At 69.7% G+C, this 41,000-nt stretch carries 26 protein-coding genes, 1 tRNA gene and 2 pseudogenes; 18 read left to right on the forward strand and 11 right to left on the reverse strand.

What is annotated here, in order from left to right:
* Nucleotides 1-1,452 (forward strand): glycosyltransferase family 2 protein (locus tag TR49_RS27350; RefSeq protein WP_201776230.1); only part of this gene is annotated, 1,452 nt, incomplete at its 5' end.
* Here the strand turns inward: TR49_RS27350 and TR49_RS27355 are convergent.
* Together TR49_RS27355 and TR49_RS27360 are read right to left on the reverse strand one after the other, a co-directional pair.
* The gene (locus TR49_RS27355) at nucleotides 1,435-5,571 is read right to left on the reverse strand and encodes an amino acid adenylation domain-containing protein (RefSeq protein ID WP_052434683.1); all 4,137 of its coding nucleotides are present in this window, start codon (nucleotides 5,569-5,571) and stop codon (nucleotides 1,435-1,437) included. The genes TR49_RS27350 and TR49_RS27355 overlap by 18 nt on opposite strands.
* A gap of 18 nt (nucleotides 5,572-5,589) precedes the next feature.
* On the reverse strand, nucleotides 5,590-8,736 hold the full coding sequence (locus tag TR49_RS27360; protein ID WP_160311645.1) for an EAL domain-containing protein: 3,147 nt from the start codon (nucleotides 8,734-8,736) through the stop codon (nucleotides 5,590-5,592).
* Nucleotides 8,737-9,755: 1,019 nt separating this feature from the next.
* Between TR49_RS27360 and TR49_RS27365 the strand changes: the two genes are divergently transcribed.
* From TR49_RS27365 to TR49_RS27375, 3 genes are all read left to right on the forward strand, one after another.
* Nucleotides 9,756-10,418, forward strand: a complete 663-nt coding sequence (locus TR49_RS27365; protein WP_042386511.1) for a DUF11 domain-containing protein — start codon at nucleotides 9,756-9,758, stop codon at nucleotides 10,416-10,418.
* Nucleotides 10,419-10,893: 475 nt separating this feature from the next.
* Nucleotides 10,894-11,865, forward strand: coding sequence for a hypothetical protein (locus tag TR49_RS40385; RefSeq protein ID WP_052434685.1), 972 nt, complete (start codon nucleotides 10,894-10,896; stop codon nucleotides 11,863-11,865).
* A 119-nt stretch (nucleotides 11,866-11,984) separates the two neighbouring features.
* Nucleotides 11,985-12,536, forward strand: coding sequence for a hypothetical protein (locus TR49_RS27375; RefSeq protein ID WP_042386512.1), 552 nt, complete (start codon nucleotides 11,985-11,987; stop codon nucleotides 12,534-12,536).
* A gap of 387 nt (nucleotides 12,537-12,923) precedes the next feature.
* Here TR49_RS27375 and TR49_RS27380 read toward each other — a convergent pair whose 3' ends face one another.
* Nucleotides 12,924-13,505 (reverse strand): TetR/AcrR family transcriptional regulator, encoded by a 582-nt coding sequence (locus TR49_RS27380; RefSeq protein ID WP_152627485.1) that lies wholly within the window; start codon nucleotides 13,503-13,505, stop codon nucleotides 12,924-12,926.
* A 93-nt stretch (nucleotides 13,506-13,598) separates the two neighbouring features.
* On the opposite strand from TR49_RS27380, the gene TR49_RS27385 reads away from it, so the two are divergent.
* Both TR49_RS27385 and TR49_RS27390 read left to right on the forward strand, forming a co-directional pair.
* The gene (locus TR49_RS27385) at nucleotides 13,599-14,429 is read left to right on the forward strand and encodes an oxidoreductase (RefSeq protein ID WP_042386514.1); all 831 of its coding nucleotides are present in this window, start codon (nucleotides 13,599-13,601) and stop codon (nucleotides 14,427-14,429) included.
* A 390-nt stretch (nucleotides 14,430-14,819) separates the two neighbouring features.
* Entirely contained in the window at nucleotides 14,820-15,647 is an 828-nt protein-coding gene (locus tag TR49_RS27390) for an SAM-dependent methyltransferase (protein ID WP_042386542.1), read from the forward strand.
* Nucleotides 15,648-15,947: 300 nt separating this feature from the next.
* On the opposite strand, the gene TR49_RS27395 is transcribed toward TR49_RS27390, so the two are convergent.
* The 3 genes and pseudogenes from TR49_RS27395 to TR49_RS27405 form a co-directional block, all read right to left on the reverse strand.
* On the reverse strand, nucleotides 15,948-16,514 hold the full coding sequence (locus TR49_RS27395) for a hypothetical protein (RefSeq protein WP_152627487.1): 567 nt from the start codon (nucleotides 16,512-16,514) through the stop codon (nucleotides 15,948-15,950).
* Nucleotides 16,515-16,851: 337 nt separating this feature from the next.
* Nucleotides 16,852-17,116 (reverse strand): annotated as a pseudogene (locus tag TR49_RS47075) (ISKra4 family transposase); the annotation flags it as partial.
* 163 nt (nucleotides 17,117-17,279) lie between these two features.
* Nucleotides 17,280-17,999: an RICIN domain-containing protein gene (locus TR49_RS27405; protein ID WP_052434687.1), complete on the reverse strand. Its 720-nt coding sequence runs from the start codon at nucleotides 17,997-17,999 to the stop codon at nucleotides 17,280-17,282.
* A 318-nt stretch (nucleotides 18,000-18,317) separates the two neighbouring features.
* Here TR49_RS27405 and TR49_RS27410 point away from each other — a divergent pair, with 318 nt between their 5' ends.
* Nucleotides 18,318-20,642 carry an NB-ARC domain-containing protein gene (locus tag TR49_RS27410; RefSeq protein ID WP_084725520.1) on the forward strand — a complete coding sequence of 775 codons (2,325 nt, stop codon included), beginning with the start codon at nucleotides 18,318-18,320 and terminating at the stop codon, nucleotides 20,640-20,642.
* A gap of 375 nt (nucleotides 20,643-21,017) precedes the next feature.
* Here TR49_RS27410 and TR49_RS47080 read toward each other — a convergent pair.
* From TR49_RS47080 to TR49_RS27415, 3 genes and pseudogenes are all read right to left on the reverse strand, one after another.
* Nucleotides 21,018-21,174, reverse strand: a pseudogene (locus TR49_RS47080) (helix-turn-helix domain-containing protein); the annotation flags it as partial.
* 122 nt (nucleotides 21,175-21,296) lie between these two features.
* Nucleotides 21,297-21,470 carry a hypothetical protein gene (locus TR49_RS44050; RefSeq protein WP_160311646.1) on the reverse strand — a complete coding sequence of 58 codons (174 nt, stop codon included), beginning with the start codon at nucleotides 21,468-21,470 and terminating at the stop codon, nucleotides 21,297-21,299.
* Between the two features lie 263 nt (nucleotides 21,471-21,733).
* Nucleotides 21,734-22,603 (reverse strand): S1 family peptidase, encoded by an 870-nt coding sequence (locus TR49_RS27415; protein WP_042386517.1) that lies wholly within the window; start codon nucleotides 22,601-22,603, stop codon nucleotides 21,734-21,736.
* 374 nt (nucleotides 22,604-22,977) lie between these two features.
* Between TR49_RS27415 and TR49_RS46465 the strand changes: the two genes are divergently transcribed.
* The 4 genes from TR49_RS46465 (at nucleotide 22,978) to TR49_RS27435 (ending at nucleotide 27,991) form a co-directional block, all read left to right on the forward strand.
* Complete coding sequence (locus TR49_RS46465) at nucleotides 22,978-24,285, forward strand: AAA family ATPase (RefSeq protein WP_042386545.1); 1,308 nt, start codon at nucleotides 22,978-22,980, stop codon at nucleotides 24,283-24,285.
* A 115-nt stretch (nucleotides 24,286-24,400) separates the two neighbouring features.
* Nucleotides 24,401-26,062, forward strand: coding sequence for a TnsB C-terminal domain-containing protein (locus tag TR49_RS40390; protein WP_052434695.1), 1,662 nt, complete (start codon nucleotides 24,401-24,403; stop codon nucleotides 26,060-26,062).
* Complete coding sequence (locus TR49_RS27430; RefSeq protein ID WP_042386518.1) at nucleotides 26,059-26,802, forward strand: AAA family ATPase; 744 nt, start codon at nucleotides 26,059-26,061, stop codon at nucleotides 26,800-26,802. Before TR49_RS40390 ends, TR49_RS27430 begins: the two co-directional genes overlap by 4 nt.
* A 46-nt stretch (nucleotides 26,803-26,848) precedes the next feature.
* Nucleotides 26,849-27,991 (forward strand): hypothetical protein, encoded by a 1,143-nt coding sequence (locus TR49_RS27435; RefSeq protein ID WP_052434689.1) that lies wholly within the window; start codon nucleotides 26,849-26,851, stop codon nucleotides 27,989-27,991.
* Nucleotides 27,992-28,154: 163 nt separating this feature from the next.
* Here the strand turns inward: TR49_RS27435 and TR49_RS27440 are convergent, their stop codons facing one another.
* On the reverse strand, nucleotides 28,155-28,919 hold the full coding sequence (locus TR49_RS27440; protein ID WP_152627488.1) for a hypothetical protein: 765 nt from the start codon (nucleotides 28,917-28,919) through the stop codon (nucleotides 28,155-28,157).
* Nucleotides 28,920-29,044: 125 nt separating this feature from the next.
* On the opposite strand from TR49_RS27440, the gene TR49_RS40395 reads away from it, so the two are divergent.
* The 7 genes from TR49_RS40395 (at nucleotide 29,045) to TR49_RS27475 (ending at nucleotide 37,115) form a co-directional block, all read left to right on the forward strand.
* Nucleotides 29,045-29,392, forward strand: a complete 348-nt coding sequence (locus TR49_RS40395) for a GntR family transcriptional regulator (protein WP_052434691.1) — start codon at nucleotides 29,045-29,047, stop codon at nucleotides 29,390-29,392.
* Entirely contained in the window at nucleotides 29,379-31,640 is a 2,262-nt protein-coding gene (locus TR49_RS27450) for a helix-turn-helix domain-containing protein (RefSeq protein ID WP_042386519.1), read from the forward strand. Before TR49_RS40395 ends, TR49_RS27450 begins: the two co-directional genes overlap by 14 nt.
* Entirely contained in the window at nucleotides 31,640-32,266 is a 627-nt protein-coding gene (locus TR49_RS27455) for a helix-turn-helix domain-containing protein (protein WP_152627489.1), read from the forward strand. Before TR49_RS27450 ends, TR49_RS27455 begins: the two co-directional genes overlap by 1 nt.
* Before the next feature lie 104 nt (nucleotides 32,267-32,370).
* Nucleotides 32,371-32,444, forward strand: a tRNA-Met gene (locus TR49_RS27460).
* A gap of 190 nt (nucleotides 32,445-32,634) precedes the next feature.
* Entirely contained in the window at nucleotides 32,635-33,378 is a 744-nt protein-coding gene (locus TR49_RS27465) for an endonuclease domain-containing protein (protein WP_084725528.1), read from the forward strand.
* Nucleotides 33,379-33,996: 618 nt separating this feature from the next.
* A complete protein-coding gene (locus TR49_RS27470) occupies nucleotides 33,997-36,756 on the forward strand; it encodes a CHAT domain-containing protein (RefSeq protein WP_042386521.1) in 2,760 nt (919 codons plus the stop codon).
* Nucleotides 36,753-37,115, forward strand: a complete 363-nt coding sequence (locus tag TR49_RS27475; RefSeq protein ID WP_042386522.1) for a hypothetical protein — start codon at nucleotides 36,753-36,755, stop codon at nucleotides 37,113-37,115. Before TR49_RS27470 ends, TR49_RS27475 begins: the two co-directional genes overlap by 4 nt.
* Before the next feature lie 365 nt (nucleotides 37,116-37,480).
* Here the strand turns inward: TR49_RS27475 and TR49_RS27480 are convergent, their stop codons facing one another.
* A complete protein-coding gene (locus tag TR49_RS27480; RefSeq protein ID WP_084725524.1) occupies nucleotides 37,481-39,952 on the reverse strand; it encodes a DEAD/DEAH box helicase in 2,472 nt (823 codons plus the stop codon).
* Nucleotides 39,953-41,000 lie beyond the last annotated feature (1,048 nt).

Below are 41,000 nucleotides of genomic sequence, written 5' to 3' on the forward strand. Positions count from 1 at the left end.
GTCCTGGTCCTGTTCATCCGGGTGTGCGACTCCGTCGTCCTCGGATACTTCCTGGCCATCAACACCGCCTACCTCATCCTGGTCCTGATCGCAGCTGGCGACTTCGTGCGGCACCTGCGCCGGGCGCCGTTCTCCGGCTACGACGACATCGCAGCAAGCCCGTTCACCCCGCCCATCTCGCTGATCGTGCCCGCGCACAACGAAGAAGCCAGCATCGTCCCCGCCGTCGAGGCGATGCTCCTGCTTCGCTACCCCTCCTTCGAGGTGATCGTCGTCGACGACGGTTCGACGGACGCCACCTTGGAGCGCCTGCGCGAGGCGTTCGACCTGATCGAGGTGCCGCACGTGGTACCCGGTGAGGTGGCCGTGCGAGGCGAGGTGGAGTCGGTCCATCTGCCCAGTGGTGGCGCCGTCTCACTGCTGGTCGCCCGCAAGCGCAACGGCGGCAAGGCGGACGCTCTCAACCTCGGCATCGATCTGGCTCGCTACCCGTTGTTGTGCATGGTCGACGCGGACTCGATCCTCGACCCGCAGGCGCTGCTGGCCATCGCCAAACCTTTCGCCGACGACCCGCTGCACGTGGTGGCCGCAGGCGGGGTCGTCGGCGTCGCCAACGGCTGCACCGTGCTTGCGGGACGCATCGCGCAGGTCCGGATGCCGGACGGTCTGCTCGCCAGGATCCAGACGGTCGAGTACCTGCGCGCGTTCCTGCTCGGCCGCACGGGCTGGTCACGGCTCGGCGGGCTGCTGGTGATCGCTGGGGCCTTCGGGCTCTTTCGCAGGGATGCCGTGGTCGCGATCGGCGGCATGGATCCGGACTGCCTGGGGGAGGACGCGGAGCTGGTCGTCCGCCTCCACCGGCACCAGCGCGAGCAGGGCCGTGATTACCGGATCGTGTTCGTCGGCGAGCCGATCTCGTGGAGCGAGGCGCCGGAGACGGCGCGGATGCTCGGACGGCAGCGGCGACGCTGGCACCGCGGGCTGACCGAAATCCTGCTCAAACACCGCAGGCTGATCGGCAACCGCCGCTACGGCCGTGTCGGCGTGATGGCGCTCCCGTTCTACGTGGTGTTCGAGCTGCTGGCACCTGTCGTCGAACTCTCCGGTCTCGTCCTTGTGCCGCTCGGACTCCTGCTGGGGGCCGTCGACGTGGCCTTCCTATGGCGGTTCCTGCTCGTCGCTTACGGATACGCCGTCGTGGTGAGCCTGGCTGCCCTGGTGGCCGAGGAGTACGCGTTCCACCGCTACCCACGGTGGCGCGATCTTGGTGGCGCGGTCGTCGGGGCGTTCGCCGAGAACCTCGGCTACCGGCAGTACACGGCCTGGTGGCGGGTCCGCGGCATGTGGGACGCGCTGCGGGGCGCCCCACAGGTCTGGGGCGCCATGACCCGGCGCGGCTTCGGCACAGCGGACGACGAGCGCCCTGATGGCACGTCAGGCGAACGAGCCTGAGGTCAACCGCGCCGCCTCCTCTTCCGCTGCCGGTAGCGGCGGCAGAAGGCTGTCGCGCTCGCGGAGCAGAGCGAGGTAGCGGGTCCGGGGCAGCAGCACGGCCCCCATCGCGCGCGCGTGTCTGCTGTCCCATTGGGCGTCCAGCACCGCCCCATCGACCTGGGCGAACCGCCGGGCCAGGTCCGCCACCGCGACCTGCGCGGCCCCGACCTGACGGCCGAACATCGAGTCCATGCTGAACACCTGGCCGATCCGGATGCCGAACACGCCGCCGATCAGCTGTTCGCCGTCCCACACTTCGACACTGTGCGCCCGGCCCATCTCATGCAGCCGGACCAGGCTGCGTACGAGATCATCTGTCAGCCACAGCGGATCCCGCCCGGAGCGGCATTCGCGAACGACTGCCTTGAAGTCCCGGTTCGTGGTCGTCGTCCATTCCAGGCGGTTGCGCAGACGCCGCGCGAGCCTGTGGCTGAGGTGCACCTGACCGGGATACAGAACCGGCCGCGGATCGGGCGAATACCAGGCAACCGCCCAGGGATCGCCCGTGCGGGGGCCGACGAACCGGATCCTGCCCGCCGCCACCCCCTCGGCGGAGCTCGACTGGTGCAGGGCACGCGCGTCGTCGTCGGGGGCGGGCATGGGGAAGGCCCCGGCTTCGTAGCCCGCCAGCAACTGGTCAGGACCGATGTCGCCTCCGAACGCGACCGGCCCCTGTTTGGCGGACTGCGACAGATCGAGGTCGGCCCAGCCGACGTTCCCGCGCCCGCGCAGGGAGCCTCGCGGCGGCGGCAGGTAGCCGTCCGACTGGAGGAACCGCACGTAGGTGTCCAGCATGTGAAGGTCAACGGGTGGGATCTCGATGGCGCTGTCCAGCAGGGCCCGTTCGGCGTTCGCCCGGGTGAATGCCGGGAAGACACCCTCGAGGTACATCTCGCTCACCGTGAGGTCGGCCCGGTTGCAGCGGTCCACGAACAGGGGCACGAACGGAGTCAGGGGGTGAGTGGGGTGGCCCGCCGCGAACTGGATGAGGTCGCGGACCCATGCGCCGTAGGGGACCAGCTCGACCGGGTAGCCGTGGAGCCGCAGGCAGTCGGCAAGCGAGCTGATCAGCGCAGGCCGGGGGTTGGTCAGGTGGTAGACCCTTCCGCGAGCCGGGCGGGTGGTGGAGATGTGACCGACCGCCCTGGCGAAGACGTCGGCGGGAAGGAAGTCCAAAGGCAGGCCGACCGCCGGACACTGGCCGGTGTCGGCGATGAACCTGATCAGCGCGCAGATTTCGGTACTGGTGTTGAGAACGCCGGTGTCGAGTGATCCGGTGATGTCCTGGAGCCGGTACACCGTCACCGGGACGCCTTCCTCGGCGGCCTGCCGCAGCATGGCCTCGGCCACCCATTTGGTCTCGACGTAGCCGACCGACAGGTAGTCGGCGTAGTCCAGTGGGGTCTCCTCGCTGACCGTCCGGATCCCAGCCGCTCCGAAGCCGGCCATGACGGCCAGACTGGACGCGTAGTGCAGTGGTACGGACCGCGGCGCGGCCAGACGGACCAACTCGCGGACGGAGTCCACGTTGGCGCCCCGAAGGTCCTGGTAGGGGTAGATGAAGTTGACCAGTCCGCCCAGGTGGTAGACCAGATCGACGGTGTTCCCGAGCTCGGCGAAGACCTCCAGGGGCAGCCCGAGCCTCGGCCTGCTCAGATCGCCGGGCACCAGCAAGATCCTTTGGTTGCGCAGGACAGCGGGCAGGTCGCGGCGCAGGAACCGCTGGTGTGCCGCGCGGACGCGCTCCCACGCCTGTTCCCCATCCGCGGCGCGGACCAGGCAGTGCACGCGTGCCCGGGTGTGCTCCAGCAGATAGGCCAGCATGTGGGAGCCGCATAGGCCCGTCGCCCCGGTCAGCAGCACGTGCCCCGGATGCTGCCACACCGGCGCAGCGGCCGCGGCGTGTTCCCAGCTGAGCAGCAGCTGCGCTTCGGCGGCGAAGTCGGTGTCCACGTGTTCCGTTTGAGCCAGTGTGCCGGCGCGGGCCTGGCGCGCGTGTTCGGCGAAAGCCGAAAGGGTCGAGTGATGAAGGAGGGCGCGGGCCAGTTCGCGGACCTGATCGATGCCGATGCCGAACATGACCCTGGCGCGGGCCAGCATCTCCATGGCCAGCAGCGAGTTCCCGCCGAGTTCGAAGAAGTCGTCCTCGGCCCTGATCCGCGGCACGTCCAAGATCCGTTCCCACAACTGCGCCATGCCGGCCTGCAGGGAGGCAGCCGGCGGCGCTGCTCCTTCCTCGACCGGGACCACGACCGGCTGAGCCTGGGGCATGGCCTTGCGGTCGATCTTGCCGTTGGGCGTCAGCGGCATGTCGGACAGCGGGGCCAGGACGCGGGGAACCATGTAGGCGGGCAGGAGTTCGGCCAGGGCGGCACGCAGCCGTTCCGGGGATGAGTCCTGCGGTGCCGTGCCGGCGCCGCACCTGGTGTAGAAGGCGGCCAGTTCCAGCTCCTGGCCCTGAGGGCCGGGGCGTGCGGTCACCACCGCCTGGGCCACACCCGGCTGGGAGCGCAGCACGCTCTCCACCTCTGCCGGGTCCACCCTGAAGCCGCGGATCTTGACCTGCTCGTCGACCCGGCCGAGGATCTCCAGGTTCCCGTCCGTGCGCCAGCGCCCCGTGTCGCCGGTGCGGTACATCCGCGCCCCTGGGACTTTCGCGTACGGGTCCGGCAGGAACTGCAGGGCAGTCAGGCCGGGCTGATCCCAGATGCCTTCCGCCAGGTGAGTCCCGCCGATCCAGACCTCCCCGCGCTCGCCCGGCGCGACGGGGCGCAGTCGCGGGTCGAGCACGTGCACGTGGGCGCCTGGTAGCGCCTGACCCACCGGCGCAGGCGCACTGCCGGGTGAGGACAGCAGCTGCTCGTTGAGCTCGCAAACGGTGGAGGTGATGACGGTCTCGGTCAGCCCGTAGGCGTTGACGAGCCGGGTGCCGGGGAAGTGCCGCAGCCAGGCGTGGCAGTCCTTCGCGTGGACGGTCTCGCCGCCCAGGATGACCAGGCGCACCGTGGACAGGCGCTCTTGGCCCGGGCCCAACAGGTCCAGTAGCCGGCGCCAGTAGGCGGGGGTGAGGTCGACGACCGTGACGCCGAGCTCGGGGACACCCTGCAGGAGGTCGGTGGGGGCCCACACCTGTGGGCCCGTCAGGACTGTCGCGGCGCCGTTGATGAGCGGCGCGAAGAGTTGCTCGAGCGAGGTGTCGAAACCCAGGGCGGCCAGGTGCAGCACCCGGTCCCCGGGAGCCAGGTCGTAGAAGTCGCCTGCGGCGGACAGGGCCCCTGCCCAGGCGTGGTGGGTGATCGCGACCCCTTTGGGCGGGCCCGTCGATCCGGAGGTGAAGATGACGTAGGCGACAGCGGCAGGATCCGGGTCCTGCGGCTGCCCGTCCGGCTCATCTGCAGGGTCGGCCAGCAGGTCCTCAACCGCCAGGACGCGGGGCGCTCCCGCAGCCCCGGCGCCGGGCTCGGAGCTCTTCGCGGCATCCGGAGACGACACGCCGAACAGGGGGCTGTACTGGTGGCTCGTCAGCACGTGTGTCGCTTCGACCTCGGCGGTGAGGCCGGTCAGGCGCCGTGCCGGAGCGGCGGGGTCCAGGGGGAGGAAGGCGGCACCAGTGCGCTGCACGGCCAGGAGCGAGACGACCAGTTCGGGCACGCGACCCAGGCACACCGCCACCACCGCTCCTGGTTCAACGCCGCGTTCACGCAGCCGGCAAGCCAGTGAGTCGGCGCTGTCGTCCAGTGCGCGGTAGGGCAGCTCACCGCCTTCCCACAACACGGCGGGAGCGTTCGGGCTGGACTGCGCGAGCGACCGGACTCGCGCGGAGACCGTCGCCGGCGGCGCGCCTGGTCCGATCGACGATTGCCGGCCGCCGACCGTGGGACGGCGGCCAAGCCGCCACTGCGCCGTCTTGCCGTCCAGGGCGGCGGCGGCCTCGGCAGCCGACGCGGCGGCCTCGCCGACCTGCCGCCAGCCTTCGGGCACCGGCAGGTACGAAGGCCACACGGCGTGGTGATCCTGGTCGTTGCGCAGCAGGAGCCAGGACTCGGGACGCTCGTCCGGGATCTGTTCTTCCGCCACCTTGAGCCTCCAGCCCGCCTACCACGTGCCGTGGGTTGCGATCCCGGCTGACTCGGCCAGCAGGAACGACTGCGCTGCCTCCGAGTCCAGTGGCCGGGCGAAGAGGTAGCCCTGACCGAGAGGGCAGCCCATCGAGATCAGCAGGTCCCTTTGTGTGGTGTTCTCCACTCCCTCGGCGATGACCTTCATGCCGAGTGTGTCGGCGAGATGGGTGATCCCCTCGACCAGGGCGTACTGCTGGGGCGAGTGGCCGAGTTCGTCGATGAACGACTTGTCGATCTTCAGTATCGAGATCGGGAACTCCCTCAGGTAGCTGAGCGAGGAGTAGCCCGTGCCGAAGTCGTCGATCGCGATCCGGATGCCCATCTCCGTCAGGGCCTGCATCTCGGCCAGGACCCGCTCGTCCCGTCCCAGCAAAAGGCCCTCGGTCAGCTCCAGCACCAGCCGGGACGGGTCGACGCCGGAGCGGTCCAAGGACCACTGCATCACCTCCAGGAAGCTGCGGTCCCGGAATTGACGTGGCGAGACGTTCACACTCACGTACGGCAGTCCGGTGCTGGTGCCGTCGGCCAGTGCGACCGCGCGCTCGGCCAGCATCGAGTGCCACGCCACAGCCTCCTTGGACGCCTGTACCAGGACCCAGCTGCCCAGTGGCACGATCTGCCCGCTCTCCTCGGCGAGCGGGATGAACTGTTCTGGCATCACCATGCCGCGGGTGGAGTGAGGCCACCGCAGCAGCGCCTCGAAGCCCGAGACCCGTCCGGTGCCGAGCTCGACGATGGGTTGGTAGACGACCTTGAACGACTCGACCTGCGCGCGGTCCAGGCTCTCTTGCAGGGCGTGCCGTTCCACCATGCCGCTCTGCAGCGCAGGGTGGTACCGACGCCACTGCCGCTTGCCGGCCGTCTTCGCCTCGTACAGGGCCAGGTCCGCGTGGGCCAGCAGCTCCACCGCGTCGAAGCTGTCCTCCGTCGTGGCGATGCCCACGCTTGCATAGACGCTCACCATTCCCACGCTGAGCCGGAAGGGCTCGGCGAAGACCTCGAGGACGTGGTCCGCGAAGGTCTCCACATCCTCGGGCGTCATCGGGTCCTCGACGAGAAGGGCGAACTCGTCACCGCCGATGCGTGCCGCGGTGTCCGAGGCACGGACGCTGGTCGACAGCCGTAGCGACAGGGCGACCAGAAGCTCGTCGCCGACGGCGTGGCCCTGCACGTCGTTGACCACCTTGAAGTCGTCCACGTCGACGAACAGCACGCCGACGACCTTTCCCGCACGCTGGCTCTGCGTCAGCGCGTGGGAGATGCGCTCCTGGAACAGCACCCGGTTGGCCAAACCGGTCAGCGGATCGTGAAAGGCCCGGTGGGTCAGCTCCCGCTCGAGCTTGCGCTGCTCGGTCACGTCGCGCAGGGTCAGCACGAGCCCTGCGACGGTGGGGTCCTGGCGCAGATCGCTGCACCGGACCTCGACCTCGATGGTCGTCCGGTCGGCACGCAGCATCCGCCAGTGCTCACGGCGTCCCTGGAAGTCACGCTCCCGCATCTGGTCCAAGGTGCGGACAACTGCGCGGCTTTCCTGCGGCGGGACCAGCTCCGTGAGGCGGGATCCGACCAGCGTGGTCGAGCCCAGGAGCTGGTCGGCGGAGGGGCTCGCATACCGGATGCGGTCGTCGTCGAGGATGAGGATCACGTCCGACGCATTTTGAACCAGCGTTCTGAAGTAGGCCTCGCTGTTGCGCTTGCTGACCTCATGGCTGAGCAGGATGCGTTGCAGTGCCTGGGAGGCCTGGGTGGCCAGGGTCACGAGGCTGTCGTGGAGCACCGTCAGCTCGCGTTCGTCGCCGATGACCAGGAGCACACCGACGACAGGGTCCTTCGCGTCCGCCTTCAGCAGCGCGATCGGGCACACCAGCGCGCTGCGCCGGGGCTTGATCCATTCGAGCAGCGGCTTGGGCAGGCGCTCGGCGTTCAGTTGGCGTGGGCGGCCGTCGCCGACCAGTGCGCACAGTGCGGGGGCCGCCTGGGGCACGGCCGTCTCGAGTTCGCTTCGCGTCGCCCAGGCCGCCCAGGCGCCGCTCTCGTTGCTGATGGTGAACACCGCTTCCGGGCCGGAGCCACCCAGCAGTGCGGTGGTGGCAGCGTGGACCGCCGCGCAGATGTCGCTCAGGGAGTCCGCCTGACCGAGTTGGGCCGTAGCGGCACGCAGTACCTGTTCCCTGGTGACCGCCTGACGGTGGGTGGCTGCCACGCCCGAGAGCCGGTAGAGCACCAGGAGGAACAAGATCGCGGAGAAGGCCCCGATCACGCCGGCGTTCCTGGTGTCCCCACGGGCGGCGGCCAGCAGCAGCATGCCGGGTGCGATCAGCGAGGCGAGGGTGAGCAGGCTCAGCCGTCCCCGTCCGGTCTCCGGTTTCGCTGGGACGGGCTGGGTCAGTGTCACCATCGACGGGTGCAGCGCGGCCGCGCCCCAGGCGGCGTAGAAGACCGCCCAGCCCAGGTCGACGATGGTGCCGGTCCGCCAGGTGCCGTACAGCTGTATGAGCGCGTAGGCGATGTCGGAGGCGAGCAAACCCAGCGTGCCAATGGTGAGGAGCACCACCGAGGCGCTCTTGCCGCCGCGCGGGGCCAGCAGACGCAGCAGCATCGCGAGCACAAGGATGTCGCCCAACGGGTAGGCGATGGTGATGGCCTTCTGCAGCCACGACAGTCCGGCGGTGTGCGCGTAGGGGACGATCACGTAGATCCAGCACAGCAGAGCCAGCCCGACAGTCAGCGTGAGCGCGTCGATGAAGCTGGCGCGGTCTCGGCGTGCCGAGCGCCATCGGACGAAGCCGAGCAGTCCGGCCGCGTAGAAGATGTACGTCGCCAGGTAGAAGCCGTCCGCCGTCGAGGGAAACGGGTCCTCGTGCAGGAATTGGATGAGCACGATCTGGGCGGACTGCCCGGCCGCGAAGCTCAGGTTCGCCGCCGCGAGAAAGAGCCACGGCAGCCGCCCGGCGGGCCGGTTGACGGCGACGCCGACGAGTATGGCCGACACACTGCTCAGGCCGATGGCCACGAAAATCAGCCGCTGACTGGAGAAGGCGTAGTAGAGGCAGGTGAGCAGGGTCACCAGGACACCGAAACCGGCCAGCAAACAAGGATGGGACCGCCGTTGAGAACTCACGACCGCCACCTTCCCGGCCCCCTCGGCAGGCCAGAGGCCGACGAGAACGTCGCGGCGCAGCGGGGGCCGGCGCAGCCGCATGCAGACGGGTACGCGACTTCCGTAACCTGTCTCCCACTCCTTCGCAGTCCTTGGCTCGGCCCGGAACAACGCTATACCTGCCGACTTTGACGTGCATTTGCTGAGCGCAGCCCAGGCTTCACTCGGCTCTTCCAGCGCCTTCGCGCCCGGCAGTCAGGCGCAGTCGCAGAAGATTTCGCGGTCAATCAACCGGGGAGAGGTGAGCGGGCGACGGCCGTATTCATCGAGCCGGGTAGCCCGGATGCCGACCTGGCTCGTGCACGGCGGCGACGTCCAACGCGGCATTTGGCCGCCTGTGCCCGGTGCAGGACCGCGAAGCCGGGGCAACGATCCTGGCGGTGTCGTGAGCGGCTGTCGCCACGTCATCCACAACGGCACCCGCCCGAGCGGGTTCGATGGCCAACTCCCTTTCGGGGGTGCGGTCAAGGCACAGGGGCGGGCCTCGTCGCCCGGCAGGCGGTCCCAGGTCCTCGTGCCGCCCGCCCGCAGGGAGCCGCGACCTCTCCCGCGGCCTTCGGAGGGGACCGGATCGCCGCCGGCTGTCTGCGCCGGGTCCCTCGTTCGGGGCTGATCGCCGCAGGTGACGCGAGTATCGGGGGCTGCTGGCGAGGCGGGACATCAGGTGGTGATCCCCATATGCTCCGCTGCAACGGAGCGTAGCTATTCGATTGCGTAGTGCTACTGGCCTGCGCGGCCGCGCTCGAGACGAAGAAGGAGGGATTGGCATGCGCAGTCCGCGCATAGCGGCAGTGGTGGCAGCGGGCGTTGGGGTCCTCGGTATGGGCGCGCCGGCTTCGGCATTGGCCCAGGGGCACACCACTGGAGCGTCGGAGGGAGTCAACGTCGCCCTCGCGCCCGGTCACGAGCGGCCGCTCGCGAACGTCCTCGGCGCGGTCGAGAGGTCGCAGCCGCGACCGACTCGCGCAGGCCAGATCGGCATGGCCAAGCCGAACGCGAACCTGAGGCAGGCGGTGGTCCCCGGGCTCGACCTGTCCGTCGGCAAGTCCCACATCGGGCCTTTCCGACAGGGCCAGCACAACGCCACCTACATGATCACGGTGAGCAACCTCGGTTCCGTCCCGGCCTTCGGGCTGTTCTCGGTCACCGACTCCCTTCCCCCGTCGATGACCGCCACCTCGATCAGCGGCGTGGGCTGGGACTGCACACTGGCCACGCTCACCTGCGACCGGGCCCCGGGGCCGCTGCTTTCGGCCACGGACTTTCCCACGATCTACCTGACCGTGAACGTGGCGGACGACGCTCCCGGGTTCGCCACCAACACCGCGACGCTGACCGCCAGCGTGAACGGACGCCCCCCGATCGTCACCACGGTGACGGACCCGACCCGGATCCTGTCCGGAAACGAGGATCGGGATCCCGGCAAGGGCGGCCGCGTGGACGTCAAGATCGACAACCACAACAGCAGCGCCGCGCTGAACCTCAACCACACCTCGGCCCATGCTGGAGCCCACCAGGGCCAGGGCCAGGGCCAGGGTCAGAGTCAGAGCACGAGCGTGAAGACCAAGGTCAACACCAAGTTGCACGCGCACAACAGTGTGGTCGTCGGCAAGTCCCGGCACCACCGCCACCACCACGGCTGACGCAACAAGGCTGACACCCAACGGGGATTGAAGCCCAGGTCCCGCTTCCGGCACGGAGGCGGGACCTGGCACATTCCCGAGACGGAGCCGGATGTCCGAGGCCATGTAGGCGCCGTGAGCGGACCCTTGTGCCCTGCGTGGTTGGCCACGCAGGGCACGACGCTGTGCGGTACCAGTCCCGCCTTGGACGGGTGCCTGGGCCGGCGGCACACTGGCAGCGCCGTGATTACCCACCGGTGCCCGGGGGGCGCCCGCGACCTTCGGGCCGGGCGGGGAATGCCGAGCCGGCCCGTCAAGGCCACGCTGGCTGTCCAGCGGTGACCCGACCCATGGTCTTTGTCGCCGACGATGCGAGGCTCAGGGTTCATTTGAGCCACACCGGGTGCCGTGCTTTCTCCTTTCCCACTGATACCGGCATGAACCGGCAGGAGTTGGGTCATGTCTTCAGGGTGCCGCGGCAACGGGGAGGGAACCTGTGATCACTGCGAATGCTGTTGGCGGGGCGCTCCGTGTGGGCGCCCCCGGACAATGGTTCCTGCTTCCCGATGCGGTTCGGGCGGATGTCGAGGCGGTGACCGGCGCCCGGGTGATCGGCGCTGACCACCTGGGCGGTTGCGGCTCACCAGGAGCGGTCCGACTACGTTTCGCTTCCGGGGCCCGCAGGCTCCTCAAGACCATTCCCCTCGACCACGTCCTGTTTCCGCGCTACAGGGCGGAGGCCGAGCACACTCGGGCGCTGCTGTCTGCGGGTTTGCCGGTGCCCAGGCTGCGTGTCGCCTGGCAGGCGGGTGGCTGGTGGCTGATGGCGTTCGACGACGTGAGCGGTGCCCGGCATCCGGATCTGTCTCCCGGGTCACCGGACATCCGACGCGCTCTGGGGCTGTTGGACCGGCTCTTCGCCACGCCCACTGCCACGCTGCGGCCGCGTGCGCGCGGCTTCGTTCCAGCTGTGGGCGAGGCGCTGTGCCGCTGGCGGCAGTTGGCCGAGCGCGGTGCCGATCTGGAGCCTTGGGCAGCCAGGAACCTGGACCGGCTCGTTGCGACTGAGCGGTTCTGGATCCACTATGGCGACGGCTCGACGCTGCTGCACGCGGATCTGGGCACGGACACCATGCTCCTGGCCGACAGACAAGGCGGTGACGTCGCGTTGGACTGGGCCTACCTGCACCGAGGCGCCGCCTGGATCGACCCAGCTCTGTTCGTGCCGCATCTCATCCTGGCCGGGCACACACCCGCGCAGGCGGAGGCTCTCATGGATGGTTCGGCTGCCGCGTGGGCGGACGCGCCTGCGGAGGCGATCACCTTCTTCGCCATCGCGCTCACCGGCTACTGGGAGCACTCCTGCCGTCTTCCCTTCCTGCCGCAGGCACCTGACTTGCGGCTCTACCAGTCGCGGATGGCCGGTATCGGCCGCGCCTGGATCAGGCATCGCACCGACTGGACCTGATCCCTCGCGTCCCTTCCGGTGCAGGTGTTGCCGCGGCCGTGGTGGGTTCGGTGAGCGGGGGTGGGGAAATTGCTGCAAAGTCTGGCCGGTCGTGTGCGCCCGATTACACACTGGATCGCATGACCAACACCCTGGCCTTACGCAGTGCACTGCGGGCGGAGACCGTGCGTGGCGCTGCGGCCGTGCAGGTGGTGCCCTTGCTGCGCGCCTCGCTGGACCCTGCGTCACTTCGGGCCGACAGCCTCGAGGACTCTCCGGCAGGGCGCATCATCGCCCAGGTGCTCTATAGGGATGTGGACGCCGAGACGTTCGACGGCACGGCTCACCTGGCCGCGGGGGTGGTCCTGGTGCTGTCATGGCTGGTGCCGGCACTGGCGGCGCGAACGGGGGCAGGCAATCCGAAGGGACTGGCCGGTGAACTGGCCGCGCAGTCGCGGTGCGGCAGGGGTGGCCAGTACGTTGCCGACGTGTTGGACCGACTCTTTGACGGCAGCGCGGGGGCACCAGTGCTGCGAAAACTTCTCGCAGACGATCAGGAGACGCTGCTGGAGGTGGTTGCCAGGCTCGCCGAGGTTGCTGCGTTGCAGGCGCGAGCGGTGGCATTCAGTGACGGTACCGACCTGGAGGCGGTCCTGGCGCAGATCGAGGACGGTCTGCGAGACCACCCGTGATGGTGTGACCTGACCATCGGTGACCGTGTCCTGTCGTAGAGCGTGCTGTCGGCGGTCTGGGGGTGTCGAACGACAGACCCGCCCGGGCTGCCCTCACCGCTGCCAGGTCGCACCTGTCCGTCCCAGGGAATCGACGGTTGCACACCAGACCCCAGCCGGTTGCCGACGATCTTGAACCCGGCAAGCACCACCCGGGCAGACCTGGCAGGCGGAAGGTGCCGGCCAGCGGTCCTCCCGTGAGCGCACCGCCGATGCGAACGGGGCAGGCCATATGGCTTTGTTCATGAGTTGCGACAGCGGATGTACGCGACTTTGAACAGCACCGTCGAACCGCCGCGTTCGATCTTCACGAGAAGCGACAGCGCCGCCTGACGCCGCGCCGGGGACTCAGCGTCGGCTGTCTGTCGGCCGAGCTGTGGCGGTCAGCCCGGGGGTGACCAGGGCGAGCCAACGGGCCCGAGCTGCGGGCGGTTGTTCGGTGGGGGCGGTGGAGAACAACAGGTAGATGTCGCCGACGGTGACGTCGGGGTGGATATCGCCGTCGGCCTGGCCCGCTCGGATGAGTGCGGCGACGGCGGCGCTGCCCCGGTCCTCGTCGACGCGATCGCCCGGCTCCGCGCCCAGCGTCTGCGCGGCCGCCTTCACGGCGCGGTCGGTAACGGACTGCTCGATGACCCGGCCGAGGAAGGTGGTCAGCTCCTCCGCGGCCCGGGCTCCGGCAGTGACGCGGGCAAGGACGGCTTCGGCGTCGTCTGCGACGCGCGCGACGGACTCGGCGACGACGGCGGCGACCAGGTCCGTCTTGGTGGGGAAGTGCCGGTACAGGGTGCCCACGGCCACGCCGGCCGCGGCGGCGATCTCGTCCATGCCGACCTCGGGGCCGTGCTGGGTGATCTGCTTCCCGGCGGCGGTCAGGATCTTCCTTCGATTGCGCACCGCGTCGGCGCGCGGCGCCCTGGCCTGGGTCACGGGACTCGCCTGCCCTTCCACTTGCATCAAGATGAACCGCGGTTCAGGATAGATGGTGAACCACAGTTCATCTTACATGTGAGGACTCCCGCCATGCCCGCCAAGACCGCCCTTGTCACCGGTGCCTCCTCCGGCATCGGCGAGGCCACCGCCCTGAAGCTCCACGAGCTCGGCTACACCGTCTACGGGGCCGCCCGCCGCACCGACCGCCTGGCCAAGCTCGCCGACCGCGGCATCCGCCCGCTGGCCATGGACGTCACCGACGACGCCTCGATGCAGACCGGCATCGAGGCGATCGTTGCCGAGACCGGCCGGATCGACGTGCTGGCCAACATCGCCGGCTACGGCTCCTACGGCGCCCTCGAAGACGTCCCCCTGGACGAGGCTCGCCGCCAGTTCGAGGTCAACGTCTTCGGCGCGGTCCGCCTGACCCAGCTCGTGCTGCCCCACATGCGAGTCCAGCGCTCCGGCACCGTCGTCAACGTCACCTCGATGGGCGGCAAGATCTACACCCCGCTCGGCGGCTGGTACCACGGCACCAAGTTCGCCCTGGAAGCGCTCAGCGACTGCCTGCGCCTGGAAGCCAAGCCCTTCGGCATCGACGTCGTCGTCGTCGAGCCGGGCGGCATCGCCACCGAATGGGGCGCCATCGCCGCCGCCAAACTGGAGAAGTCCTCAGCCGACGGCGCCTACGCCACCCAGGCCGCCGCCGTGGCCTCCTCCCTGCGCTCCGAGGCCAACGCGAAGCGCAACTCCCCGCCCAGCGTCATCGCCGACGCCATCGGCAAGGCCGTCACCACCCACCGCCCCAAGACCCGCTACGCCACCGGCTTCGGCGCCCGTCCCCTCATCGCCCTGCGCCGGATCCTGCCCGACCGCGCCTTCGACACGGTCATCTCCCGCGCCGTCGGCCTGCCGCGCTGACCATCCGGGAAACAATCGGGGACCTGCAGGGCGCTGTCGAATCTCGTGAACTGTTCGATGGCCCTCGCCGCTCGGGTGCCTCCCAAACTCGTCAACAAGTGCTGTCGCAAATTGTGAACGCAGCCAGCCATACGAGCCGGGCCGTTCCAGGGGATCGCCACGCCCACGACGGCGAGAACGACAGCCCAGCGGCGGCGCGACCTGCCGCGTTGGACTTCGCCGGTTCCTTCCATATAAGGGAGCCGGTGCTGGCCCTCTCGTGCGCCAAGCGCCTGACAGTCACATCGCTATGGGGAATCTGCGTGAGCAGCGGTGGGCCGACGCCATGCAGGACGCTGGAGGGATGTGCGCTTGTCGGCAGGGTCCTTGAGGAGGGTGCTCGTGGATGAGATGCCTGGTCCGCTTCCGTCGGAAGTGGACCTGTCGCAGCCCAATATCGCTCGGATGTGGGACTACCTCCTCGGCGGGCGCGTGAACGTCGAGGCGGACCGGGAGGCCGCCCGCAGGCTCATGAAGTCGATGCCTGAGCTGCCGGGCGTGCTACGTGCCAATCGGGCGTTCGCGGCCAGGGCGGTCCGTCTGCTGGCCAAGGCGGGCATCCGTCAATTCCTCGACCTAGGTTCCGGTCTGGCCACCGTCCACCCGGCCCATGAGGTCGTGGGGGAGGGGGATGCGGAGGCACGGGTGCTGTACGTCGACAACGATCCCGTCGTGGCGGCACACAACAAACTCCTGGTCCCGACACGGACCTGCGCAGTGCTGCGGGCGGACCTGCGTGACACCGCGGCTGTGCTGGAGTCGCCGCAAGCGCAGCGCCTCTTCGACCTGAACCAGCCGGTCGCGGTCCTGCTGATCGCAGTCCTGGACTCCCTTCCCCATGCAGACCGGCCCGCTGACATCGTGGCGCGCTATCGAGACGCCCTCGTCGCCGGCAGCTGCGTGGCGCTCACTCATGCCGTGGGAACCCAACCGCACACGAGCACGATCCAGGCCGCGCGGGCCTACGCGAAGCACGTCGCCCCGGTCCATCTGCGCACCCGTAGCGAGATCGCGGGGTTCTTGAATGGCTGGGACGTGCTGTACCCAGGGCTCGTGCCCACCCCCGATTGGCGCCCCGGACCAGCTGTGGCCGACCATGAGGCCACCTGGTTGAGCGGCCTGGCGGCAGTGGCGTGGAAGCCCCCGCAGCTGGCCGCGAACCGCTCCGCACCCGGCTGAGCCTCACAGCCTCCTAGGATGCCTCTCCACGAGCGGGAGGCGCCTCGAAGCCGCTGCCGCGCCGTGGCGGACCCGCGAGATCGACAGGTGACGCCGGACCGGCTGGCTCCCATTCCGGCCGACACGATGCGATCACCCAAGCAGAGGAAGCCTCTCGACGCTGAGCCATGTCGCGCCCCCATGCGGTCCGGAGACCGGTGGCCCTGGCCTTGCAGGCTCCCACCCGGCCGGAGGCCGAAGGGTGTCGTCCAGCCAGCGGTGGGCCCGGTTCGGGCCCCCACCGCGGGTGGGTTGCGATGCTCATCGGGAGTAGGTGATCACGAAGTCGGAGTTGCCAGTGTCGGCAACGGAGGTGACGGTGACTCTTCCGTGGGCCCCCGCGTAGCTGCCCGTGCCGCTGGTGATCGTGAACTCCATCACGCTGTTGCCCGCGAGCTCCTGCGTGGAGTGATCGCAGATCAGCATCCCGCCGCTCAGCTGGAACTGAGCGGAGCAGGTGCCAGTGGTGGGGGCTTTGGTAATCAGGCAGTACAGATGGTCGCTGCCCACCGTCCGGGCCGAATGGTCTGCGTGGTTGCCGTCGTAGTCCGTATCGGTGCCAACCGCGTAACTGCCCAACGCCGGCACGGCGCGGGGATGGGAATCCGGCGTGCCGTCGGGCGCGTACAGAGCGGCCAAATCCTGGACGCCGTACAGATGCAAAGTAGTGGTGGTGCCAGACGTGCTGGAATGTGCAGAGGCGATGGCAGGAGACGGCGGACCCACGGTGGACGCGCTGGAGGACGAACATCCGCACGCAACCGCCACCATCCCCGCCGCAAGGGCGGCCGCCGTCGCCGTGCACCAGGGCCGGCGCGAACTGCTCATGGGCTCTCCAAGCTCGACATATAGACCCCTCGCATCACATTGTCCGCGCTGCATCCACGCCCTCTGCCTCGACCGGCCGGTCCTGACGCCAGGACCATCAGGACGACAGGCGCGGTACTCGACGCGGGCGGACCCCCTCCTGCCAACTGCCGGCATACTGGCCTCACTTGGGAGGCACCTCCGCCCGCGCCTCCGGATGGGCTATTCGGAGGGGATGGGGAATTTGCCGAGCCCGCCGCCGGATCGCCCCGGCGTACCCGGCTCATCGGATACCCCTCCGGCACGGACTCACCGCCGCCGCGATCAAACTGATCCGGCTTGACGGGTCTGAGGAGTCGACGGCCTCGCACCGGGAGACTGTCAGCTGTTCCCGCTCGGCCTGGGCGGTCATCTCTGCGGCGGTGCGGGCCGCCTCACCCGAAAATCGCGGTCAGACGGTCGGCCACCCACGCCTCGGCCTCGGCAGTTCCCGGTTTGTAGAAGGCGTGGGCAGCGGCCCAGACATACTCGGCGACGTGCACGAAGTCCAGCAGGACGTGGACCGTGACGCCGCGTCGGCCGGTCTCCGCTGCGATCAGGTCAAGCTGGTGGCGAACGCCATCGCCAACGCCTGGGCCACGTTGGACACGGCGGCCGGGCACACGCGCAGCCGCCCGGCCGCGCAGCCGCGCTCCTCCACAACTTGGCCTGGTTCAGTCTGAAACCACAGCACAGCGGCGCCCAGGTACGAGCCTGGCGCCGCTGGCGTTCTGATGCTCTTGGATGTCAGTGCCAGTACTGGTTGCTACCGCCGACGAACTGCCACAGCTGGACGCGCGTGCTGGGGTTGTTCATCGTGTTGGTGTCCGCGTCCAGGAAGTCGTGGATGCCGGCCGCACTGTCCTCGTTGGTGATCGTGCCGTTGGAGTTGACGGACCACCACTGGTTCGTGTTGCCGGAGATGAGGTCCCAGAGCTGGATCACGGTGCCGTTCTTGTTGAGGTTGTTCGCGTCCGCGTCCAGGTATCGGCCGCTGTACGCGTTCCAGAACCGGGCGTAGCTGCCGTAGTTGTCCTCGTACCACCACTGGTTCTTGTTGCCGGAGATGCAGTTCCACAACTGGACCACGGTGCCGTCGCGGTTGATCGTGCCGAGGTCGGCATCCAGGCATTTGCCCGTGTCGTTGTTGTAGAGGTAGAACGGACCCGTCCTGGCGAAGGCCGCGGAAGCAGCCCCGGTGGTGGCCTTCGTGCCGCGCGGTGCGGAGGGCGAGGTGGTGGTCAGCAGTCCGCCGTGCGTCGTCTTGATCCGGGGCGCGCCGGCGACCGGCACCGCGATCAGACCGTGACCGGTGGCGTCCTGCCGCACCGAGGCGGCCGAGCTCGTAGCTGACGTGGCGTGACTGGACGCCGTCGACGCGCTCGCCGTCCCGGTCACGGCCGGGATCGAGATCAGCGCCGCGACTGCGGCCATGCTCAGCACTGTGACACGCTTCTTGATGTTCACGAGATCACATCTCCTATGGATCAGTTGACTTCTCGCTCAACAGGGCTGCTCAAGAGACGAGCAGCCGCGATGACGACGACAATCCCGTACAAGTCCGTACACTGGCTGGGCTCTGGACCTGGGATGCGGATCCGGCCGCAACGCCTTGCACCTCGAGCCAGCCCCTTTCCCCCAGACAGCCCCGCTTGGAGTGGTCTTCAAACGGCGAGACCAGGATGCTCAGGGCGGTTGGGTGATGTCGTCTTTCCTGCACGAATTCGTACACCCCGCTCTTAGACTCTCTTTGGTCAGGGGCACGGCTTCACAGTCGGGGGTTTCATGGCTGAGCAGGGCGGATCCATGCCGGATCCGGGCGGGGCCAAGGATCTGGCGGAGTTCGTCGCTCTGCTCGGTGAGTTGCGGGCGTGGGCGGGGATGCCCTCGTACAGGGTGCTGGCGAAGCGGGTCGAGGCACTGATACGGCCGCCGCGGACGATCTCACCCTCCACGCTCGTGAACGCCTTCAAGACCGGGCGTCAGCGTCTGGACCTGGACCTGGTGGTCGCGCTCGTCCGCGCACTCGGCGCGAGCGAGGGGGCAGTCGATAGCTGGCGCCATGCGTGTATCAAGGTCCACGCACAGGCCAAGACTGGCGGCCCGGTCGGTGCGTTCCGGCAACTTCCGGCCGATCTGCGCACGTTCACCGGCCGCCAGGAGGAGCTCGCGCAACTGATCGTGGCCGCGACGCAGCATCATGACAGCGGCGGCGCGAGGACAGTAGTGGTCTCAGCGATCGAGGGCATGGCTGGCGTGGGCAAGACCCAGCTCGCGATCCATGCCGCCCATCAGCTCGTCCGGCTCGGCCACTTCACCGACGTTCAGCTGCACGTCAACCTCCGGGGCTTCGACCCCGAGCTCCCACCCGCTGACCCGTCCGCAGTACTGGAGGCCTTCCTGAGGCACCTGGGCGTCCCGGCGCAGCAAATCCCCGCAGGTGTCGATGAGCGCGCCGCGATGTACCGTGACCGGCTCCAGGACCGCAGCGCGCTGGTCCTGCTGGACAACGCCGCAGACGAGGACCAGGTCCGCGACCTGATACCGGCCAGTCCAACCTGTCTGGTCATGATCACCAGTCGCCGTAGCCTGGTCGCGCTAGATGGGGTCTCCCCCCACCAGCTCGACGTCTTCACCGAGACCGAGTCCCTCGATCTCCTCTCCCAGATCGCCGGCCCCGACCGCGTGGCCGACGAACCAGAGGCTGCCGCCCAGATCGCCGAATACTGCGGCCACCTGCCTCTCGCCGTCTCTTTGGCCGCGGCACGTCTGCGTTCCCGGCCCACCTGGACCCTGCAACACCTCGCCGACAAGTTACGCGCGGGACGCCTGACCGCCATCCGCGCCGACGGTCGAGCCCTGCGCCCGGCCTTCAACCTCTCCTACCAGGAACTCGACGCGCCACTGCGCCGGATCTTCCGGCTTCTCGGTCACCACCCCGGCCCCGACGCCACACCCGCCCATCTGGCCGCCCTGGCCGACATCACCGCAGAGGAGGCCGAGGATGCCCTGGAGCAACTCCAGGACGAGCACCTCCTGGCCCAGCCCACTCCGGGCCGCTACGAACTCCACGACCTGCTGCGTCTGCTGGCCGCCGAACTCGCCGCCGCCGAACCGGAACCCGTCGCTCCACTCACACGGCTCGCCACCTGGTGCGTAGCCACCGGGTATGCCGCAGCCGCCCTCATCGGCACCCCGAACCTGACCGGCGCCCCCGCGCAGGCCGCCGAGACTCCAGGCTTCGAAAGCTATGACGACGCCCTGACCTGGTTCGACCAGGAGCGAAACACTCTCGCTGCCGTCCAGCACGCCGCGGCCGAGGCCGGACTGGCCAGGCACGTGTGGCAGCTCGCAGAGACCCAGAAGCAGTTCTTCGTCGTCTGCCGCCACCTCGACGACTTCCTCGCCGCGCAGCAGTTGGCGCTGGTCGCCGCCCGGGCCGACGGCGACCGCAGAATCGAAGCCCAGATGCTGACCGTGCTCGGAGGCGCGTACTGGATGGCAGGGCGGCTCGACGACTCCGAGGACTGCTGCCTGCAGGTCCGCCGCCTCTACCAGGCCCTGGGCGACGCGACGGGTGAGGCGTCCGCACTGATGGCCCAGGGCGTGGTGCAGAACCATCGGGGACACCCAGAGCGCTGTGTCGACCTCATCACGCAGGCCCTCGCCCTCCTCGCCGGCCCGGACACGCTCCATCTGCGCGGGCAAGCGCTCATGAACCGCGCAGTGGTGTACAAGACCGCGCAGCATCGCCGTCCGCAAGACGTCGCTGACCTCCGCGAAGCCCTGACGATCTTTCAGCATGTGGGCGACCGTCGCGCCGAGGCCCTCGCCGTGGGCAACCTCGCTGACTTCCACCTACTGGACGCCGACCTTGATCTGGCGCTCCGCCTCTACCACGAACAGCAGAAGCTCGCCCGCGAGCTCGCGGACGCCTACGTTGAAGCGGAGTCACTGCGCGGAGCCGGAGACGTTCACGCCGCGGCCCACCGAACGGCGCAGGCACGACAAGCCTGGACCGAAGCCCTCGCCCTCTACGAGAAGATCGAGCACCCCAAGGCCGCCGAGGTTCGACAACGCCTCCAGACCGCCGCCGAGACCGCACCGTAGGGAGCCCGGCTGGTGCGGGGACAGCAACGATGGTGGCCGGTGCCGGTCGACGGCGTGCACACGAGCCGCCAGCGGCGGCTGCGGGTACCTGGCGGGGTGAGTGGTGCATCGAGGACGGCCACCCACACCACGGCCAGGCTCGGCTCGGCGAACAGATGCCGGGCCCACGGGCGATCGCGGGGCGCCCGTCCTGGAGCTCGGTCTGGACGGCGCGCTGGCGGTGGTCCGTCGGCACATCAGGCACCGGTGTACCCCGTCGTCGGACAGCTTGAGTAGCTGCTGGCGGCCGTCGCATGAACAGGGAGGACACTGATCGGACTGTGCAGGGTGCCCGCTCGTCTCTTCTACTGACCTTCGAGGTGTGATGTCGTCAGGGCGAGACCATCGCTGCACCGAGCGCAAGCTGACCCGTAAGTCCTTGGCGACCTCCCCGGTGGTGGCTCCGATGGAGAACCGCTCGGCTGCCTCCATCCGGATCCGCTCGAAACGCCTGCCGTTCAGGCGTCAGCCCACCACCCTGCGGATACCTCATACACCCGGCATACCGCGACGATTACACTCCGTCAGCCCCAACGACACCACGCCCCGAAAGTCAGTAACGCCAGCCCTCGGCCCGACTCGGACCGAGGGCTTTACCAGTACTGGGGGAGGGCGTCAGGCACTGCCCTTCAGGAGCTGTGCGTAGACCCGCTCGATGAGCTCCTGGGTGGTGGGTTCCATCTCGACGTCCAGGGCCCGCAGTTCTTCCTGGAGGTGGGAGACGACCCGCTGGACCTCGGCGCGGTTGCCGCCGACGGCCTCGAGGGCGATCCAGTCCCTGTACAGCATCTCGGCCGCGGTGCGACATGCCGGTTTGGCGTCAGTAGGTGTGCTGTCAGTGACAGTACGGTGGCGGGATGGCTTTTTCGGCTGTTCGGCGGGTTGCTGGGGGTCGGGGTGGCCGCTGACGTGAGGGTGGCATGGTGGGTGCTTTTCTCTGTCATGGTGTGGTGTTTCAGCGGCTCTGGTGCTGTCGTGGGGGCGGTATGTCTGATGACGGAGGGGGGCGGGTGTTCCGTTTTGGTGGACCGCCGGGGCCCGGAGTGGTCTGGTCAGTCGGTGTCGGTGTGGCTGGCAGTGGTCGTCTGACGAGCGAGGAGTTGCTGCTCGGCGTGCTCTGCCCGCTCTTGGGCCATGTCGTCGCGCAGTAGGCGCTCTGTGACTTTCCAGATGGGGGTCACGATGGAGATTGCTGTCATGGCGTCGATCCTCAGGTCGCTGCGGACTGTCCAGTGTCCGGGTGGCGCCTGCTCCTTGACCGGGATCGGGATCAGCTTCTGGCCCGTGTCGATTCCGAGGAGCCGGATCTCCGTGCTTGGGTTCGCGTAGGAGTTGCCGCGGAAGCTGCCGGATTCGATCAGCAGGCAGACGGCGGAGCCGCTGAAGCCCGACAGCGTGTGCATTTCCACGAGATAGGCCTCGACCCTGTGGCCCCGGCCGTCCAGGATTGGGTCATCGCGATTCGGCATCAGGGAGATGTTTCCGAACCGTGCGACCGGGTTGTTGGCCGCGCGCCCAGCGTGTCCGCTGAACCTGCCGATCATGAACGTGTCGTCGCCGGGTCCCACGTTGAGTTCCTGGGCTTCCTCCGGGGTCAGGGCCATCGTCTCGATGGGGAACTGGACGGTGTTCGTACAGTCTGAGACCGTCAGTCGGGCCACGGCGTAGTCGTCCGGGATCCCGGTCTGCCAGTCCTCGTTGGGGATGTTCACGATACGGCCGTCATCGAGTCGTACCCACTGGCCGCCGCTTTCCACAACGTGGGCATTGGTCACCACGTAGCAGGTCCGCAGGTCCGATTCCGGGGTGCCGTGGCTGACAAGAAACCCTGAGCCGCCCTCCGGCAGCCCTTCGAGCGCGGCGTCCTGAGACGGGTAGATGAAGACAACAGCCTTGAGGAAGTCGTCTGGGATACGGGGCACGGCTTGACCACCTGTCGCGGAACGGGGGTGCCGTGTCGTGGGTTTGGTGGCACCGGGGTGTTGATCCGCTGGTCATCGTAGTCCGCGTAGGGCCATGTCAATTCCGTTTTAGGTTGGGCGAATTGGCCTCCCTGTGGACCCCAGGGGTGGTGCGCCGGCGTGGCACCAGCATGGTGTCCACGGTGCTGTCATGGGCCGGTGTGTCGCTGACGTCTGCTGGTACACCCACCCCGCCCGCACTGTCATGGGAACGGCACTTTCTGCTCTCGCGGGTGCGGCGGCTGCCCATGGTGGTGGGTGTCCCCGGTGCCGGGGTGGGCGTCGTGGAGGGCGGGTCCGGGGTGGCGGTGCGAGCGCGTGGCCGCGGTGCTGACGTGGTCTCGGATGTGTTGCCGGTGTTGTCGGTCGAGCGGCCGGTGCTGGTGGCCCGGCTGCTGGAGTTGAAGGCGGCGGGGGCTTTGGCGTCGGCGCATGTGCGGGCCGGGGCGCAGGTGGCGGGGGTGAATGTCCGCACGGTGTGGCGGTGGTTGGAGACCGCGGAGGCGGAGGGGCGTTTCGAGCGGCGGCCGCGGCGGGGGTTCGTGATCACTGATGAGCAGTGGGATGTGCTCGGGCGTGCGGGTGGGTCGGTGGCGGTGCTGCACCGGCACCTGAAGGCCACGGCGGGCGAGGGTGCGCGGGTGCCGTCGCTGGCGACGTTGTACCGGGTGGTGCACCGGGACCTGGAGGCGGGTCGGGTGCTGCCGGAGCGGGAGGCCGATGCCCGGGCCCAGGTGCGGATGGAGCGGGCGTTGACGGATCTCGCGCTGGCCGGCCGCGCCGAGGATGCTGCGGCGGGCCCGGAGCGGGGCGGGGCAGGGTATGCCCCGTCGCCGGCCGGCCGGACCGTGCCTGGGGCGGGTTCGGGGCAGCCGGGTAGGTCGGTGGGGCGGCCGGGCGTGGTGGCGGGTGTGGTGCTGGCGGCGGGAGCCGCGCTGGTGCGCACGGAGGCAGTCGGCGCGGTGGCGCAGGCGTTGGGGTCGGCGGTCGCGGGTGCCGGCCAGGGCATTGCGTGTGTGTACGGGGATACCGGGCGGGGCAAGACGGTGGCGCTGCGCGCGGCCGTGGCGGGGCTTCCGGCAGGGTTCGAGGCGGCCTGGGTGATGACGCCGGTGCGCCCGTCGCTGGCGGAGCTGCGCCGGGCGGTGTTCGACGCGCTGGGCTTGGCGGGCCGGTTCCCGCAGCGCTCCGCCCAGGCCGACGCCCTGATCGTGGAGGCGCTCGCCGAGCCGTGGGTGCTGGTGGTCGACGAGGGCCAGCGGTTGCCGGTGCCGTGCCTTCAGTACCTGCAGGGCCTGTTCGACCATCTGGGGACGCGGGTGACGCTGGTGCTGTGCGGGGCGGGTGTGGAACGTGCGGTGGTGCGCCTTCCGCAGTTGGCGTCGCGGGTCAGCGCCTGGCAGGAGGTTCCGCGCCTGCCTGCTGCCCGGGTGCCGGAGGTGATGGGTGACTTCCACCCGTTGTGGCGCACGGTGTCGGCCAAGGACCTGAGGTGGATCGACGGCGCCTGTGCGCGGGGCGGCTTCCGTGCGTGGTCGGCGCTGACCGTCCACCTGCAGAACGCACTGCTGACCGTCCCGGACGCGCAGGTGGACAGGACGGTGCTGCGCCGGCTGTTCCGGCGCGTGGGCCCGCCGCTGTGACTGGTGCCGCAGGGGCCTCGCAGAGGAGTTGGATCGGAAGGGAGACGTGGCGGTGGACGGGGATCCAGAGGTGCATGGGGCGGGCACCGGCGGGTCCGCGTTGCCGGCCGCGTCGCTGGCGGCGCTTCGCGGCCCCGCGGTTCGTCGCCTGCTGGAACTGCGCGAGGGCGGCGCGCTGAAGAGCGACCATGTCCGCTCGGTGGCCGCTGCCTTGGCGGTCTCGGAGCGGACGGTCTGGCGGTGGCTGGCCGCGGCGCAAAGCAACCCCCACGCTGCCGCCGCTCCTGGGTTCCGCGACCGGAGAGCGACGCGGTTCACGGTCACCGAGGAGGTGCGGCGGCTGCTGGCGCTGTGGAAGGGGAACGTGGCAGCGGTCCAGCGCGAGCTCGCCGCCCGTGCGGCCGCCCGCACCGCGATGGAGACGGCGCTGGAGGCGGCGCCGGGCCCGGGCCGGGGCGTGGTGGGGGTGCCGTCGCTGACGACGCTGCACCGGGCGATCCGCCGGGACCTGTCCGCGGGGGAGCGCGCGGGGCTTGCGGGCGGGGAGCGGGCCGCGCGCAAGCACGACGTGTTCCTGTCCCGGCCCCGGGGCTGGCGCAATCAGGTGTGGGAGACCGACCATGTCCAGGTCCCGGTCCGGGTGGACGTCGAGGGCCGGCCGCAGCGCCCGTGGATCACCTGGTTCGTCGACTGCGCCACCTGCGCGGTCACGGGGGCCGCGGTCACCCCGGGCGCGCCCTCACGCGAGTCGGTCCTGGCGGCGCTGCGGTCGGCCGTGCTGACCCAGGAGCCCTACGGCCCGTTCGGCGGCCTGCCCGAGAGGGTACGCGTGGACCGCGGCAAGGACTTCCGCTCCAGGGCGGTCGCCGCCGCGTTCACCGCCCTGGACGTGACGGTCGAGGAACTGCCCGCCTACACCCCGCACTTGAAGGGCACGGTGGAGGGCCTGAACCGGTCGGTGGAGTCGATGTTCCTCGTCGCACTGCCCGGCTACGTCCGCCAGCCCCGCCCCGGGCGGCGACCGGCCGCGCCGAGGGACGAGGAACTGCTTTCGTTCGAGGACTTCACCGAGCGGCTGCTGGAGTGGATCGGCTGGTGGAACACCGAGCACCATCCCCGGGGCCTGGGCGGGCGCACCCCACTTCAGGCCTGGCAGGCCGACGCCACCGTGCTGCGGGAGATCCCCGCCCGCGACGTGTGGACGCTCACCCTCGAGGACGCCGGAATGCGGAAGATCACCACCGGGGGCGTACGGTTCCGCAACCGCAGCTACGTGGCCGCGTGGATGACCGGGCACGCCGGCGCCCAGGTACGCGTGCGCTACATGCCGCACCACGACCACGAGATCGAGCTGTTCGACCCCGTAAGTGGCCGCCACCTCGGCTCCGCTCACCTCGCGGACCAGGCCACCCCCGACCAGATCAGCGCCGTGCGCACCGCCCGCCAGGCACGCTCCCGACAACTGCGCAAAGACCTCGAGGCATCGCGGGACCGCGAGCGCTACGCGGCCGCCACCGTCCCCGGCCCGCCCCGGACGCTCACGGCGCTCACCGCTGCCGAGGCCGAGGGGGAACTGGCGGCCGCCGATCGCACCGACCTGGCGGCGCTCGCTCTGCCCGACCTGCTGCCGCTGGCCGCGCCGCCACCTGGCTTGCCGGTTCCCGCGTCGGTGGCTGCCCGCCTCGCCCGCGCACACCCGACCCCGCCCGGACCTCACCTGGTCGAGCCCGCGCCCGACCCCGCCCCCGACCGTCTGCCCGCTTGGGAGGAATCGTGACCGGATCCTGGCCGCACTACGTTGACCTGCCCGGCGCGCAGGTGGTCTCGACCCGGGCGCTTCTGGTCGCGCGGGAGAACTTGTCCGACACGATCGCGGCGCGGGCGATGATGTGTGTCCACGGTGCCGCGGGGCTGGGCAAGACGCTCGCGGTCAACACCTGCCTGCGGGAACTGGAGCCGGCCGAGGACGTGCGCCGTCTGACGTTCCGCGCCCGCCCGACCGCCCGCGCGGTGCGCTACGAGCTGTTCACGGCCCTGGATCTGCCGGGCGAGCCGCCGCGCCATCCCAGCGAGTTCGACCGCCTGCTGAAGACCACACTGGCCGAGCACCCGCGCACCCTGCTGGTGGATGAGGCCCAGTGGCTCAACTCGGAGGCGTTCGAGTACTTCCGCTACCTGTGGGACGAGCCCGCGACCCAGCTCGCGATCGTGTTCGTCGGCGGAGCCGGCTGCCACACCGTGCTGCGGCGTGAGCCGATGCTGTCCTCGAGAGTGTTCATCTGGCAGCAGTTCTCCCGCCTCACCCTGAAAGAGGTCAAGGAGACCATCCCGCTGTTCCACCCGATCTGGGCCACCGCAGACCCCGCCGACATCGCCTTCGCCGACGGACACGCCGCGCACGGCAACTTCCGCGCCTGGGCCCAGTTGACCGCCCATGCCCGGACCGCGCTGGCCCGCACCGGCCGCTCGCGCATCGACCAGGAACTGCTGCGCTGGGCCTTCAGCCGCCTCGCGTGAGCCCTCGCCCCGCGTGCCCGCGACGAACCGTGACGGAGGGTTCCTGATGATGACCTGTTCCGACCCGCCCCCGGTCACCGTGGTGCTGGACCCGTTCGACGACGCGCTTCACACCCGTGCCGCGCTGGCGGCGCACGACCCCGGCGCCGGCCGCCTCACCGTCCATCCCACTCCCGGCACCGACTCCAGTGTCTGCCTCGCCTACGACGTGCTCGCCGCACTGGGCAAACCGGTCCCCGTCAGCGGCTATCCGGGCCGGGCTGCCGGGCCGCCGTGGGCGATGGCCGCCGCCTGGATCCTCGCCACGTCGATCACCCGCCTGACGGTGCTGCGCGCCCACCTGCTGGACCGGCGCCGCCTTCAGGACCTGCTCGATCTCCGCTCCCGCACCGGCGTGCGCCTGGTCCTGGTCTGCCACCGCGGAACGGTCCCGGCCCCGGTGGAGCGGATGCTCGCCCCTGTCGGCTACCGTCTCGCGCACGCCTGCGCCGTGCTGCCCGGCGTACCGGACCCTTCCGTGTCCCAGTTGCCGCCCTACCGGCCGCTCGCGGGGCGCTGGCTTCCCCTGTCGGCGCTGACGACCCTGGTCGCGGCCGACGGCCCAGACCGCCGCTGCCGCTGCACCGCACCCGCCGCCCAGGCCCGAGGCTTCCACCCACCGCAGATGCGCGCATCGGTAGCGGAGGAGATCGCCCACCGGCTCCACGCGGCGACCGCCCACCCGCATCTGGCCGCCGAGCTGGCCACCGCGGTCTTCACCGCCGCGTCCACCACACAGCTGGCCACCGTCCACCCGGGCGACCTGACCACTGGAGCGACCGCGATCACCCTCCACGACCCGGGCCGGCTGCGGCGGGGCTGCCTGACCCACCAGGTGCCCTCCTGGGCCCGCCCCTTCCTGCTGGCCGCCGCCTACCTGCGCCGCATCGCCGCCGTGCCCGACGAGCCGCTGTTCACCCCGCCCTTCCCGACCCGCGGTCTGCCCGCGCTGACCCGCTTCGCCGAGGCCTGCAAGCTGCGCCCGCCCCAGCCACGCCAGTCCCGCCCGGCCGCGGGAACCCGCGGGCGCCAGTCACCCAGCAAGACCGTCTGGCCGCTGAGCGCTGCGCACTACCACTACCCCTGGGCCGTCACCGAAGACCTGCGGGGATGCCCGCCCCCGCCCTCGTCGGGTCGGCGGCGGACCTGAACGCGGTCCTGGGGGAATCGCCATGTCCTGCTGCATGACCCGCGATGGGATGCCGGGCGCTGCCCGGTTCCGGGGGCGCGGCGAGTCCCGCCGGATGTTCGAGTCCGAGTCGGCCCGAACCCACTGAACCCGCGTGTGTGGCCGACAGCTCGCGACGCGGACACTACAGGTGGATGCCGGGTGGGCGGAGAATGCGGCTGTCCAGGGCGATGGCGTGCTCGAAGCCGCCGGCCATGGTGGTGCCGTTGAGGTCCCGGGTGCGGGGGCCGGGCCCGCGCACATGGAGACCTTGGGGGTCCACCCAGACGTGCGTGTCGCCGTACCGCATGTCGAGGCGGGTGATATCGATGCGGTCGGGCACCTGGAACGAGGCCTCGAACTGGAAGTCCCCGGGGCCGTGGCGCAGCGTCAGCCGGGTGCCGATGAAGGTGATGTCCCAGGCGGTGGTGGCCAGCACGATCTCGTTCGCGACGATCAGCAGGGCGACCTCGCCCGAGCGGTCGGGAATGCTCGCATTGAGTTCGAGGTGCCCGTCGTTGTTGAAGTCGAACGCGATCGGCTCCTGGTTGTTCACCAGCATCGGGACCAGGCGCCGCCCCTCGGACAGGAAGCGGTTGCCGCCGAGCAGCATTTCGCACCGGCCGCCCGAGAAGTGCAGTCCGTAGGGGTCGGTGACGCCGCGGGATCGATTGAAGGGCTCCCTGTTTGCTGCCTGCACATCCGTGCGCGACAGGAGCCCCTTGGTCTTCTCCAACTCGTGGAGCGGACACAGCAGGGTCAGGTTCTCCCTCTCGTGCACTGGGTTCTCCGCGTACTCCACCATGTGCTCGTAGATGTAGAGCGGACAGCCACAGATGACGCATCCGAAGCCGCACCACTGGCGCACCTGGCGCTGCATCTCCGCTTTGATCGCCTCACGATCGCCCACCATGGCGGCCCCTTTCTTCGGCGGAGAGTGATGCTGTCACGGTCCGGCCGGCACGAAGGACAGCTTTCACTTCCAATGCCTATCACGTCTTAGGATAGTTACTGACAGTCTGTTAGGGTTGTGGGATGCCGCTCTATCGGGACATCTACGCCGACCTCCGCCGGCGGATCGCCGAAGGCGAATGGGAGGTCGGCGACCGACTCCCCGACCTCCAGGCGTTCATGGAGCACTACGACGCCTCACTGAACACCGTCCGCAGGGCTACCACGGACCTGCGCGACGAAGGCGTCCTGCGCATCTCCCAGGGCGAGGGCACCTTCCTGGCCGCACTTCCGCAGCCCACCGGCGAGGAACTGCTGGAGCGACTGCGCAACGCCCAGGCCGCGATCGGCGACGCCATCGCCGCCCTGGAAGCCGTGAACCGGAAGACCACGAACACGACGCCGGAGGGAACGTCCGATGCCCAGCGGTGACGACGACAAGTTCGCCGGCGTCGACGCGTTGCTCGCCGCCGTGAACGCGGGCACGGTGTTGCCCGTCCCGGCCGAGCGGGTGCGCCTGCGCGAGGCTGCCGGTCTGACCGTGGCCGCGGTGGCGCAGGCTCTGGGCACGCGTGGCCCGACGTTGGAGTCCTGGGAGGCCGGGCGCAGCGAGCCGACTGGTGACAAGCTTGCCGCCTACCGGCGCCTGCTGGAGGGCCTGGCCCAGCGCTACCCCGCCACCCCGGCCCCCGTGGAGCCGACCCCGACGGCCCCTGCGCCGGCGGCGACACCCGGCCCGGACCGCACCGAGCCGGTGCAGCCGGCCCCGACCGCTCCGACCACGCCCCGGCCCCCGGTCGCGGCCCCGATGCCTCCGGAGCGTTCCGCGCAGCCGTCCCCCCCGACCACGCGGACCGCCGCGCCGTCCCGGCGTCCGGCCTCGACCCCGGCCCGCACTGGCAGCCGACCCGCCGCGCAGCGGCCCGCGGAATCTGCCGCTCGGTGGTGGCCCGCGGTCGCCCTGGACGCCGCGCCGGATCGCTGGGTGCTGGACGTGCCGCAGGTCCCGGCCCCGGCCGGACCGAAGTTGACCGATGTTCTCGCGTGGCTGGGCACGGGTCTGCCGCTGCGGATCGAGCGGATTCACGCCGCTGGTCGCGGCGGCGACGGCATCGTCGTCCTGACCGCCGGAGCGCTCACCCAGCTCGGCCTCCCCGTCACGCTGCCGTCGACGGACAAGGCCCTGGCCGCGTTGCAGGCGAAGCTGGCGAAGGCCGCCGCGAGCGTGGGCATGGAGGTCTCCGAGCAGATCGGCCCGACGTTCCACGCCTTCCGGCGCAAGGGTGCCGCGGGCGGCCCCCGTACCTCCCTGCGCGTCCTGGTCGCCCCGTGGCTCGGGCAGGGCGACGCCCGCCAGCAGGCCACCAGTTCCCTTGCCGCGCCCCTCGCGACCGGTGTGGACGGCAGTACGGACGGGCTGACGCTGGCCCGGCGGATCCGCGCGTTCACCGCCGACCTCGGCGTCGCGCCCGGCGCGTCGACGGCCACGACCGCGATGCTGCTCCTGGACGCCGTGCGCCCCCGCATCGAGTGGGAGCGGGACGAGACCACGGGGGAGTGGACCCACCACCTGCGCGACGGCGCGCTCCCGGCCGGGGACCTGTGCGTCGCCCCGGCCGCCGGGGCCAGGCACCCGCTGACCCGTCAGCTCCTGTCCGAGGGCGGGGTGGTGTGTGAGGAGGAGGACTACAAGTGGTGGGCCCGCCCGCTCACCGCCGAGGAGGCGACCAGGCGGTTCGCGGTCGCGGTCGACGTCTGCGCCTCCTACCTGTCCGTGACCGAGTCCCTGCGCCTGCCCGTCGGCCCGCTCAAGCTGGTCAAGCAGCCAGTGTGGGACGAGAAGACGGCCGGCCTGTGGTGGGCGGATTTCACCACCACGCCGGTGGACGAGCTGCTGCCGCACCCGGCGACGTTCCACGGCATGCCGCCCACGGGGCCGGGCTGGTACGCCACCCCGACCGTCGCCTACATGGCTTCGGCGTACGGCTTCGACCCGGGCACGATCACCGAGGCGTACCTGTCGACGCACACGGCGCCCATGCTGAAGGAGTGGACCGGCCGGCTGCGCGCGGGCTACAAGCGCACCTACGCCGTCCTCGGCCTGGTCGACGGCCTCGGCCCGGAGGCCTTCCTCGACATCTACGCCCTCCACAAGGACATCGGCACCGACGAGGACCTGGCCGACGCGCTGACCCTGGCGAAGCTCTACAAGAACGTCTACAAGGGCGGCATCGGCAAATGGTCCGACTCCGCCCGCCACCTAGACGACCAGACGTGGCTGGAGAAGGTCGCCGCCTCGTGGGCGTACCGGCCCGAGATCCGGTTCCACATCATCGCCGCCGCCCGCATCGCCGCCCACCGTCGCCTGCGCAAGACCCTCCAGCTGACCGGCCGGGCCCCGTTCGCGGTCAACGTCGACTCGTACTTGTACGCCACCGACGCCCCGTCACCGATCGAGCTGCTGCCGGTCAAGGACGACGGCTCCCCGGTCCCCGGCGCGCTGCGCCTGGGCATCGCCCCCGGCTCCCACAAGCACGAGTCCTCGTTCCCGCTGGCCGAGGCGGTGGCGGCGATGGAGCAGCAGGTGCACCCGTCCCGTCTGGTCCACCAGTACGGCACCGACGGCAACCCCATCAGCGACGCCCAGGGCGACGACGTGCAGGAAGAAGGTGAGTTCTGATGGCGGGCAGGGGCATGTTCGGCCGGGTCCGCGGGGCGCTGTTCCCCTCGCGGAAGGCCCCAGTGCAGGCGACCACGCGGGCCGAGCACGTCCGTGACAAGCTGTTCGGCGGCTCCACCCGGGCCATGGCCGCCGCGTACGGCGTGAGCCAGCGGACCGTGGAGCGCTGGATCAAGGGAACCCGCACACCCCCGGAGCTCTCCCGCGCCGCCGAACGGCGCTGGGAGAAGGAGAACGCCGCCCGCGAGAAGCAGGGCCGACCGCCGCTCCCGCGCCCGGCCACGTCGGCCGACCGGCTGGCGAACGATGCGGTCCGCGCGCAGACCACCGAGCGCGGCCGCCAGCGCAAGGCCAAGCAGCTGCAGCAACTGCGCTTCTCCGGCCACACCGCCCGCGTCGGCCGCGCCACCACCTTCACCATCCGCGGCTCGGACGCCGTGCGCTCCCGCGACGTCCACGTCACCCTGACCGGCGAGCAGGCAGCCGCCCTGGCCCTGGCCGACACCGAGGAGCAGGTGCGTGCCGTCATCGGCCAGGTCCTCGCCGACTACTTCAACGGCGGCCCCTACGGCGGCTTCGGACCAGGCGACTTCGAATGGGACGAGAACGAGTTCGACGTCCGCTGACTCCCGCGCAGCTGCGCCCCTACGGCCTGGGGCCGGTGGCCGCGTGCTGGCCTGGAAAATTGAGCGGGGTGTTCCAGGTACAGCCACTACACTGGTTTCACCGACGCGGGGTGGAACAGCTCGGTAGCTCGCTGGGCTCATAACCCAGAGGTCGCAGGTTCAAATCCTGCTCCCGCTACGACACGTGGGGTCCGGCGTTCGCCGGACCCCACGGTGCTTTCCCGGGCTGTTCAGCCGCGGGCGTCCTTCCTCGCCGACAAACCTGACGGGTTGCCCGCCGCGCTTGGCCGTGGTCCAGGGGCGCACAGAGAGCTCGGCCGTAGCCCATTACCAGCGACAGCGCCGCCCCGGGCGCTAGCGTGGCCTCCATGGCCACGTCCACTCCAGGTCCGCGCGACGACACCCAGGGAACGGGCCGCCGCGCCGCCACGGCGCGCCCGTACCGGGGAGAGTTGGAAGGCCACCTGTACGTGCCCGCGAGCAGGAAGCCCGGCTACCAGCAGGCGTCTGGATGGCTCTGTGCGGTGTGCCAGCAGGCGCCCGCGTCCGTCCTTGATCATTGCCACGAGCACGGCTACGTCCGCGCGCCGGTCTGCCCCTCCTGCAACTCCCGGGAGCGCCCGGAGTTCCTCTACCGCACCGATGTCCTGGTCGGCAGCCGCTACGAGGGCCTGTTCGGCACCCAGGCCGAGGACTGGCTGCGCCATTGGCACCGCTGCCTGGGCTGCCGCACCCGCACCACTCTGCCGCTGCCGCATGTGGCCGGGCTGACCGCCCACCTGGCCGCAGCCGAGCTGCGCCCGACGCACCGCTCACCGGGCAGCGCGCGGGGACGTAAGCCGTGCGGGGTGCTGCGCGCGTCGTGGACCGGGAGCCAGAACGCGCCCGTATCGTGCGAGATCACCGTGGCCGTGGATTTCTGCCCGAGCGGGGAGCACCGGATTTTGGCGCGTGTCTCCTACCGTGACGCGGTCGACCGCTTTCGTACGTGGCTGGCCGTCACGGCCCCTGGTGTGGCCGCTGCGGCCGGCCCCGGTCGCCACGACGGCATTCCCGCCCAGTTCCGGCCCGTGATCGCGGACACCAGCGGTGAGGGCCTGGCCCTGTTCTGAAGATCGGCGGTGACGCCCGCCGCTCGGCCCCGCGCCCCACGGCTCTACTGCCAGCGCATGCCGAGTTCGGTGAGCCGCTGGCCGCTCCGTGTGGATGGACGCCCTACTGCTGCGGCTGTTCGCGAGGAACAGCCCGAGGTGACGACTGCGGTGTTGCCGTCGTCCACACGATCTCCTCCTTGTGGCTGCAGGGCGTCCAGATGGACCTCACGCGCCCGGAACTGCGCGGCGGCGAAAGACCCTGCGGCGCTCCTTCTCCGAGTGCCGCACAGGGCTCTGGGGCGCTCGGTGGGGGCCAGGGGCCACAAGGCCCAGGACGTGGTGACACATCCACTGCTGCGCCGGTGTGAGCTTGTCTGAGCGCAGCTGCTGGGTCCGCGCCCACCCGGCGAGGTCCTCACCCCTGTTCCGACGCACGCTCAAAAGCTGATCTTCGGGTCTGCGTGGACCGCTTCAACAACGTGCGTTGAAACCAATGGCCGAGCGGTTGACGATGGTCCCACATCTTGATCCCTGATGCGTAACTGCTCTCTATTTCATAAGAGTTGATGGGATTTCTCATCTCTCCAAGTGTGTCAGTGGCCTCTCGGGGGAACCGTGTGGGCCAGGGAGGGGCAGATGACTTTCGCGGCAGAAGAACTGCAGGATCTCAACCTTGCGCGGTTGAAAGCCGAGGCGGCTCTGACTGAGGCGGGCATTCACGTGGTGACGGGTGCGCTCACGCCCGAGCGTGAGCAGGCCGTTCGAGATGCGGCCGAGCGGCTCACCAGCATCGCTGACCGTTTCCAGCGTGCGTTCGATGCGAGCCCGGGAGCTCCAATCCTGCCGGCCACGGAGCCGGCGACCGCGCTACTGCGTGCTCAGGCGCTCGCGGCGGAGAAGCTGGCAGAGCTTGAGGAAGCTCGTGGCGATGCGGCAGCGGCCACGTCGCTGTACGACAAGGCGGCAGACGCTTGGCTTGCGGCCGGACGCACAGCCGACTTGCTGCGCTGCTTGGCTGCGGCGCGCTACTCCGGGCGGGATGAGAGGAACCTTGACGAGGACATCACCCGGCTGCTGGCTCGGCTCAACGCCATCGACCATTCTGATCAGCGCACGGCTGGCGAACGCGCGGCCCTGGAGAGCCAGCTTGCGTATGTGTACTACCACGCGGGGGATTCCGTGGAGGCTTTGCTGTACTTGGAGCGTGCCCGCGTTGCGTTCCGCGATTCGCTTGTGCCTCCGCTTCCGGTTCTCCCCGAGGGGCCGCTGGGGCTGTCACCTGAGGTCATGGCCTATCTGGTTGCGCTTCAGGAGCGGGGCGAGCACTGGCAGGTAGGGGCTGACATCTCGCAGCTGGCTCTGCAGTTGGAGCCGAACGCGGAGAACCAAGCGGCCTTCAAGGAAGCAGCCGCGGCAGCGGGTGCCGACCTCGATGAAGCTCCTTGGGACCGTCTTCTCGCCCACGCGGATCAGGATTTTGCGGAGGCCGTCGAGACATGGCGGGCCGCGGCATCGAAGCCGTCCCAGATCGGCACGTTGGCGGCCGAGGTCGCGGACCTTGACCAGATTGCGGCCTCAGGCCTTGCGTCGGGGCCTGAGCGCGATGCTGTGCTGCTGTCGGCGCTGGATCGGGCTGTGCAGTTGATCGCTGATGCACAGGCGATCAAGGATCCGACGCTGCTCCTGGTCATCGGCGATCTCGTCGCCATCGGCGAACGTACGCATGCCGATCTCCTGCTCTTGGTCGGGCGCCCCCAAGATGCGCTCGAAGCCGCCCAGCACGGTTTGAAGCTCCTGAACGAGCAGCGGCGCCCAGACGTGCGAGCATCTCTGCTCCTGCGCGTTGTCCGAGCGCATTTGGCGCTCGATTCCCCTGAGCAGGCGCTGCAAGCTGCCAGCGAGGGCATCGACTTGGTAGAAGAGCGGCTGCGGTACAACACGAGCGGTCTCTACACCCGCGACAGCCGCCTGCGCCCGTGGGTGGAGCTGTACCAGGCCGCAGCACGCTGCGTCCTGGCCACCGGTCGGAGCGCGCACGGAGTCGTGTACTTTGCGATGCTTGCGAGAGCGCGACGAATCACATGGGACAAGCAAGGCCTGGACCTCGCGGGTCTGGAGGCTCTCGACGACGAGCGTCCGGCAGAGCCGGCTTCCACGCCCAAGACACCCAAGACGCCCAAGGACGCTAAGGCCGAGGACCTGCGGCGGCGGCGGCGCCTCGCGTGGGACGCGGCGCTCGCCCACACCTCAAGCTGGCCGCCCCCGTCCCCGGCGGCCGCGATAGTCCAGCAGCGCCTGCGCCGTGGCGAGGCTGCGCTTGTGTACTACTGGGTCGGTGAGCGCGATCTCGCTGTTGCCCTGCTTACACGCGACCGGGTGAGCGTTGACATCCGGCAGCTCACCGCTGCTCGGCGCGACCGGCTCGCTGAGTGCATCGATACCCTGCTCGCGGAGGGCCAGGATCACTTCCAGGCGGCGCAGCGCGTCTTGAGGGACATCGCTGAGTGGGCCGATGCGCTGCTACCTGACGATCCTGCCCTGTTGTCCGCAGATCGCCTGTTCGTGAGTGCTCACGGGATCCTGCACGGCTTCCCCATTCACGCTCTCACGCTTCAGGGAACACAGCTCGGCGTTCGGTTGCCGGTCACCTACCTGCCCAATCTCAGCGTTCTTGCCGAGGAGGCTCCGCCGTTGCCCGGCCCGGACACCCTGATCCTCGGCGTGTCGCAGTTCCCCGCTCACGCTGGAATGCTCGACCTCAGCGGCGCCGAACCGGCCTTGCGACAGGTTGCCGATCTGCACCGCGACGACGGCCGCCGAGTGACCACGCTTCCCCAGCAGACCTCTCGCCGCTACCTAAACGATCTGCTTCGCAGGCCCGGAGCAGAGCGATACGGGGTGCTGCACCTGAGCACGCATGGGAGCAGTGTCCTGGCCGCGTCGCCCTTGGAGTCGAGCCTGCTTCTCCACGACAGCCATATCGACGGCCTCGACATCGCCGCGTGGCGCCTGGACGGTGCTGTCGTCGTGGCGACGGCCTGCTCCTCCGGGCAGCGCTCCCTGCTCGGGCGCTCTGGTGCCGGACGGGGGCTGGCCGGAGACGAGATTTTAGGCCTCCAGGCTGGCTTCTTCGCCGCCGGGGCGGAGTCCGTCCTTGGGACATTGTGGCCGGTGAGCGTCGATGTCGCTGCCAGGGTCACGCACGGTTTCCATCACGCTCTGCTGGGGGGCGCGACCGCGGACCGAGCACTGCACCGCGCTATCGCCGAGTACCGGGTGTACGCAACAGGTACAGACGCCCTGTCCTATCGGTGGACTCCGTTCTTCCTCAGTGCCAGGACTCGGCCCCGCCCCTTCCCGAGCGCCAACCCAGACCCGCAGGAGACGGCCCGATGACTGACCATGTCCAGGTCTTGATCTACTGGAAATTTGCGACGCGGGAGGAAGGTGAGGTTGCCGCCCAGGTCATCGACCGGGAGCTGGGGCAGATGGCTGGCGCGGTGGCCGTTGTCACCTCGGTCGAGTCGACCAGCATGGGTCACGAGGAGCTGGTCCAGCAGGTCATCACGGTCCTTGAGGTTGCCAACACGGTGTACGGAACTGGTGAGCTGATCAAGCATCTTCGCGGCAAGGTAACGGCGTTGAAGGAGCACCTCCACGGCGCACGCGAAGTCAGCATCGACGCCCCTGATCCGGGGAACGCCCCGGGTGAGGCGGATGAGTCGGACGAAGCTGGGACCTCCGCCAGCCAGTAGGTGACTGACCTGTAAAGGTGGATGCGTCGTGCAGGAACACGGCGTATCCACCAATTCGCGCCTGGCTGCCCCCGGCCGCCTGGCGAGCTTCGTCCGGCCTGGCTGCTCGTTGCGCGCTGGTGTGCCGTTGTGCGGTCGTGTGGGTTGAGCGCGCCGTGTGTCCACACGGGGTTGCAGCTCTCCCGCTCGGGTTGCCGGTTCGGCGTTCTCGCGGCTGTGTCGCGATCCCGTGTGACACCTCTGGCCTGCGGAGAAGTCCCGCGATTGGGTGGCGCCAGCCTGGCGTGTGAACCCACCGGGTCCCGAGCCCCCTGGCCCCCGGCCTGCGCCCGCCTCGTCCGTGCCGCTGCACTCCTACCTGCGGTTTATTGCCATCTCATGTCGAGTTGGGTGAGCCGGGCTGCGCGTTCGGTGGGGATGGACGCCCTCCTGTTGCGGGTGTTGGTGAGGTAGAGGCCGAGGCTGACGAGTTCGGTGGTGCCGTCGTCGAGCACGATCTCTTCCTTGTGCCCTCTGGGGGCGTTGAGGTGGCCTTCTCGGGCCCGGAACTTCTCTGCCGCCAGCAGGTTGCGGCGTTCCTTCTCTGCGTGGCTGACGGGGCTTTTGGGGCGCTGTTCGGGGGTCATGGGTTCCAGTCCGAGGACGTGTTGGCACATCCACTGCTGCGCGGGTCCGAGGTTGTCCCAGCGCAGTTGCTGGGTGCGGGCCCATCCGGCGAGGTCTTCGCCCTGGACCGCGATGCTGCCGGGCTCCGCGCCCAGCAGGACGCCGCCGGACTGGACGTGGCGCCGGGCCAGGGTGAAGCAGCGCTGCCACTCCAGGGGCCAGCCGGTGGGGCACCAGGCGGGGTCGATCGCGTCGTACGCGGCCTTGCGTTCCGCGGGGAGCGTGCCGGTCCAGTCCAGACTGGTCTCGCCGGCCTCGGCGCGGCGCTGGAGCGCCTGGGTGCGGCGTTGGGCGGTGCGGGCGTTCTTCATGATGGTGCCGACCGGTAGGCCGTTCCACACGGCGTCGTTCGGCGGGCAGGCGTGCCCGTGTTCGTGTGCGTAGCCGGCGACCGCGGTGAGGTTGTCGGTGAAGGCCGTGTCGAAGTGGCTCCACACGAACCCCTGCTCCTCCAGCAGCGAGACGCGTTCCTCGTCGAGGACGCCGGCGGCCTTGTAGCGGCGCTGGTCGGCGACCCAGACCCCGAGCGGGTGCCCGGAGGGAGCCTTGTGGGCGTAGGGCACCTTCACGTCCCCGAACGCCGCCTTGTAGACCAACAGCTCGGCAAGTCCCCGCCGAAACTCCTCCCGCTCGGGCTCCAGCACCCGGGTGGCGATGAACGCGGCGATCGCGGCGGGGTCACGCCGGGTGGAGAACGTCAGCAGCTCCCGCTCCCCGGACGCCGACGCCTCCGTGCTGCTGCGCGGCTTTCGCTCCGCTCCCTCGGCCCCCTCGGACTGTGGCATCGCCAGGCGTTCGATCGCGGCGGCGTCGTGGGACCGCAGCGCCATGAGGATCTTCGACAGGCCGTTGTACGCCTTCGAGGTGAGCAGCTGGTGGTCGCCGTCCTCGCCGGGCGCGAGCAGGATCGGGGCCACGATCGTGGCGATTTTGCCGCTGCCGGGCTGCATCCGCAGGGCGCGGCCGACGGCCTGGACCAGGTCGACCATGGAGCCGCGGACGTCCGCGAAGAACACCGCGTCGCAGTGGAAGGTGTCCACACCTTCGCTGAGGACCTTGACCGAGGCGAGGATGTACCGCAGCCGCCGCCACCCGTCTTCGGTCAGCAGTGACGCGAACTCCTCCAGCACCGCCTTGCGCTCCTGGGGCGTGTGGGCGGACTCCAGCCACGCGGTGCCGATCTGCGCCGGGGTCGGGTGCAGCGCCGGGTCCTGCTCCCACAGGGTGCCGGCGGTCTCCAGCAGGCCGGTGCTCATCGCGCGTGCTTCGGCGACCCGGTGGTGGAACGACAGGACCCGGCCCAGGTCCCACTCTGCTGCGGCGGTGAGGGCGGCGGTCTGCAGCGCTGCGAGGCGTGCTCCGCGGTACTCGACGGACCGATCGTCCAGGCCGCGCTGGTCCAGCTCGTGGAGCAACGGGTCGTGGACGTCGACGCACAGGATCCGGTAGGGGGCGATGACGCCGTCGCTGATGGCCTTCCCGAGCGGGTAGTCGTGGGCGATGGGGCCGAACTGGGTCTCGTCGTCCATGCTCGCGATCAGCTCGGCCTCTTCCATCCCGGCCGCCGCAGCCCGCTCCAGGTCCCCTTCCCGGCCCTGCCACAGCCTGGGGGTGGCGGTCATGAACAGGCGCCGGTCGGCCGGCACCTTCGCGTTGTCCAGGATTGCCGCCCACGGCCGCCCAGCAGCCCCGGAGACCCGGTGCGCCTCGTCCACGACCGCGAGCGACCACGGCTCCAAACCCTGCTGGTGGGCCTCTTCGAGGTAGCCGAGCCCGAGCGAGTGGTAGGTGGCGAAGACGGTGACCTTCCCCGGCCCCTTCGTCCAGGCCACCAGCTCGCCGGGATCGGTGGTGCAGTCGATCCCCGGCTGCTCGCCGGCCTTCAGCGAGCACAGCCCGAACATCCGCCCACCGCGCCCCTCGGCCTGCCACACCCCGACGGTCTGCTCCAGCAGTGCCAGTGAGGGCACCAGGACGAGGACCCGCTCGGCGTGGAGCCGGGAAGCTACGTGAACCGCCGTCAGGCTCTTGCCCGCGCCCGTCGCCGCACGGATCTGGCAGCGCAGCCCCTCCAGAGGGACGATCCCGGACGCGGGCACCGTCAGAAGTCGTACCGATGAATCGCACGCCTCTTCCTGGTGCGGGCGGAGCTTCTTTGCCTTGCTTATCATGGCGACATCACTTCCTTTCCCAAGCCTTTTCAAGCGAGTTATTCGCCGACCGTTCCGCCGCCCAATGCGGGTTCCAGGACGTGCTCCCACTGCTACCGGGCCTTGTTCAGTCCTGCCCGCGCTGTGTCACGGCCTGGGCCGACGATTCCTCTGGTCACCAGATGCGGGCCCGTGGGACGATCGCTTGTGGGTTTCGATGAAGCTAACGCCCGCTCACTCCGGCGGCTGGTGTTCGGGGTTGCGGCCGCAGTGGGTGGTTCCTGGTGCGGCATAGCCGCCCTGGCTGTGTTGAGCGTGCTCTGGCCGCGCGACCACGTGCCGCAGATCCTGCTTGCCGCCTGGGTCCTGGCAACAGTGGCGAGAGTCGCCTACCGATGGCCCAAGGAAGCTCCAGGACGAAAGAACCGCGCAGGTGACATCGTGACAGCTCCTGCGATTGTGCTGCTTTGGCTAGTCGGTTACTGCTGGAAGACCCTGCGCCGCTAGCTGCGCCCTGGACCCGGGCGGGCAGGACGTCACCGGGCGCGATACCCGAGCTCCCAGGCGAAGGCCCGTACGCGCCGGGCGACGCCCTGTTCTGGAGCACACCTGACCGACGTCGGCAGCAACCGCCCCTGGGGTCTGGGAAGGGGAGGGGCGCGCGCCTCTGCGCGTGGTGGCTGCTCTTTTCTTCAGCTTGGATAGTGCCGCTATCGTGCATTTCTCTCCCCTTTCTTGTTCCGTGTTTCCGTATGGTCCGGGATAATGTTTCCGTGGCGTCGTTTGGTCTGTCTTTTTCAGCGCCTGGAAGAGTCCCCCGGAGGCCTCTGCCTATCCCAGAGTCTAGCGCGTCACCATCTTTGATGCATGCGAACGCTGAACCCCCGTCACCACACCACCCCAACGAGTGATCCACCAAGGGTGCGAAGCACCTCACCCCCCAACCACTCCCACCAGGCCCAGCCCGTGCCCGCGGTGCGGCATCCCGCCCGCCGCCGCGGGTGACGGCCTGTCTGGTGGCGGCGGGCGCAGCCCGTGCCACCCCCACCCCGTGACGCAGGCTCAGGAT

Source organism: Streptacidiphilus melanogenes, from assembly GCF_000787835.1.
In the GTDB taxonomy this organism is placed as follows: Bacteria; Actinomycetota; Actinomycetes; order Streptomycetales; family Streptomycetaceae; genus Streptacidiphilus; species Streptacidiphilus melanogenes.

What these genes read in the sequence shown, in the direction of transcription:
- TR49_RS27365 (WP_042386511.1), top strand. Translation starts at nt 9,756, where the DNA reads ATGGCCAAGCCGAACGCGAACCTGAGGCAGGCGGTGGTCCCCGGGCTC.
- TR49_RS27480 (WP_084725524.1), bottom strand. Translation starts at nt 39,952, where the DNA reads ATGATAAGCAAGGCAAAGAAGCTCCGCCCGCACCAGGAAGAGGCGTGC.
- TR49_RS40395 (WP_052434691.1), top strand. Translation starts at nt 29,045, where the DNA reads ATGCCGCTCTATCGGGACATCTACGCCGACCTCCGCCGGCGGATCGCC.
- TR49_RS27410 (WP_084725520.1), top strand. Translation starts at nt 18,318, where the DNA reads ATGGCTGAGCAGGGCGGATCCATGCCGGATCCGGGCGGGGCCAAGGAT.
- TR49_RS27395 (WP_152627487.1), bottom strand. Translation starts at nt 16,514, where the DNA reads ATGAGCAGTTCGCGCCGGCCCTGGTGCACGGCGACGGCGGCCGCCCTT.
- TR49_RS27385 (WP_042386514.1), top strand. Translation starts at nt 13,599, where the DNA reads ATGCCCGCCAAGACCGCCCTTGTCACCGGTGCCTCCTCCGGCATCGGC.
- TR49_RS27475 (WP_042386522.1), top strand. Translation starts at nt 36,753, where the DNA reads ATGACTGACCATGTCCAGGTCTTGATCTACTGGAAATTTGCGACGCGG.
- TR49_RS27470 (WP_042386521.1), top strand. Translation starts at nt 33,997, where the DNA reads ATGACTTTCGCGGCAGAAGAACTGCAGGATCTCAACCTTGCGCGGTTG.
- TR49_RS27390 (WP_042386542.1), top strand. Translation starts at nt 14,820, where the DNA reads ATGCCTGGTCCGCTTCCGTCGGAAGTGGACCTGTCGCAGCCCAATATC.
- TR49_RS27435 (WP_052434689.1), top strand. Translation starts at nt 26,849, where the DNA reads ATGATGACCTGTTCCGACCCGCCCCCGGTCACCGTGGTGCTGGACCCG.
- TR49_RS27465 (WP_084725528.1), top strand. Translation starts at nt 32,635, where the DNA reads ATGGCCACGTCCACTCCAGGTCCGCGCGACGACACCCAGGGAACGGGC.
- TR49_RS44050 (WP_160311646.1), bottom strand. Translation starts at nt 21,470, where the DNA reads ATGCTGTACAGGGACTGGATCGCCCTCGAGGCCGTCGGCGGCAACCGC.
- TR49_RS27455 (WP_152627489.1), top strand. Translation starts at nt 31,640, where the DNA reads ATGGCGGGCAGGGGCATGTTCGGCCGGGTCCGCGGGGCGCTGTTCCCC.
- TR49_RS27450 (WP_042386519.1), top strand. Translation starts at nt 29,379, where the DNA reads ATGCCCAGCGGTGACGACGACAAGTTCGCCGGCGTCGACGCGTTGCTC.
- TR49_RS27375 (WP_042386512.1), top strand. Translation starts at nt 11,985, where the DNA reads ATGACCAACACCCTGGCCTTACGCAGTGCACTGCGGGCGGAGACCGTG.